The organism is Streptomyces sp. NPDC060002, assembly GCF_042737245.1.
In the GTDB taxonomy this organism is placed as follows: domain Bacteria; phylum Actinomycetota; class Actinomycetes; order Streptomycetales; family Streptomycetaceae; genus Streptomyces.
This window is the reverse complement of sequence record NZ_JBHWUW010000059.1, coordinates 1-44666: the sequence shown is the minus strand read 5'-3', so window position 1 is coordinate 44666 and position 44666 is coordinate 1. Positions and strand designations below refer to the sequence as shown.

At 70.8% G+C, this 44666-nt stretch carries 43 protein-coding genes; 28 read left to right on the top strand and 15 right to left on the bottom strand.

Translation table 11 applies throughout. The features are described 5' to 3' along the window. Positions 1 to 168: 168 nt before the first annotated feature. The 5 genes from ACFWBD_RS34800 to ACFWBD_RS34780 all read right to left on the bottom strand — a co-directional run bounded on the left by ACFWBD_RS34800 (position 169) and on the right by ACFWBD_RS34780 (position 6293). The gene (locus ACFWBD_RS34800; protein WP_385675888.1) at positions 169 to 1230 is read right to left on the bottom strand and encodes an ABC transporter ATP-binding protein; all 1062 of its coding nucleotides are present in this window, start codon (positions 1228 to 1230) and stop codon (positions 169 to 171) included. 26 nt (positions 1231 to 1256) lie between these two features. Continuing rightward, positions 1257 to 2294, bottom strand: coding sequence for an ABC transporter ATP-binding protein (locus tag ACFWBD_RS34795; RefSeq protein ID WP_385675885.1), 1038 nt, complete (start codon positions 2292 to 2294; stop codon positions 1257 to 1259). A 47-nt stretch (positions 2295 to 2341) separates the two neighbouring features. Continuing rightward, positions 2342 to 3322: an ABC transporter permease gene (locus ACFWBD_RS34790; RefSeq protein ID WP_385675882.1), complete on the bottom strand. Its 981-nt coding sequence runs from the start codon at positions 3320 to 3322 to the stop codon at positions 2342 to 2344. A 102-nt stretch (positions 3323 to 3424) separates the two neighbouring features. Then, complete coding sequence (locus ACFWBD_RS34785) at positions 3425 to 5185, bottom strand: ABC transporter substrate-binding protein (RefSeq protein WP_385675901.1); 1761 nt, start codon at positions 5183 to 5185, stop codon at positions 3425 to 3427. A 79-nt stretch (positions 5186 to 5264) separates the two neighbouring features. Continuing rightward, positions 5265 to 6293 (bottom strand): ABC transporter permease, encoded by a 1029-nt coding sequence (locus ACFWBD_RS34780; RefSeq protein WP_385675879.1) that lies wholly within the window; start codon positions 6291 to 6293, stop codon positions 5265 to 5267. Positions 6294 to 6846: 553 nt separating this feature from the next. On the opposite strand from ACFWBD_RS34780, the gene ACFWBD_RS34775 reads away from it, so the two are divergent. From ACFWBD_RS34775 to ACFWBD_RS34755, 5 genes are read left to right on the top strand one after another with little or no spacing between them, the layout of a single operon-like run. Next, on the top strand, positions 6847 to 8475 hold the full coding sequence (locus ACFWBD_RS34775; protein ID WP_385675876.1) for an ABC transporter substrate-binding protein: 1629 nt from the start codon (positions 6847 to 6849) through the stop codon (positions 8473 to 8475). 6 nt (positions 8476 to 8481) lie between these two features. After that, a complete protein-coding gene (locus ACFWBD_RS34770) occupies positions 8482 to 9405 on the top strand; it encodes an ABC transporter permease (RefSeq protein ID WP_385675873.1) in 924 nt (307 codons plus the stop codon). Between the two features lie 4 nt (positions 9406 to 9409). Further along, positions 9410 to 10414: an ABC transporter permease gene (locus ACFWBD_RS34765; protein WP_385675898.1), complete on the top strand. Its 1005-nt coding sequence runs from the start codon at positions 9410 to 9412 to the stop codon at positions 10412 to 10414. A 7-nt stretch (positions 10415 to 10421) separates the two neighbouring features. Further along, positions 10422 to 11459 carry an ABC transporter ATP-binding protein gene (locus tag ACFWBD_RS34760; RefSeq protein ID WP_385675870.1) on the top strand — a complete coding sequence of 346 codons (1038 nt, stop codon included), beginning with the start codon at positions 10422 to 10424 and terminating at the stop codon, positions 11457 to 11459. After that, the gene (locus tag ACFWBD_RS34755; protein WP_385675867.1) at positions 11452 to 12540 is read left to right on the top strand and encodes an ABC transporter ATP-binding protein; all 1089 of its coding nucleotides are present in this window, start codon (positions 11452 to 11454) and stop codon (positions 12538 to 12540) included. Before ACFWBD_RS34760 ends, ACFWBD_RS34755 begins: the two co-directional genes overlap by 8 nt. A 157-nt stretch (positions 12541 to 12697) precedes the next feature. On the opposite strand, the gene ACFWBD_RS34750 is transcribed toward ACFWBD_RS34755, so the two are convergent. Then, a complete protein-coding gene (locus ACFWBD_RS34750; protein WP_385675864.1) occupies positions 12698 to 14815 on the bottom strand; it encodes a prolyl oligopeptidase family serine peptidase in 2118 nt (705 codons plus the stop codon). Between the two features lie 181 nt (positions 14816 to 14996). Here ACFWBD_RS34750 and ACFWBD_RS34745 point away from each other — a divergent pair, with 181 nt between their 5' ends. Beyond that, the gene (locus tag ACFWBD_RS34745; RefSeq protein WP_385675861.1) at positions 14997 to 15191 is read left to right on the top strand and encodes a hypothetical protein; all 195 of its coding nucleotides are present in this window, start codon (positions 14997 to 14999) and stop codon (positions 15189 to 15191) included. Positions 15192 to 15292: 101 nt separating this feature from the next. Here ACFWBD_RS34745 and ACFWBD_RS34740 read toward each other — a convergent pair whose 3' ends face one another. Together ACFWBD_RS34740 and ACFWBD_RS34735 are read right to left on the bottom strand one after the other, a co-directional pair. Then, positions 15293 to 15505 (bottom strand): DUF397 domain-containing protein, encoded by a 213-nt coding sequence (locus tag ACFWBD_RS34740; RefSeq protein ID WP_385675858.1) that lies wholly within the window; start codon positions 15503 to 15505, stop codon positions 15293 to 15295. Next, on the bottom strand, positions 15502 to 16380 hold the full coding sequence (locus ACFWBD_RS34735) for a helix-turn-helix domain-containing protein (RefSeq protein WP_385675855.1): 879 nt from the start codon (positions 16378 to 16380) through the stop codon (positions 15502 to 15504). Before ACFWBD_RS34735 ends, ACFWBD_RS34740 begins: the two co-directional genes overlap by 4 nt. A 121-nt stretch (positions 16381 to 16501) precedes the next feature. On the opposite strand from ACFWBD_RS34735, the gene ACFWBD_RS34730 reads away from it, so the two are divergent. From ACFWBD_RS34730 to ACFWBD_RS34685, 10 genes are all read left to right on the top strand, one after another. After that, on the top strand, positions 16502 to 16960 hold the full coding sequence (locus tag ACFWBD_RS34730) for an ATP-binding protein (RefSeq protein WP_385675852.1): 459 nt from the start codon (positions 16502 to 16504) through the stop codon (positions 16958 to 16960). 343 nt (positions 16961 to 17303) lie between these two features. Next, positions 17304 to 18173: a helix-turn-helix domain-containing protein gene (locus ACFWBD_RS34725; RefSeq protein WP_385675849.1), complete on the top strand. Its 870-nt coding sequence runs from the start codon at positions 17304 to 17306 to the stop codon at positions 18171 to 18173. Positions 18174 to 18196: 23 nt separating this feature from the next. After that, positions 18197 to 19111, top strand: coding sequence for a hypothetical protein (locus tag ACFWBD_RS34720; RefSeq protein WP_385675846.1), 915 nt, complete (start codon positions 18197 to 18199; stop codon positions 19109 to 19111). A gap of 77 nt (positions 19112 to 19188) precedes the next feature. Then, entirely contained in the window at positions 19189 to 20064 is an 876-nt protein-coding gene (mshB, locus tag ACFWBD_RS34715) for an N-acetyl-1-D-myo-inositol-2-amino-2-deoxy-alpha-D-glucopyranoside deacetylase (RefSeq protein ID WP_385675843.1), read from the top strand. Then, the gene (locus ACFWBD_RS34710) at positions 20064 to 20474 is read left to right on the top strand and encodes a DUF6113 family protein (protein ID WP_385675840.1); all 411 of its coding nucleotides are present in this window, start codon (positions 20064 to 20066) and stop codon (positions 20472 to 20474) included. The genes mshB and ACFWBD_RS34710 overlap by 1 nt, the downstream gene beginning before the upstream one ends. 153 nt (positions 20475 to 20627) lie before the next feature. Further along, positions 20628 to 23168: a hypothetical protein gene (locus tag ACFWBD_RS34705; protein WP_385675837.1), complete on the top strand. Its 2541-nt coding sequence runs from the start codon at positions 20628 to 20630 to the stop codon at positions 23166 to 23168. A 91-nt stretch (positions 23169 to 23259) separates the two neighbouring features. Further along, entirely contained in the window at positions 23260 to 24195 is a 936-nt protein-coding gene (locus ACFWBD_RS34700) for an ABC transporter ATP-binding protein (RefSeq protein WP_385675834.1), read from the top strand. Continuing rightward, the gene (locus ACFWBD_RS34695) at positions 24192 to 24932 is read left to right on the top strand and encodes an ABC transporter permease (RefSeq protein WP_385675831.1); all 741 of its coding nucleotides are present in this window, start codon (positions 24192 to 24194) and stop codon (positions 24930 to 24932) included. The genes ACFWBD_RS34700 and ACFWBD_RS34695 overlap by 4 nt, the downstream gene beginning before the upstream one ends. A gap of 5 nt (positions 24933 to 24937) precedes the next feature. Then, complete coding sequence (locus ACFWBD_RS34690; protein ID WP_385675895.1) at positions 24938 to 26137, top strand: sensor histidine kinase; 1200 nt, start codon at positions 24938 to 24940, stop codon at positions 26135 to 26137. Continuing rightward, entirely contained in the window at positions 26134 to 26751 is a 618-nt protein-coding gene (locus ACFWBD_RS34685) for a response regulator (protein ID WP_385675828.1), read from the top strand. Before ACFWBD_RS34690 ends, ACFWBD_RS34685 begins: the two co-directional genes overlap by 4 nt. 43 nt (positions 26752 to 26794) lie before the next feature. Here ACFWBD_RS34685 and ACFWBD_RS34680 read toward each other — a convergent pair whose 3' ends face one another. After that, on the bottom strand, positions 26795 to 27637 hold the full coding sequence (locus tag ACFWBD_RS34680) for a tetratricopeptide repeat protein (protein WP_385675825.1): 843 nt from the start codon (positions 27635 to 27637) through the stop codon (positions 26795 to 26797). After that, on the bottom strand, positions 27634 to 28629 hold the full coding sequence (locus ACFWBD_RS34675) for a GNAT family N-acetyltransferase (RefSeq protein ID WP_385675822.1): 996 nt from the start codon (positions 28627 to 28629) through the stop codon (positions 27634 to 27636). The genes ACFWBD_RS34680 and ACFWBD_RS34675 overlap by 4 nt, the downstream gene beginning before the upstream one ends. A 140-nt stretch (positions 28630 to 28769) precedes the next feature. Between ACFWBD_RS34675 and fdxA the strand changes: the two genes are divergently transcribed. Together fdxA and ACFWBD_RS34665 are read left to right on the top strand one after the other, a co-directional pair. Continuing rightward, the gene (fdxA, locus tag ACFWBD_RS34670) at positions 28770 to 29090 is read left to right on the top strand and encodes a ferredoxin (RefSeq protein ID WP_003973842.1); all 321 of its coding nucleotides are present in this window, start codon (positions 28770 to 28772) and stop codon (positions 29088 to 29090) included. 133 nt (positions 29091 to 29223) lie between these two features. Beyond that, a complete protein-coding gene (locus tag ACFWBD_RS34665; protein ID WP_385675819.1) occupies positions 29224 to 30321 on the top strand; it encodes a bifunctional succinyldiaminopimelate transaminase/glutamate-prephenate aminotransferase in 1098 nt (365 codons plus the stop codon). Between the two features lie 92 nt (positions 30322 to 30413). Here ACFWBD_RS34665 and ACFWBD_RS34660 read toward each other — a convergent pair whose 3' ends face one another. Then, positions 30414 to 30863: an ATP-binding protein gene (locus ACFWBD_RS34660; RefSeq protein ID WP_385675816.1), complete on the bottom strand. Its 450-nt coding sequence runs from the start codon at positions 30861 to 30863 to the stop codon at positions 30414 to 30416. A 320-nt stretch (positions 30864 to 31183) separates the two neighbouring features. Beyond that, positions 31184 to 32191, bottom strand: a complete 1008-nt coding sequence (locus tag ACFWBD_RS34655) for a heavy metal transporter (protein ID WP_385675813.1) — start codon at positions 32189 to 32191, stop codon at positions 31184 to 31186. Between the two features lie 94 nt (positions 32192 to 32285). Here ACFWBD_RS34655 and dapE point away from each other — a divergent pair, with 94 nt between their 5' ends. Continuing rightward, a complete protein-coding gene (dapE, locus tag ACFWBD_RS34650) occupies positions 32286 to 33365 on the top strand; it encodes a succinyl-diaminopimelate desuccinylase (protein ID WP_385675810.1) in 1080 nt (359 codons plus the stop codon). 148 nt (positions 33366 to 33513) lie between these two features. Continuing rightward, positions 33514 to 34272 (top strand): TIGR00730 family Rossman fold protein, encoded by a 759-nt coding sequence (locus tag ACFWBD_RS34645; protein ID WP_385675807.1) that lies wholly within the window; start codon positions 33514 to 33516, stop codon positions 34270 to 34272. A 104-nt stretch (positions 34273 to 34376) separates the two neighbouring features. On the opposite strand, the gene folP is transcribed toward ACFWBD_RS34645, so the two are convergent. Then, complete coding sequence (folP, locus tag ACFWBD_RS34640) at positions 34377 to 35237, bottom strand: dihydropteroate synthase (RefSeq protein ID WP_385675804.1); 861 nt, start codon at positions 35235 to 35237, stop codon at positions 34377 to 34379. Positions 35238 to 35367: 130 nt separating this feature from the next. Here folP and ACFWBD_RS34635 point away from each other — a divergent pair, with 130 nt between their 5' ends. Then, positions 35368 to 35724, top strand: a complete 357-nt coding sequence (locus ACFWBD_RS34635; RefSeq protein WP_385675892.1) for a DivIVA domain-containing protein — start codon at positions 35368 to 35370, stop codon at positions 35722 to 35724. Continuing rightward, positions 35721 to 36320, top strand: coding sequence for a DNA-3-methyladenine glycosylase I (locus ACFWBD_RS34630; protein ID WP_385675801.1), 600 nt, complete (start codon positions 35721 to 35723; stop codon positions 36318 to 36320). Before ACFWBD_RS34635 ends, ACFWBD_RS34630 begins: the two co-directional genes overlap by 4 nt. 65 nt (positions 36321 to 36385) lie before the next feature. Here ACFWBD_RS34630 and ACFWBD_RS34625 read toward each other — a convergent pair whose 3' ends face one another. Then, entirely contained in the window at positions 36386 to 37177 is a 792-nt protein-coding gene (locus tag ACFWBD_RS34625; RefSeq protein ID WP_385675798.1) for an enoyl-CoA hydratase/isomerase family protein, read from the bottom strand. 378 nt (positions 37178 to 37555) lie between these two features. Here ACFWBD_RS34625 and ACFWBD_RS34620 point away from each other — a divergent pair, with 378 nt between their 5' ends. Then, the gene (locus tag ACFWBD_RS34620; protein ID WP_003966491.1) at positions 37556 to 37723 is read left to right on the top strand and encodes a DUF3117 domain-containing protein; all 168 of its coding nucleotides are present in this window, start codon (positions 37556 to 37558) and stop codon (positions 37721 to 37723) included. A 157-nt stretch (positions 37724 to 37880) separates the two neighbouring features. On the opposite strand, the gene ACFWBD_RS34615 is transcribed toward ACFWBD_RS34620, so the two are convergent. Continuing rightward, positions 37881 to 38579, bottom strand: a complete 699-nt coding sequence (locus ACFWBD_RS34615) for an O-methyltransferase (protein WP_355710523.1) — start codon at positions 38577 to 38579, stop codon at positions 37881 to 37883. Positions 38580 to 38742: 163 nt separating this feature from the next. Between ACFWBD_RS34615 and sigE the strand changes: the two genes are divergently transcribed. The 5 genes from sigE (at position 38743) to ACFWBD_RS34590 (ending at position 44624) form a co-directional block, all read left to right on the top strand. Next, positions 38743 to 39534: an RNA polymerase sigma factor SigE gene (sigE, locus tag ACFWBD_RS34610; RefSeq protein ID WP_385675796.1), complete on the top strand. Its 792-nt coding sequence runs from the start codon at positions 38743 to 38745 to the stop codon at positions 39532 to 39534. Beyond that, positions 39531 to 40490 (top strand): anti-sigma factor family protein, encoded by a 960-nt coding sequence (locus ACFWBD_RS34605; protein WP_385675793.1) that lies wholly within the window; start codon positions 39531 to 39533, stop codon positions 40488 to 40490. Before sigE ends, ACFWBD_RS34605 begins: the two co-directional genes overlap by 4 nt. 176 nt (positions 40491 to 40666) lie before the next feature. Further along, a complete protein-coding gene (locus tag ACFWBD_RS34600; protein WP_385675790.1) occupies positions 40667 to 43054 on the top strand; it encodes a trypsin-like peptidase domain-containing protein in 2388 nt (795 codons plus the stop codon). Positions 43055 to 43324: 270 nt separating this feature from the next. Beyond that, positions 43325 to 43795, top strand: coding sequence for a sec-independent translocase (locus ACFWBD_RS34595; protein ID WP_385675787.1), 471 nt, complete (start codon positions 43325 to 43327; stop codon positions 43793 to 43795). A 169-nt stretch (positions 43796 to 43964) separates the two neighbouring features. Beyond that, positions 43965 to 44624, top strand: coding sequence for a hypothetical protein (locus tag ACFWBD_RS34590; RefSeq protein ID WP_385675784.1), 660 nt, complete (start codon positions 43965 to 43967; stop codon positions 44622 to 44624). Positions 44625 to 44666: the final 42 nt, after the last annotated feature.

The window sequence follows — 44666 nt, the reverse complement described above, 5'->3', positions numbered from 1 at the left end:
CAGGGTGGGCCCTGCGGGCCCCGCAGGGCCCACCAGGGGCGCGGGGACGAGTGAAGGCCCGCGCCGGGTGAGCGCGGGCCTTCGTCCCCTGGACCGGACGTTCATGGGCTCGGGTCAATGGGCCGAGAAAGTCCGCTCCGGAAGGGGGCGGCTGACGAAAGGGGTGTGTCAGGCCGCCGCCTCGGGGTCCTTGGCGAGACGGGGAGCCGGCACGGTGGCCGGCACGTCAGCCGTCTCGGGGTAGTGGCACGCCGTCAGGTGGCCGGGCTTGTTGCCCTCGACCTGGACCAGCGGCGGCGCCTCGCTCGCGCACTTCTCCGTCGCCTTCCAGCAGCGGGTGCGGAAGCGGCAGCCGGAGGGCGGGTTGATGGGCGAGGGCACGTCACCGACGAGGCGGATGCGCTCACGGCCCGGGACTCCCTCGTCCTGCACGGTGGCCTCGGGAACGGCGGACAGCAGCGCCCGGGTGTAGGGGTGGCGCGGGTTGCCGTACAGGTCTTCGCGGTCGGCGATCTCGACGATGCGGCCGAGGTACATGACGGCCACCCGATGCGAGAAGTGCCGTACGACGGCCAGGTCGTGGGCGATGAAGAGGAACGCGATGCCGAGTTCCTGCTGGACCTTCTGGAGCAGGTTGACGACCTGGGCCTGGATCGACACGTCGAGCGCGGAGACCGGCTCGTCGGCCACGATCAGCTTCGGGTCCAGGGCCAGCGCGCGGGCGACGCCGATGCGCTGGCGCTGGCCGCCGGAGAACTCGTGCGGGAAGCGGTTGTAGTGCTCGGGGTTGAGACCCACGATCTCCAGCAGCTCGCGCACGCGTGCCTCGCGCCCGCCGGCCGGGTGGATGTCGTTGATCTCCATCGGCCCGGAGATGATCTTGCCGACCGTCTGGCGCGGGTTCAGCGACGCGTAGGGGTCCTGGAAGATCATCTGGATCTCGGAGCGGATCGGCGCCAGCTGCTTGCGGCCCGCGTGCGTGATGTCCTGGCCGCGGTACGAGATCCGGCCGCCCGTCGGCTCCAGGAGCCGGGTGATCAGCCGGCCCGTCGTCGACTTGCCGCAGCCGGACTCGCCGACCAGACCCAGGCTCTCGCCCTCGGCGACCTGGAAGTCCAGCCCGTCGACGGCCTGCACGGCACCGACCGTACGCCGGATCGGGAAGCCGCCCTTGATCGGGAAGTGTTTGGTGAGCCCGGAGACGTCCAGGAGGGGAGTGGTGTTGCTCATGGGGGTGAAATCCCGTCTCTTGTACGTCAGTTCGCGGCGCTGCCGGCGAGGTCGGTGAAGAACTCGGCGCGCTGGTCGGCGGTCAGGTGGCAGGCGGAACCCCGGCCGTTCGTGACCTCCAGCGGCGGCTGCTCCTTGGAGCACAGGCCCCCTTCGACCTTCTCGGCGAAGGTGCAACGGGGGTGGAAGCGGCAGCCCGACGGCGGGTTCAGCAGCGAGGGCGGCGAACCGGGGATCGGGTTGAGCGGGATGTCCACCGGGTGTTCCAGGTTGGGCATCGAGCTCAGCAGGCCCAGTGTGTAGGGGTGCTGCGGACTCCGCAGCACCTCCCTCTTGGTGCCCCGCTCCACACACCGGCCGCCGTACATCACCAGGACGTCGTCGGCGATGTCGGCGATGACGCCCAGGTCGTGCGTGATGAAGACGATCGAGGTGCCGAACTCCTGCTGGAGGTCCTTGAGCAGGTCCATGATCTGCGCCTGCACGGTCACGTCGAGAGCCGTGGTCGGCTCGTCGGCGATCAGCAGCTCCGGGTCGCAGACCAGAGCCATGGCGATCATCGCGCGCTGGCGCATACCGCCGGAGAAGAGGTGCGGGTAGTCGTCCACCCGGACCTCCGCCTGCGGGATCCCGACCCGCTTCAGCATCTCGATCGCCCGGGCCCGCGACTCGCTCTTGGAGGCGCCGGTGTGCTTGCGGTACACCTCACTGATCTGCTTGCCGACCGTGTGGTACGGCGACAGCGAGGCCAGCGCGTCCTGGAAGATCATCGACATCTTGTTGCCGCGCAGCCGCTCCAGCTCCTTCTCGGAGGCGGTCAGCAGCTCCTTGCCGTCCAGCAGGATCTCGCCCTCGATCGCCGTGCGGTCGCGGTCGTGCAGACCCAGGATGGCCAGGTTGGTGACCGACTTGCCGGAGCCCGACTCGCCCACGATGCCGAGCGTCTTGCCCTTCAGCAGGTCGAAGGAGAGCCCGTCGACGGCCTTGACGATGCCGTCCTCGGTGGAGAAATGGACTTTCAGGTCCCTGACGGAGAGGAAGGGCTGCTGATCGGTGCTCGTCACGGGGACGCTCCTGGGGGTGATGCGAGAGGTAGGGGGCTTGGCGGAGGTCAGGCGAGCCGGATCCGCGGGTCGATGAGAGCGTAGACGGCATCGACGATGATGTTGAAGAACACGATGGCGCCCGCGGCCAGGAGGGTCACGCCCAGCAGCATGGGCAGGTCGCTCTGGTCCACGGACTTGACCGCGAGCCGGCCGATGCCCGGGAGGCTGAAGGTCTGCTCGGTGATGATGGCGCCGCCGATCAGCGTGCCGAGGTCGATGCCGAACACCGTGACGATGGGGCCCATCGCGCCGCGCCAGGCGAACCGGAAGAACACGTTCGCCCGGGACAGGCCCTTGGCGCGGGCGGTGCGGACGTAGTCCTCGCTCAGTTGCTCGACGAGCTGGGAGCGGGTCATACGCGTGTAGTTGGCGGTGAAGATGATCGCCAGGACCAGCCAGGGCAGCAGCAGTCCGGAGAACCAGGCGACCGGGTCCTCGCTGAAGGGGGTCCACGACGGCTGGTCGAGCCATCCCAGCTGTGCGACGAAGTAGTACATCGCGATGTAGCCGACGAAGTAGATCTGCAGCGACGAGCCGAGCAGCGACGCCGAACTGGCGAACTTGTCCAGGAACTTGCCCTGCTTGAGAGCCGCGAGCATGCCCGCGCCGACACCGAGGACCAGGAAGACGGCGGCCGCGCCGAAGGCGAGCGAGAGGGTCGTCGGCAGGCGGTCCTTGATCGTTTCGAAGACCGGCACGTTGTTGGCGAAGGAGTAGCCGAAGCAGGGCGCGTCGCAGTACCCGTAACCGGCGTAGTCGCGACCGGCGAAGACGCCCTTCAGCCAGTACCAGTACTGCACCGGGATGGAGTGGTCGATGCCCAGGTTCTTCCGGATCTGCGCGAGGTCGTGAGGCGTGCAGTTCTTGCCGCAGGACATCATGGCGGGGTCACGCGGCACGGCGTAGAAGAGCCAGAAGGTGATGGCGCTGATGATCAACAGAATGACCAGCGCGCCGGTGACTCGGCGGACGAGGAAGCGGAACATGAGGCGTGACTTTCCGGACGGGGCGCCGTCGCCGCGGTAAGGAGAGGGGGGTGGGCCGCAGGGGGGTGGCCATGGTGACGGCCACCCCCATGGGGCGTGCGCTTACTTCTTGGCGTAGAGCTTGGAGAGCGCGACGCAGGTGTTGGCGCTGTCCCAGATGACGTTGCCGACCTTGGAGCCGTACAGGTAGTTGCGGATCTTGTGGTAGTCCGGAACGACCGCGGCCAGCTCCATGATCATCTTGTCGATGTTGCCCCAGGCCTTGTTGGCCTCCTTCGGGTCCGCGATCTGAGAAGCCGCGTCGATGGCCTTGTTGACGCTCGGGTCGTTCAGCTGGGCGTAGTTGCTGCGGCCGTCGCCGATGTTCTTGCCGCTCCAGCAGGGGTAGAACTGCGAGTAACCGCCCGGCCAGTCCGGGCTCCAGCCGGCAGCGAACAGGTCGAAGTCGTTGTCGATCTTTCCGATCTGGGTGTAGAAGGTCGACTTGTCGACCTGCTTGTTGACGACCTCGAAGCCGGCCGCCTCCAGCGCCTGCTTGATGGCGACGGCGGTCTTCACCGCGGTGTCCGACTGCTGGTAGGCGATGACCAGCTTCTGGCCGACCTTGCCGGCCTCCTTCAGCAGGGCCTTGGCCTTCGCCGGGTCGCCGCCCGGCTTCTTGTCCACGCCGTACAGGTCGAACTTGGTGTAGCCGGGCGTCACCGGGGCGAAGATCGTGGTGGCGATCTCCTGGCTGTAGACACCGCCGCCGATGGTCTGCAGCTGCTGGTGCGGCCAGGCGTAGTTGATGGCCTGGCGGACCTTGAGGTCCTTGATGCGGGTCATGTTGATCGGCCAGTAGTAGGTGACCGTGTCGACCGCGGTGAGGACGCGCTTCTTCAGATCGGCGTTGGTGAGGACCTGGGCGATGCGCTCGGGCGCGACCTCGTTGAAGATCGGCACCGCGTACTGGTCGGTGCCCTTGTCCGCGATCCAGCGGTCGGTCGACGCCACCAGCTCGTAGCCCATCTGGAAGATGTACTTGTCCGGGTAGGCGTTGCGGATCGAGTCCGTCTTCGGGTCCCAGTGCTCGTTGCGCACGAAGGTCATCGACTTGCCGATGTTGCGGCTTTCGACCTTGTACGGGCCGCAGGAGATCGGCTGCTTGTCGTACTTCTCCTTGGTGTCGTGCTTCTTCGGCACCAAGGAGTAAGCGCGCATCGCGAGCGTGAAGTTGAAGTCGGCGCGGGCTTCATTGAGACGGAAGGTGATGGTCTTGCCGTCGACCTCGATGGAGGCGAGGCTCTTGCCCTCGTACGGGCCCTTGTACTTGTCGCCGCCCACCAGGAAGTCCTGGACGTAGCGCGGGCCCTCGGTGACGAAGGTGGCGAAGAGGCGCTCGAAGGTGTGGCGGAGGTCGTCCGAGGAGATCTCGACGCCGTCCTCCCACTTCAGACCGTCCTTCAGCGTGAAGGTCCAGGTCTTGCCGCCGTCCTTCATGGTGCCGGCGTCGGTCGCGGCGTCGCCGACCAGGGTGGCGTTGCCCTTGGCGTCCAGCTTGTAGCCGGTCAGACCGCGCATGATCGGCACGGTGATGGCGGCCTCGGTCGAGACGTAGATCTGCGCCGGGTCCATGTGGTCCATGTCGAACTGCTGGAGCGAGTAGATCGTCCCGCCCTTGACCGCGCCCGTCACCTCGGCGGCCGGACCGGTGGAGTCGGCCTTGGTGCCGACCGGGATCTCGACGGTCTTGGCCCCGGTGACCTTGGGGGCCTTGTCCTGCGAGGAGCCCCCCTCGTCGCCGCTGCTGCAGGCGCTCAGCACCGACGTCGACGCCGCGGCGACGCCGGTGGCGATGAGGAAGTTTCTGCGCGAGAAGGACATGCTGCCTGCCTTGAAGTGGGAGTGATGAGAGAGATCCGGCACCCCGGCGTCCTTGCCGTGGTCCTGAAGAGGGCCGGAGCTAGCGCTTGGACTTGGGGTCGAGTGCGTCACGCACCGAATCGCCGAGCAGGTTGAACGCGAGGACGAAGATCACCATGGACAGGCCCGGGAAGAGCATGAAGGTGAGGTCCTCGGTGTAGAAACTTGCACCCCGCGCGATCATGACGCCCCAGTCCGGGGTCGGGTCGATCATGCCGACTCCGAGGAAGGCGAGACCCGCCTCAGCGGTGACGTACGCCGGGAGCATCAGCGTGGTCTGGATGATGATGGGCGTCCACAGGTTGGGCAGCAGCTCCTTGAAGACGATGCGCCCCGGTGATGCGCCCGTGACCTTCGCGGCCTCGACGAACTCCCGTTCACGCAGGCCCAGTACCTGGCCGCGCAGCAGTCGGGCGATGGACGCCCACCCGAAGGCGGAAAGGACGATGATCAGAGCTGTGGCCCGCAGCCAGGTCGGGATCTCCTCGTCGGGGGCGACGAAGAGCCCGAACACGACCGGCATGAAGGCGATGAAGAAGAGTGTGGACGGGAACGACAGCAGGATGTCGATGACCCGACCCACGAGATAGTCCGTCTTGCCGCCGAGGTAGCCCGCGGTGGTGCCGATGACCACACCGAGGACCACGGTGAGCACGGTGGCGGCGAGCGCTATGCCCAGCGAGTTGCGGATCGCGTAGAGCAGGAAGGTGAAGACGTCACGACCGAGCTGGGGCTCGATGCCGAACCAGAACTCGGGGCTCATGCCGCCGTTCGGGCCCGACGGGTACGCGAAGGGGTTCAGCAGCTCGGGGCGCTGACTGGCGTAGGTGGTGTATGGGTCCTTGCCGTACAGCTTGGCTATCACCGGAGCGGCGACGGCGGTCACGAAGAAGAAGCTCACGATGCACGCGGATATGACGCCCGTGCGATCCCGCTTGAAGCGGTTCCACGCCAGTCGTCCGGGCGAGCGGCCCTCGCTGCCCTTGTGGGTGGAGGGCGTAGGTGACTTCTCGACGCTCTCGTCGGTCACCTCGAGCGGGGCGGCCGCTGATGGAGTTGGGGGGGTCATGGTGCTCCTGGCCCAAGGGAGGGTCTGATGACTCCGCAGGGCACTCCCTACGGGCTACGCCGGACTTTTTCAACGCAATTCATTCAAGGTCAATAAATTCTGGTCTCCCTTGGTCTTCTCTTTACTTTCTTTACCTGGACTTGACCATATCGTAGCTACGCGTGTAGCGCGCCGTGATCGTTCCGTGTCTGAATTCGGACCAACTGCGCGAAACGGGCAATGAGTTCGATATTCGGACGCCAGGGTGTCGGAATGCGTACATCTCGGGGTCACAATCCAACGGTTCTGCATCGGATGGTGGAGATCCGTTGCGCACTGCACCGGAGATCCATTGTGACCTGCGAAGAAGATCCTTTTCGACCCCCCACCAGGATCCTGCTGCCGGCGTCCGGCGGACTCGCGCCGTCCCCCGAATAGCCCCGCGAGGGCCTCCCGTTGGGCGCGGCCCGTGTGCGCTATGCACCTTTTAAGTTGATATTTGCCGGTAATGGATCAGTGCTTCGGTGCTGACGGCACAGCGCTCGGGTAAAGCGCGGTCAATGAGGAGGCATCCATGCGTGGAGCCACGCACGCCAAGTGGGCCGCATGCGCGGCGGCGGCAGCACTCGCGGCGACGGCGTGCGGGGGCGGGGGGAGCGGCAGCGGCGGCGAGGGCGGGGCGGTGCTCAGCTCCTCCTGGGGAGACCCGCAGAACCCGCTGGAGCCCGCCAACACCAACGAGGTGCAGGGCGGCAAGGTCCTCGACATGATCTTCCGCAGCCTCAAGAAGTACAACCCGGAGACCGGCGCGGCCGAGGACATGCTGGCCGAGAAGATCGAGACCACGGACTCCCAGAACTTCACGATCACCGTCAAGGACGGCTGGACGTTCAGCAATGGCGAAAAAGTGACGTCGAAATCCTTCGTCACCGCCTGGAACTACGCCGCGAGTCTGAAGAACAACCAGAAGAACGCCTACTTCTTCGAGTACATCGACGGCTACACCGCGGCCCACCCCGCCAGTGGCTCGCAGACCACCGACGTCCTCTCCGGGCTCAAGGTCGTCAATGACAAGACCTTCACCGTCAAGCTCAAGCAGAAGTTCTCGACCTTCCCCGACACCCTCGGCTACCCCGCCTACGCCCCGCTGCCCCAGGCCTTCTTCACCGACCACGCGAACTGGGTGAAGAAACCGATCGGAAACGGGCCGTACACGATCGACTCCTACACCAAGGGCTCCCAGATGGCCCTGAAGAAGTGGGACGGCTACCCCGGCGACGACAAGGCGGAGAACGGTGGCGTGACCCTGAAGGTCTACACCGACAACAACACCGCCTACACCGACCTGCTGGCCGGCAACCTCGACCTCGTCGACGACGTGCCCGCGGCCCAGCTCAAGAACGTCAAGAACGACCTCGGCGACCGCTATCTGAACACCCCCGCCGGCATCATCCAGACCCTGGCCTTCCCCTTCTACGACAAGAAATGGAACACCACCGGCTCGGACAAGGTCCGCACCGGACTCTCCCGGGCGATCGACCGCAAGCAGATCACCGAGACGATCTTCCAGAACACCCGCACCCCCGCCACCGACTGGACCTCCCCGGTGCTCGGCGAGGAGGGCGGCTTCAAGGAAGGCCTGTGCGGGGACGCCTGCGAATACGATCCCGCCGCGGCGAAGAAGCTCGTCGAGGAGGGCGGCGGCCTGCCCGGCGGCCAGGTCAAGATCACATACAACGCGGACACCGGATCGCACAAACAGTGGGTCGACGCGGTCTGCAACTCGATCAACAACGCCCTCGACAACGACAAGGCCTGCGTGGGCAACCCGGTCGGCACGTTCGCGGACTTCCGCACCCAGATCGGCGACCGGAAGATGACCGGACCCTTCCGGGCGGGGTGGCAGATGGACTACCCCCTCATCCAGAACTTCCTCCAGCCGCTCTACTACACGAACGCCTCCTCCAACGACGGCAAGTGGTCCGACAAGGACTTCGACAAGCTCGTCGACCAGGCCAACGCCGAGACCGACACCGCCAAGGCGGTGGAGACCTTCCAGCAGGCCGAAGAGGTCGTCCGGGACAACATGGCCGCCATCCCGCTCTGGTACCAGAACGGCAGCGCCGGCTACGCGGAGCGGCTCTCGAACGTCAAGCTCAACCCGTTCTCCGTCCCGGTCTACAACGAGATCAAGGTCAGCTGACCCGCCATGGGCCGGTATGTGATCCGGCGTCTGCTCCAGATGATCCCGGTGTTCATCGGCGCCACGCTGTTGATCTTCCTGATGGTGAACGTGATGGGCGACCCCGTCGCGGGTCTCTGCGGTGACCGGCAGTGCGACCCGGCCACCGCCGCCCAGCTGGAGAAGGAGTTCGGCCTCGACAAGCCCGTCTGGCAGCAGTACCTGACCTACATGGGGAACGTCTTCACCGGAGACTTCGGTACGGCGTTCAACGGCCAGCCGGTCACCGAGCTGATGGCCACGGCCTTCCCGGTCACCATCCGGCTGACGATCGTCGCGATCGTCTTCGAGATCGTCATCGGCATCACCCTCGGCGTGGTGACGGGTCTGCGCCGCGGCCGGCCCGTCGACAGCGGGGTCCTGCTGCTCACCCTCGTCGTGATCTCCGTCCCCACCTTCGTCACCGGCCTGCTGCTCCAGCTGCTGCTCGGCGTCGAATGGGGGTGGATCAAACCGTCGGTCTCCTCGGAGGCCACCTTCGGTGAGCTGATCGTGCCGGGCCTGGTGCTGGCCTCCGTCTCCCTGGCTTACGTCACCCGGCTGACCCGCACCTCCATCGCGGAGAACAGACGGTCCGACTACGTCCGGACGGCCGTCGCCAAGGGGCTGCCCCGCCGCCGGGTCGTCACCCGGCACCTGCTGCGCAACTCCCTCATCCCGGTGGTCACCTTCATCGGCACCGACATCGGCGCCCTGATGGGCGGCGCGATCGTCACCGAGCGCATCTTCAACATCCACGGCGTCGGCTTCCAGCTCTACCAGGGGATCCTCCGCCAGAACACGCAGACCGTCGTCGGCTTCGTGACCGTCCTCGTCCTGGTCTTCCTGGTGGCCAACCTGCTCGTCGACCTCCTGTACGCCGTACTCGACCCGAGGATCCGCTATGCCTGAGCCGATGCCGCCGGAGCACCATCTGCCGGGCGCGGGCCGCACCCCGGAGGAGGGCGCCATCGCCGACACCGGCATGGGCGGCACGATGGACCTGGCCACGGCGGAGGGGGAGACCCTCGAGAAGACGCCCGGCGGCGGGCCGCAGGGCACCGGGCCGTCCGAGAAGGCCCGTTCCCTCTGGTCCGACGCCTGGCGGGACCTGCGCCGCAACCCGGTCTTCATCATCTCCGGCCTGGTCATCGCCTTCCTGGTCTTCATCTCCCTGTGGCCCTCGGCCATCACCTGGCTGAGCCCCCTCAAGTGCGACCTCGCCAAGGCCCAGGAGGGCTCCCAGCCCGGCCACCCGTTCGGCTTCGACGGCCAGGGCTGCGACGTCTACACCCGCACGGTCTACGGCGCCCGTACGTCCGTCACGGTCGGCTTCCTGGCCACGTTCGGCGTCGCCCTGTTCGGCAGCGTGCTGGGCGGTCTTGCCGGGTTCTTCGGCGGGGTGGGGGACTCGGTCCTGTCCCGGATCACCGACATCTTCTTCGCCATCCCGGTCGTCCTCGGCGGCCTGGTCCTCCTCTCCGTGGTGACCAGCAATACGGTCTGGCCGGTCATCGGGTTCATGGTGCTGCTCGGCTGGCCCCAGATCTCCCGGATCGCCCGCGGCTCGGTGATCACCGCCAAACAGAACGACTACGTCCAGGCGGCCCGGGCCCTGGGCGCCTCCCACTCCCGGCTGCTGCTGAGGCACATCGCGCCGAACGCGGTCGCCCCGGTGATCGTCGTGGCGACCATCGCGCTCGGCACGTACATCGCGCTGGAGGCGACCCTGTCCTACCTCGGCGTCGGACTGAAGCCGCCGACCGTCTCCTGGGGCATCGACATCTCCGCCGCCTCGCCCTACATCCGCAACGCCCCGCACGCCCTGCTGTGGCCCTCGGGCGCCCTGGCCCTCACGGTCCTGGCGTTCATCATGCTCGGCGACGCGGTGCGCGACGCCCTCGACCCGAAGCTGAGGTGACGGCCGGATGCTGCTCGAAGTACGCGACCTGCACGTGGAGTTCCGCACCCGGGACGGCATCGCCAGGGCCGTCAACGGCGTCAGCTACGGCGTGGACGCGGGCGAGACCCTGGCCGTGCTCGGCGAGTCCGGCTCCGGCAAGTCCGTCACCGCCCAGGCGATCATGGGCATCCTCGACATGCCGCCCGGCCGGATCACCGGAGGCGAGATCCTCTTCCGCGGCAAGGACCTGCTGCGCTTCAAGGAGGAGGAGCGCCGGAAGGTCCGCGGCGCCGAGATGGCGATGATCTTCCAGGACGCGCTGTCGTCCCTGAACCCCGTGCTGTCGGTGGGCGACCAGCTCGGCGAGATGTTCGTCGTGCACCGGGGGATGTCCAGGAAGGACGCGCGGGCCAAGGCCGTGGAGCTGATGGACCGGGTCCGTATCCCGGGCGCCCGGGAACGGGTCAGGGACTACCCGCACCAGTTCTCCGGCGGTATGCGCCAGCGCATCATGATCGCGATGGCGATGGCCCTGGAGCCGGCGCTCATCATCGCCGACGAGCCCACCACCGCCCTCGACGTCACCGTCCAGGCCCAGGTCATGGACCTGCTCGCGGAGCTCCAGCGGGAGTTCCGCATGGGCCTGATCCTCATCACCCACGACCTGGGCGTGGTCGCGGACGTGGCCGACCGGATCGCGGTGATGTACGCGGGCCGGATCGTCGAGTCGGCCCCCGTCCACGACATCTACAAGGCGCCGGCCCACCCCTACACCCGCGGCCTGCTCGACTCCATCCCGCGCCTGGACCAGAAGGGCCAGGAGCTCTACGCCATCAAGGGCCTGCCGCCCAACCTCATGCACATCCCGCCCGGCTGCGCCTTCAACCCGCGCTGCCCGATGGCCCGGGACGTGTGCCGTACGGACGTACCCCCGCTGTACGAGGTCGACGAAGCCGGCGAGGCCGCCGAGGGCGTCCGGTCCGGCGGGTCCGGTGGGTCCGTCGGGGCCGACGCGGACCGCACGAGCGCGTGTCACTTCTGGAGGGAGTGCCTGCATGGCTAGTTCCGCACCGGCCGAGCCGATCCTCGAAGTGAGCGGGCTGGTCAAGCACTACCCGCTCACCCAGGGCATCCTGTTCAGGAAGCAGGTCGGCGCGGTCAAGGCCGTCGACGGCGTCGACTTCACCCTCCACCGCGGCGAGACCCTGGGCATCGTCGGGGAATCCGGCTGCGGCAAGTCCACGGTCGCCAAGATGCTGGTCAACCTGGAGAAGCCGACGGCGGGGGAGATCCGCTACAAGGGCGAGGACGTCACCGGCCTGTCGGGCAAGGCGCTGCGGGCGGTCCGGCGCAACATCCAGATGGTCTTCCAGGACCCGTACACCTCGCTCAACCCGCGCATGACCGTCGGCGACATCATCGGGGAGCCGTACGAGATCCACCCCGAGGTGGCACCCAAGGGCGACCGGCGGAGGAAGGTCCAGGACCTGCTGGACGTCGTCGGGCTCAACCCCGAGTACATCAACCGCTATCCGCACCAGTTCTCCGGCGGCCAGCGGCAGCGCATCGGCATCGCGCGGGGGCTGGCCCTGCGCCCGGAGGTGATCGTCGCCGACGAGCCGGTGTCCGCGCTGGACGTCTCGGTCCAGGCGCAGGTGATCAACCTGCTGGACCGGCTCCAGAGCGAGTTCGACCTCTCCTACCTCTTCATCGCCCACGACCTCTCGATCGTGCGGCACATCTCGGACCGGGTGGGGGTGATGTACCTCGGCCGGATCGTGGAGATCGGCCGCGACGCCGAGATCTACGACCACCCGACGCACCCCTACACCCAGGCCCTGCTGTCCGCGGTCCCCGTACCGGACCCGGAGGCGCGGGAGCACCGGGAGCGGATCATCCTGGCGGGCGACGTCCCGTCCCCGACGAACATCCCCTCCGGCTGCCGCTTCCGCACCCGCTGCTGGAAGGCGCGGGAGCGGTGCGAGCTGGAGGTGCCGACGCTGGCCGTCCCGGCGGAGTTCCGGCTCGCGACCGGCCCGGCGGCACACGCCTCGGCGTGTCACTTCGCGGAGGAGAAGCAGGTGGTCCCGCCGGAGGAACCACCGGGAAAGTCGCGGGACGATCACGGCGACGGGTCGCCATAGGCACCCAAACGCGCATCAACCGCGTTAACACACAGGCAACTTGACCGACCCGATTCCGATATACGGACGGGCCACTCTGAACAGCGTACGGCCGTGCGGGTGCCGTAAACGGGCCGGGAGCGCCATGTCTCCCGGCCCGTTTTTTGCGCCTACGGCACTACGCCGGCCCGAGCGAACGCCTGAGGAAGTCCACCTGGAGCAGGAGCAGGTTCTCCGCGACCTGTTCCTGGGGTGTCATGTGGGTGACGCCCGACAGGGGGAGCACCTCGTGCGGGCGGCCGGCGGCCAGCAGGGCCGAGGACAGTCGCAGGGCGTGGGCGACGACCACGTTGTCGTCGGCCAGGCCATGGACGATCATCAGCGGGCGGTGGGGTCCGGCGGGCGAGGAGAGCCCCTCGTCGGTGACGAGCGAGCTCTTCGCGTACGCCTCCGGGGTGGTGGCCGGGTCGCCGAGGTACCGCTCGGTGTAGTGGGTGTCGTAGAGCCGCCAGTCGGTCACCGGGGCGCCCGCGATGGCGGCGTGGAAGACGTCGGGGCGGCGCAGCACCGCGAGGGCCGCGAGCCAGCCGCCGTAGGACCAGCCGCGGATCGCCACCCGGGAGAGGTCGAGGGGATGGCTCTTCGCCAGGTCCTGCAGCGCCTCGATCTGGTCGTCCAGGCTGACCGTGAGGTCGTGGTGGATCGCCTTCTCCCAGCCGGGGGAGCGGCCCGGGGTGCCCCGTCCGTCGGCGACGACCACCGCGAAACCCTGGTCGGCGAACCACTGCGAGGTCAGATGCGCGTTGTGCGCGGCGAGGACCCGGGGCCCGTGCGGGCCGCCGTAGGGATCCATGAGCACGGGCAGGGGGGTGTCACCGGGGTAGTCCGTAGGCATAAGCACGGCGCACGGGATTCGCCGTGCGCCCCCCTGGGTGAGGAGTACGCGGGGGGACAGACCGGGATCTTCGGCATGCGACCGGACAGCCGCCGCGAGCTTCCCGTCCCGCAGCACCCGCGCCACGCTGCCCGGCCGGTCCGGCACCGCCGACACCAGAACGGTCACGTTCCCCGAGCGCACCGCCGAGTGCACCCCGGGCTCCTGGGAGAGGCGCTCGACGCCGAGTTCGTTGACGCGGTAGACGTGCACCTCACCGGTTTCCGGCGCGGCCGCGTCCGCCCCGGCCGAGGCGGCGACCAGTACGTCGTCGGACGTGACGTCGAGCACCGCGCGCACGTGCAACTGGGCTCCCGTCAGCGGGCGTTCACCCACCGCGAGGACCCGGGCGCCCCCCTCGTCGGCGATCCTCACGAGCTGTCCCGACGGGCTCCAGCACGGCACGCCGGGGAAAAGATCAAGCCAAATCCGATCTTCGTCGGCGTGCACCATCCGAGTCGCCCCCGAGTTGGTGTCCACCGCCAGGAACAGCTGACTGCGCTGGTCGCGCGCCTGTACGAGCAACAGTGGCGCTCCCGCCCCTGACCAGTGCACTCGCGCCAGATACGGATAGCGCGCCCGGTCCCAGACGACCTCCGTGCGCACTCCGTCGAGCCCGAACACGAACAGCCGAACCTCCGCGTTGGGCGTCCCGGCAGCCGGATAGGGCACGTGTTGTGGGTCACGTTTCGGCTGGGCCGGATCGGAGATCCACCACCGCTCCACCGGTGCGTCGTCCACCCGCGTGACCAGCAGTCGATCCGATTCCGGAGCCCACCAGAACCCCCGCGTGCGGTCCATCTCCTCGGCCGCGATGAACTCGGCCAATCCATAGGAAACCGTGTCCGATTCCGGCTCCGCCAGCGCCCGGTCGCCCTCGCCCTCGGCGCCGACCACTCGAAGGGCGCCCCCGACGACGTACGCGACGAGCCGCCCGTCGGGGGACGGCCGGGGGTCGATCACCGGCCCGGGGACCGCGAGTTCGGTCGCCGTGCCGGCCCGCAGCTCCGCCGTGAAAAGCCGCCCTGACAAGGCGAAAGACGCCAGCTCGACGGCCGCGTCGGTGGCGTAGCCGACGATCCCGGCGCCCCCCTCACGGCTGCGCTCGCGGCGTGCGCGCTCCTGCGGCGAGAGGTCCTCCGAGGTGCCCCCGAGGAGGGTGCGCGGGTCGGCGGCCGGGCGCTCCGTGCCGTCCGCCGGGTCGAGGACCCACAGCGCACCCGCGCGGTCCGTACCGGAGCCGGAGCGCAGGAACACGACCCGCGAGCTGTCGGGGGCCACCGTGAACGAACGCGGCGCGCCGAGGGTGAAACGCTGGGTGCGGGCGTGCCTGCGGGGGAAGGAGTCGGACTCGGTCGTCATCCTCCGACCATATTGGCCATGCGACCCCCTTGTGCGGCTGTGCGCCGCGAGATGCGCACCCACACATAGTTATGATCACTAGCGCAGTGTGGGTATGAACCTGCTGGCTGATGTATGGATTTACACGTTCCCTTGTTCTGCTTTTGCCCCCACGTTCCCGGGTCCTTGGAGGTGAACCGCCGTGGCACTCTCGATTTCGGCGGTGGTGCTGCTGGCGATCATCGTCTTCTTGCTGGTCAAGAAGTCGGGGCTGAAGGGCGGTCATGCAGTCGTCTGCATGCTGCTCGGCTTCTATCTGGCCTCCTCGACGATCGCGCCCACGATCAGTGACCTGACGACGAGCGTGGCGAGCATGATCGGCAGCATCAAGTTCTGACGCGTGCCGACGCGTGGGCTCCGGCGGGCGACCGACCGGAGCCGGCGGCCGACCGCCTTGTACCGCGCCTGCCCCGCATCCGGATCCGTAAGCCGGCGGCTTCAGGCTTCGGACGCGTACGGCACGAAGTCGGCCCAGGCCTTGGGCGAGAGCGCGAGGCGGGGGCCGCTGTCGGCGTGCTTGGAGTCGCGGACGTGGACGGTGGCGGGGGTGGGGGCGATCTCTACGCAGGAGTCACCCTCGGTGCCGTCGCTGTAGCTGCTCTTGAACCAGGCCAGTTCGCAGGGGTCTCCGATGGGGCGCTTGTGGATCATGTTTCTCCCAGCAGTTGCTCGATGAAGGCGAGTGACTCCCCGGGCGTGAGGGCCTCGGCCCGGATGGTGCTGTAGCGCAGTTCCAGGATGCGAAGTTCCCTCGGCTCTGTCGTCGGACGGCCGTTGAACGCCCCGTCGGAACGCCCCACAGCCGTGCCGTCTGCGAACTTCAGCAACTCGATCTTGCCATCCACCCCGGGGTGAGCGCCGCTCTCTGTCGGCATCACCTGGAGCGTTACGTTGCGCAACCGCGCCACTTTCAGCAAGTGTTCGAGCTGTCGGCGCCGCACCATTGTGCCTCCGATGCGACGACGCAGTGCCGCCTCCTCCTGGACGAAGCTCAGGGCAGGCACGGGTGACTTGTCGAAGACCGCTTTCCGCGTCATGCGGGCGGCAACCAGACGCTCCACTTCCTCCTCCGAGTAGGGCGGTTGCCGGGCCTCGAACAAGGCCCGTGCATGCTCAGGCGTCTGCAACAACCCGTGCAGGCTGAGCCCGACATACACGCCGAGTTCGACCGCCTGGGCCTCCAGCTTGGCGATCTCGCGGACGTTCTTCGGGTACCGGACCTTCTTCACGTCCTCCTTCATCGCCGAGAGCAGTCCACCCGCTCCCAGCACCTTGTCGGCCTTGTCCAGGTACTCGGGACGAGGGATGCGCTTCCCACTCTCGATCTTGTAGACGAGGTCCTCGCCGTACCCGACCGCCAGCCCGAAGTCGGCCGCCCGCATCCCCACGGCCTCTCGCCGCAGCTTCAGCTGCCGACCCACCGTCTCCACGACGGCGATGCCCCACTCGTCGTCCGGATCCACCTCCCAACCCGGCTCGTCCGCCTCCTCCTTGAGCTGGACCGCCTTGCCGTTCACCTGCGTCATTCCGCACCCCTCCGTCACCCGGACCGACAGTTCGGACACGACCGGACAACGCCCGGACAGTCACCGTACGCAACCGCTCCATCACTGTTCACGGTAAGCGTGAGTCGCCACTGTGAGTGACGTGATCCAGGAATCCGTCTCCGCCGGGACCCGACCCGGCCAGCACTTCCGCAACTTCAGCGTGCGGCTGTCTCCCACGCCTCGCGGAGCGCGCCTCGCCCGGCTGCTGACCATCGAGCAACTGCGCTCCTGGGGAATGCCGGTGGACCCGGCCGGCCAGATCGTCGCCGAACTCGCGGCGAACGCGGTGACCCACGGACGCGTACCGGGCAGGGACTTCCGGCTCACGCTCTATGTCATCGCGAACACGCTCCGCGTCGAAGTGACCGACACGGCGGGGGACCGGCCTCCCCGGCCAGAACGTCCGGGACCGGATGCCGAATCCGAGTCCGGCCGTGGACTGCTCCTGGTCGAGGCGCTCGCCGACCGCTGGGGCTGGGCCCCGGAGCTCCACCCACGCAAGACGGTGTGGGCCGAGGTCGTGCTCCCGCCGGGTGAGGTTCCGGACCGCGACTCCTGACCTGCGGAGTACCCGAGAGGGCCCACGGGGATCCGGGTAGGCGAAGCCCGCCCGCGACCGGAACCCGAGTTCTCATGCTCCGGTGCGGGGAGCGCTCTCTCCAAAGGACCACAACGGCGGGAAAAGAACCCGACCAAGCCCCACCCCTCCCGCCCGTCGAGCAAACTCACTCCCGCGAGTGAATATGCCCAACTCGACTGGATTCGTGACGGGTTGCCTGCCTTACGCTCAGCGCAACACGGCACCCCCACGCAGCACCACAGCCGCAGACATGCGACGGCCCCCGCCGGGACGCCAATCCCAGTGCGAGGGCCTGACCACCGAGGAAGATAGAGGCTTCCCGATGGACACCCAAAACCCTAGCGCGCCCCCATGCGCCGAGTCCCGTAACGCGGGCAAAAACCACCCCCGCGCGGGCGGTCTCACTCACGACAACGCCCGTCACACCACCCGCTTCACGGTGATCGGCAACCATCTCGCCCAGCACCGGGAGCTGTCCCTCCTGGCGATCGGGCTGGGCGTGCACATCCAGTCGCTGCCCAAGGGTGCCCGCGTCGACATCAAGTCCCTCACCGCCCGCTTCCCCGAGGGCGCGACCCGTATCGCCGCAGCCCTGCGCGAACTGGAGTCCCACGGCTACCTGCGCCGCGAACGCGCCCGCGTCCCCGACGGCCGCATCATCACCCGCACGGTCTCCTGCAACCAGCCCGGCCATCACCGCCGGACGGCCGCCGCCGACCGCGCCCACGCCCCGGGGGCCTCCGCCCAGCCGAAGAAGCGCACACCCCGCAAGCCGCTGCCCGCCGTGCCGCGTCCGGCCTACCCCGCCCCCGCGCTTCTCCAGACGGCTACGGACCTCCTGGCGGGCCTCCGCCGTCATGATCCCCGCCTCCTCCTCTCCGCCTGCGACACGGCCCATCTCGCCCCCGGCGTCGCCGCCTGGCTGGAGCGGGACGTCAGCCCCACCGCCGTACGCCAGGCCCTCACCGCCGACCTTCCGCCCGAAGGCCCTCGCCGCCCCGCCGCGTTCCTGGCCCACCGGCTCACGGCCCTGCTGCCGCCCCCACCGCCGTTCCGTGAGCCCGCAGTCCCACCGCCGGCCGTCCGGCACCCGGTGCAGAACTGCGACGGCTGCGACCGCGGCATCCGCTCACCCGAGCCGGGCGCCCGCTGCCACGACTGCCGTGAGCGGTCGGCGGCCTCGACCCTCTGAGACCCCACAGGCAAAGGAACCGCATGGTCAGCTCACCGCACGAAGCGATGCATCGCATCTTTCAGCATGACACCAAGCTCTTCAGTCGCGTCTCGAAAGCCCTCGGATGCGACCTCCCCGTCCCGGACAGCGTCACCATCCTGCCCACGGACCTCACCGAGACCAGCCCTGTCGAACGCCGGGTGGACACCCTCCTGCGTCTCGACAGCGCGGAACACGGCGCGTTCCTCCTCGCCATCGAGGCCCAGGGCGGGAAGGACCTCGCCAAGCCCGCGAGCTGGGCGTATTACACCGCGTTTCTGTGGACCAAATACCGGCTGCCCACCGCCCTCCTGGTCGTGGTCCAGGACCATGCCACCGCCGCATGGGCCCAGCGACCGGTGGCCAGCGGGCCTCCCCAGCTGCCCACACTCACCATCAGGCCCCTCGTGGCAGGCCCGCACAACATGCCGGTGATCACCGACGCCGCCGAGGCCCATGAGGACCTCGTACTGGCCACGCTCGCCGCCATCACACACGCGGGCGATCCGGCCATTGGTGACATACTGAAAGCCCTGTCTGCCGCGCTACGGAACGAGCACGAAGACATCGTCGACCCCATCATTGAACTCGTCGCACAGGGCCTGGGCAGCCGCCCGGCCAAGGAGCTCTGGAGGAACCTGGTGGCTGTGGATCTTTCCTTCTACAAGTCGGACCTCGCGGAGGAGCTCCGCGACGAAGGCCGCGGCGAAGGCCGCGACGAAGGCCGCGACGAAGGGAGTGTCAAGACCTACGGCACGGCCATACTGACCGTCCTGGAACAGCGCGGCATCGATGTGCCTGCCGACGCGCGTCAGCGGATCACGGAGTGCGCAGACCTCGAGACCCTCCACGCATGGCTCGTCCGCGCCGCCACCGCCACGTCTGCCGCAGAGATCTTCGCGGACGATAAAGCCTGAGTGGCAGACGGCCAGCCTGAGTGGCAGACGGCCGGGCGGGCGACCCGGGGCGGGCGGCGGCCTCGTAGGCTGGCCCCATGACGGAACTCCCCGCTCGGCGTCTGCTCCTGGTGCACGCGCACCCGGACGACGAGTCGATCAACAACGGCGCGACCATGGCCAGGTACGCGGCCGAGGGTGCCCACGTGACTCTGGTCACCTGCACCCTCGGTGAACGCGGCGAGGTCATCCCGCCGGAGCTGCGGCACCTGACCGGTGCCGCCCTGGGGGAGCACCGGCGCAGTGAACTCGCGGCCGCCATGGCCGAACTCGGCGTCGACGACTTCCGCCTGCTCGGCGGCGCCGGCCGTTACGGCGACTCCGGGATGATGGGCCTTCCCGACAACGACGACCCTGCCTCCTTCTGGCGAGCCGACGTCGACGAGGCCGCCGCGTTCCTCGTGCAGGTCATCCTCGAGGTGCGCCCCCAGGTCCTCGTCACCTACGACGACGACGGCGGATACGGCCACCCCGACCACATCCAGGCCCACCGCGTCGCCATGCGGGCCGCGGAGCTGGCCGAGGAGGCCGGGTGGCGCATCCCCAAGGTGTACGTCAACCGCGTCCCGCGCTCCGTCGTCGGGGCCGCCTTCACGCGGCTCCGGGAGGAGCTGGCGGGGCTGCCCTTCACCAGCAGCGCCGTAGTCTCCGACGTGCCGGGCGTGGTGGACGACGGCCTGGTCACGGCCGCGATCGAGGGCGGCCCCGAGCACACCGCCGCCAAGGCCGCCGCGATGCGCGCGCACGCCACCCAGGTCGAAGTCGCGCCCGGCGAGCGGTACTTCGCCCTTTCCAACGAGCTCGCGCAGCCCCTGTTCCCGATCGAGTACTACGAACTCGTACGCGGGGAGCCCGTCGGGAAGAGGGAGACCGACCTGTTCGCCGGTACGGGCGACGCGACGGAGGTGGCCTGATGTCCGACCGTGGCTCGATGCTCGCCCAGCCGCTGCGGATGCCCCCCGCCGGACGGATCGCCGCCTGCACGGGGCTCCTGCTGCTCGGCGCGCTCGCCGGGCTCGCCGGGGCGCTCGTCCAGGCCGGCTGGTTCCCGGGCGGCCTGCTCCTCGCCCTCGTGGGCGCGGCCGGGTTGTTCCTCGGCGGGGCGCGGGCGCTCGGCAGTCGCGCCGGGGCCGTCGCGCCCGCCGCCGGCTGGATGCTCTCCGTCATCCTGTGCACGGCGGGCCGTCCCGAGGGCGACTTCCTGTTCGGCGCGGGAGGCGGTTCCTACCTCTTCCTGCTCGGCGGCATGGCACTTGCTGTGATCTGCGCCACTATTGGTTTGGGGCGGCAACCGGGCGGCGGCGACGTCCGACTTGGCAAGTGACGTACCACTTCACCGTGGCGTGCCGGTGGGAGTCCCGTGTGGGTTTCCCCGGCGGTCGTGGGGTACGGGCCAGAGGTGGCCAGTATGGTGGTGCGCGCCGCCGAGCTGCCCGTGAGGCCGTGCGGGCGGCGGAGCCAACCTGGAGAACCTGCCTTGAGTCGTGAAACTGACAGTCCGTCCTCCGGGCCCAACGGGCGCGGCGGAGCCGCATACCCCTCGGGCACGCCGCCGTACGGCACCCCTGTGGTGTCCGACGCCGGTGCGGACGCGGGCCGTTCGTCCGCGCAGCCGGAGGAACGCAAGACCGAGACCACGCTGACGACCCGGATCCGCATCAACATCCCGGGTTCGCGGCCCATTCCGCCGGTCGTGATGCGCACGCCCGTCGCGGACGTGGAGAGCAAGGGCGGTGACAGCCCCGACGGCAACGCCCATGCCGGTGCCGACGCGCAGTCGGCGCCGTCCGCGGCCGCCGTCGGCTACTCCTCGTCCGACACGGGCTCGTTCGAGCTGCCCGCCGAACCCGCGCCCGCCGCGGAGACGAGCAACTGGTTCGCGCCCCGCAAGTCCGGGCCCGCCAAGGGCGGGCAGGGCGGCGGCTCCACCAACGGCGCGGGTCTGCAGGGCGGTTCCGCCGCCGGTACGGGCGCGCCCACGGGCGCCCCCGCCGGCGCGGCGGGACCGGGCGCCGGAACCGGTGCCGGCGCGCCGGGCGGCGCGCGGCCGGGCAACGGACGTCCCGGCGGTGTGGTCGGTTCCATGAGCGTGCCGGGCGGTTCGCGTCCCGGCGGCACCAACGGCGCCGGGATCCCCGGTGGCGTCACCGGCGGTCCCGTGGCTCCGGGACACGGCGGCGGCACGGGCTCCTTCGACGTCACCGAGGCGCTCGCCGCGGGCCCGCTCGGCAACGGCCCGCGGCCGGGCCAGCCGGGCCAGCCTCCGGTGCAGGGACAGGGACCGGTGCAGGGACAGGCGCCCGGGTCGGTCCAGGGGCCGGGGCAGGGCGCCGGCGGTGCCGAGCCGCGTCGCGACAACCTGCCGTACTTCTCCGACAACGGCCAGAACGATCAGCACGGCCGGCAAGCCCAGAACGGCCAGAACGGCCAGAACGGCTTCGGCGCGCCCAACGGCACGCACGGGCAGGGCCCCCAGGGCGGTCTCCCGGCCGGCCCCGGCGGCTCCTACGACTTCAACGGCCCGGACGGACCCGGCGGTCCCGGTGGCCGTGGCGGCCCGCAGGGCGGCCCCGCGGGCCCGACCGGCGGTCCGGTCACGGGCGACGGCCCGATGGTGTCCCCGATGGGCGGCGGCGCCCCGCACGGCGCCGTCGGCGCTCCCGGCGCTCCGGGTGTGTCACGCCCGCCCGGTGGGCCCGGCGCCCCCGGCGGCCTTGGCGGTCCGAACGGCCGTGGCGGTCCGGGCGGACCTGGCGGCCAGGCAGGTCCCGGCGGTCCGCGTGCCGTCGGCGCCGGCCCCGGCACCGGTCGTCTCCCCGGCGGTGGCCTGAGCGACGACACCGCGATCCTCACCCCGCAGAAGCACGTCCCCGAACCGGGCGCGGGCGGCTACGGCGGCCGTCCCGTAGACAACGTCTCCGGGCACACCGTCACCAGCGGCATCCCCGTCGTCCCCGGCGGCCAGGGCGGTACCCGCACCGACGGACCACTGCCGCACACCCCGCCGAAGGGGCCGGCCCCGGCCCCGCAGAGCGCGCCCGCGGGCGACTCCAGGAACTCCAAGAAGAAAAAGAAGAAGGGCCGCAGCAAGCTGCCCCTGCTGGGCGGTCTGGTGGTCGTCGCGGGGATCGGCCTCTACGGCGCCGGCCTGCTGATGAACCACTCCGACGTGCCCAAGGGCACCACCGTGCTCGGTGTCGACATCGGCGGCGGCACCAGCGACGACGCCGTCAAGAAGCTCGACGACGCCTTCGACAAGCGGGTCACCCAGGCACTGAAGCTGTCCGTCGACGGCGACACCGTCGTCCTGAAGCCGGATCAGGCGGGCCTCCAGTTCGACATGCAGGCCACGGTCGACGACGCCGCCAAGAGCGACTACAACCCGGTCTCCGTGATCGGCTCGCTGTTCGGGCAGCACCGCGAGGTCGAGCCCGCGATGCCGGTCGACGAGGAGAAGCTCCAGGCGGCCCTCACCACCGCCGCGGGCGGCTCCGGCTCGGCCACCGACGGCACGATCAAGTTCGAGGCCGGCAAGGCCGTCGCCGTCTACGGCAAGGCGGGCAAGGGCATCGACGCGGCGCAGGCCCAGGAGTCCGTCGTCGCGGCCTACCGGACCCAGGTGGAGACCGGCACGACCACCGCGGTGAAGGTCCCGACGACCGACAAGCAGCCGACGATCTCCGACGCCGAGGTCGACCGGATGATGAAGGAGTTCGCCGAACCGGCGATGTCCGGCAAGGTCACCGTCATGACCGACGCCGCGCACACGGTCTCCTTCAGCCCGAAGAACTCCCTGTGGAAGTTCCTCCAGGTCAAGGCGGTCAACGGCAAGCTCGTCGAGAGCTACGACCAGGCCGCGCTGACCGAGCTCTACGGCGGCACCTTCAACGGTGTGCTGATCACCCGCGGCACCGGCCAGAAGACGGCCGTCACGGTCCAGGACGTCATCAGCGCCCTGCGCCCGGCCCTGAAGAGCGAGACGGAGCGGACCGGGGTCATCGACCTCGACCCGAGCTGACCCGACGGCAGTGCCGCATGACATCTGTCATGCGGCACTGAGGACGGCAGACACTGCCGCCCACCCGGCCCCGGGGGCGACGATCGGTGTCATGACGACGACAGCACCGGTGGTCGGGTTCGACCAGGTGAGCAAGAGTTTCGGGGACGTACGGGCCGTGGACGGCCTGACGCTCGCGCTGCGCCCGGGGGAGACCGTGGCGCTGCTGGGGCCCAACGGGGCGGGCAAGTCGACCACCCTCGATCTGCTCCTCGGCCTCAAGCAGCCCGACAGTGGCACGGTCCGCATCTTCGGCACCGGCCCGCGTGAGGCGATCGTCGCCGGCCGGGTCGGCGCGATGCTCCAGAGCGGCGGGCTGATGGACGAGGTCACGGTCGCCGAACTGGTCGCGCTGGCCTGCGGACTGCACCCCAGGCCGTACCGGGCCGCCGATGTGCTGGCCCGCGCGGGCATCGCCCAGATCGCCGACCGCAAGGTCGACAAGCTCTCCGGCGGCCAGGCCCAGCGGGTCCGGTTCGCCCTCGCCACCGCCGGCGACAGCGACCTGATCGTCCTGGACGAGCCCACCACCGGCATGGACGTCACCACCCGGCAGGCGTTCTGGGCCACCATGCGCGAGCAGGCCGACCAGGGCCGCACGGTCCTGTTCGCCACCCACTACCTCGAAGAGGCCGACGCCATCGCCGACCGGGTGCTGGTCCTGCACCGGGGCCGGCTCCTCGCCGACGGCACGGCGGCCGAGATCAAGGCCAAGGCGGGGGCGCGCAGGATCGCCTTCGACCTGGAGGACGGGTTCGACGAGGCCGCCCTGCGCGCCCTGCCGTTCCTCACCACCCTCACCCTGTCCCACAGCGGCTCCGCCGCGGGGTCCGGCCGGACCGTGCGCATCCAGTCCACCGACGCCGACGCCACCGTGCACGCGGTCTACGGCCTCGGCCTCTACCCCCGCAACCTCGAAGTCGCCGGGCTCGGCCTGGAACAGGCCTTCGTCGCCCTCACCACCGCCGAGGAGGCGAAGTCCAAGTGAACGGCCTGATCAAGCTGGAACTCACCCGCGCCCTGCGCAACCGCAAGTTCCTGTTCTTCTCGGTGATCTACCCCTCGGTCCTGTTCCTGCTCATCGCGGGCAGCGCCGACAGCACGGAGAAGGTCGACGGCACGGGCCTGACCCTGCCGACCTACATGATGGTCTCGATGGCCTCCTTCGGCGCCCTCACCGCCGTCCTGATGGGCAACAGCGAACGCATCGCCAAGGAGCGCCAGAGCGGCTGGGTACGGCAGCTGCGGCTGACCGCGCTCCCGGGCCGCGGCTACGTCCTCGCGAAGACGGCGAGCGCCGCCGTGGTCAGCCTGCCCTCCATCGTCGTAGTCTTCGCCGTCGCCGCGGCCGTGAAGGGCGTACGCCTGGACGCCTGGCAGTGGTGCGCCCTCACCGGCGCGATCTGGGCGGGCAGCCTGGTCTTCGCCGCCCTGGGCGTGGCGATCGGCTACCTCGCGAACGGGGACGCGGTCCGCCCGGTCACGATGATCACCTACTTCGGCCTGTCGATCCTCGGCGGCCTGTGGATGCCGACGACGACCTTCCCGACCTGGCTCCAGGACATAGCCAAGTGGGTGCCGACACACGCGTACGCTGCCCTGGGGCAGTCCATCGAGCAGAGTCAGGCCCCGCACGCCAAGGACATCGTCATCCTGGTCGTCTTCTTCGCCCTGTTCACGGGCGGTGCGGCCTGGCTGTACCGGAAGGACACGCTGAAGGCGTGAGCGTCATGACGGACGACCTGGTGACCGAGAAGGCCCGGCGGGGGTCACCGATCGCGCTGGGCGAGACCGCCCGCAACCCGCGCGAGCTGTGGCGGCGCAAGCTGCTGTGGATCGGCGTCTGGCTGGTGTTCCTCAGCTCGCCGGTGCACGACCTCGTCTCCGGCGACCACACCACCGGCGGCACGGTGGCCGGCTGGCTGGGCCTGGCGGTGTTCGTCACCGTCTACCTGTCGCTGCTCTTCCGGGACATGGGGGCCGCGCCCTACCCCCAAGGGCTCGTCGCCGCCCTGATCGGCTCGATGGCGGTGCTCGCCACCGTCCTCTGCCTCACCCTCGGCTCCGCCTGGCTCGGCCTGTACTGCTACGTCTCCGTGGCCTGCGGGATGGTGCTCCCGCTGCGGGCGGCGTTCTGGACGATCCCGGGTACCGCCGCGGTGATGCTCCTCGTCGGCCTGCGCACCGACGAGGAGGAGGCGCTGAACCTCCTCCTGCTGGTGCTGCTCATCGGCTTCGCGATGACCGGGGTGAGCCAACTGGTCCGCACGACCGTGGAGTTGCGCAAGGCCCGCGCGACGGTCGCCCAGCTCGCCGCCAACGAGGAACGGCTGCGCCTGGCCAGGGACCTGCACGATCTGCTGGGCCACTCGCTCTCCCTGATCACGCTCAAGAGCGAGCTGGCCGGCCGGATGCTCCCCGGCCACCCCGACAAGGCCGCCCAGCAGGTCGCCGACATCGAACAGGTCAGCCGCCAGGCCCTGGTGGACGTCCGGGAGGCCGTCACCGGCTATCGGCGCCCCCGGCTGGCCGCCGAACTCGCGGGCTCGCAGGTCGCGTTGACTGCGGCCGGCATCATCGCCGTGATTCCCGCCGAACCGGACCTCGACGGCGTCCCCGAGGAGAGCGAGTCCGCCCTCGCCTGGACCCTGCGCGAGGCGATCACCAACGTCGTACGGCACAGCGGCGGCGCCCGCTGCACGGTGGACCTGGTGCGACGCCAGACCCTGGACGGCCCCGTCCTCGAACTCTCCGTCGAGGACGACGGCTCCGGCGGATCCGGCAAGGGCCCCGGCAACGGCCTCACCGGCCTCACCGAACGCCTGGAGAAGGCCGGCGGCACCCTGGAGGCGGGGCGCGTCAAGCGCGGCTTCCGGCTGACCGCCCGGGTCCCGGCCGGCCCGGTGCCGGACGTAGGATCCCGCTCATGAGTGGTGGCATGATCAAGGTCCTGCTGGCCGAGGACCAGTCGATGGTCCGCGAGGCCCTGGCGGCCCTGCTCGGCCTCGAGGACGACATCGAGGTGGTCGTCCAGGTGGCGCGCGGCGACGAGGTCCTCGCCGCCGCCCGCGCCCACGACGTCGACGTGGCCCTCCTGGACATCGAGATGCCGGGAGCGACAGGCATCGAGGCCGCCGCGCAACTCCACAAGGAACTACCGGCGTTGAAGCTGGTCGTGCTCACGACCTTCGGCCGTCCCGGCTATCTGCGCAGTGCCATGGAGGCCGGCGCCGACGCCTTCCTCGTCAAGGACGCGCCCGCGGCGCAGCTCGCGGAGGCGGTCCGCAAGGTCCTGGCGGGCGAGCGGGTCATCGACCCCACGCTCGCGGCAGCGGCCCTGGCGGGCGGCGCCAACCCCCTCACCGACCGCGAACGAGAGGTCCTGCGCGCGGCGGCCGACGGCTCGACGAACGCGGAACTGGCGGCGGCCCTGCACCTGTCCCAGGGCACGGTCCGCAACTACCTCTCGACGGCGATACAGAAGCTGGCGGTGCGCAACAGGGCCGAGGCGGTGCGGACCGCGAGGGAGAAGGGCTGGCTGTGAGGGGAAGCGCCCCGACGAGCCTGCGACGGGCCTCCCACGGGCCTCAGTTCAGCATGGCCCGCGCGGCGAACGCCTCCTTGCGCACCCGCTCTGCGGTCGCCTCGTCCACGACCTCCACCAGTCCCGCGTACTCCTCCAGCTCGTCCGCCCCGCCGATGAAGTCCCCGCGCTGAACGAGCAGCTGCCCCTTCTCGTACCGCAACCGGGCCGGATGGGAGGGCACGGCCAACGCCAGCTCCACGGCCCACAGCGCGACATCCGACCGTTCCGGCCGGGCCATGGCCCACGACCGGATGTTGTTCAGGATCCGCATCACGACGTCCAACGGCTGCGCCGGGGTCAGCATCGACGGCTCCAGCCGCGCCCCCGTCGCCCCGGTGACCAGCGACTCCGCGTCGTCGCCCGACAGGATCCGGCCCCCGTCGAAGGGATCGACGAGGACCTGCCGCCCGAGGTCCGCGGGCGGCCCGAACCCCACCACGAAGTGTCCCGGCAGCGCGACCCCGTACACCGGCGCGCCGGCCCGTCGCGCCACCTCCACCCACACCACGGACAGCAGGATCGGCAGGCCCCGCCGGTGTACCAGCACCCGGTGCAGCAGCGACGACTCCAGCCGCTCGTAGTCCGCGGCCGCACCGCGGAACCCGTACCGCTCGCCGAGCAGCTCCCGCAGCGCCACCGCCCACTCCCGCGGTCCGCCCGGCCGGTACGGCAGCTGCCCCGCCAGCCGGTCCAGCTCGATCTGCGCGGCGTCCAGTGCGGCCTCGTCCAGTTCCGGGTCCGGCTGCGCGCCGATCAGCAGGCACAGCAGCGCCAGATCGGGCCGCTCGGCCCGAGCCTCCTCGGCGAACCGCCGCCGCACCTCCCCGGCGTCGAACCCGCTCACGAAGACTCCCGGTAGTGGTGGTACGCGTGATGCGCCGCGAAGCCCATCCCGGCGTACAGCGCCCGCGCCCCCGCGTTCCTCTCCTCCACCTGGAGCCAGGCCGCCGACGCGCCCTCCTCCAGCGCCCGCCCGGCGAGCGCGGCCATCACCACGGTGGCCAGCCCCCGCCGCCGCCGCGCCGGATCGACCTCGACCGCCGCGAACCCGGCCCACCGCCCGTCCACGACGCACCGTCCGATGGCGGCGGGAGCCCCGCCGGGCTCCCCGGGCACGGACGCGAACCACACAGAGGATCCGCTCCCCAGCACCTTCAGGGCCACCTCGCTCACCCCCTTGCGCTGATACCGGGCCAGCCACGCCTCGTCGGCCTCCCGGGCCAGGACCACCCCCTCAGCCTCCGCCCGGTCGGCGAGGGGCGCCAACGCCCCGATCCACAGCTCGGCGCTCACCTCACGCACCCACCCGCGCCGCTCCAGCTCCGCGCACAGCAGCTCCTGGGTGCCCTCGGCGCCCGTCGTGGTCTGCACATAGGCGGGCAGCCCGCGCTCGCCGTACCAACGCCGTACGACGTCCAGGGCCTCGTCGAGCGGGACGCCCGGCGCGCCGAGCGGCAGCACCGAGTTGGCCCGGCGTGTGAAGCCGGCGGCGGCCCGCAGCTCCCACTCGCCGAGCCGCTCGCTCTCCAGCGGACGCCAGGCCCGGGAGGCGACCTGCGCGAGCTCCTCGTAGCCGGCGGCCGGGCCCCGGCGGCGGGCCGGGGCGGGCGGTACGACCTTCCCGGCGACCAGCGAGGATGCGTCAACGCGGACGCTCTCGCCGCTCTTCCGTGTGATCACCAGCACACCGGCGTCCCATGATGTGAGAACACCGACCGTGTCGGTGAATTTCCCCTCGGTGGTACCCGCCGCGGTCAGGCATCGTACGGAGACACGTTTGCCCACGTCAGCAGTGGTGATGCGGACCTTGAGGCGTCCGGCGGCCGAGATTTCCACAGGTCAGTTCACCCCTCCTGTTCGGATCGTGCCCAGGAACGGAGATACTAGAGGCGGGCATCGACGACGCCGCGCTTCCGCGCGCCAGGCGGCGGAGCCTGAGGAGGCCCGCCAGCGCCCTATCGAGGAGGAACGACAGCGTGACCTACGTCATCGCGCAGCCTTGTGTCGACGTCAAGGACAAGGCGTGCATCGAAGAGTGCCCGGTCGACTGCATCTACGAGGGCCAGCGGTCCTTGTACATCCACCCGGACGAATGCGTCGACTGCGGCGCCTGTGAGCCGGTCTGCCCGGTTGAGGCGATCTTCTACGAGGACGACACTCCGGAGGAGTGGAAGGACTACTACAAGGCGAACGTCGAGTTCTTCGACGAGCTCGGCTCGCCCGGCGGCGCAAGCAAGCTGGGGCTGATCGAGCGCGACCACCCCTTCGTCGCCGCGCTGCCGCCGCAGAACCAGTAAAGCGGCCCGCATCCGTGCCGCCTCGGTCCCGTACGGCCTGATCACCTCAGATCGCCGTGCGGGGCCGAGGCGTTTGCCGTGAGGGCCACTTGCCTTGAGGGCCGCTGCCGTACCAGAAAGTGAGCCAGAAGCCGTGTCCGCAGTCTCCGACCGTCTCCCCACCTTCCCCTGGGACAAGCTGGCGCCGTACAAGGCGACGGCCGCGGCCCACCCGGACGGCATCGTCGACCTCTCCGTCGGCACCCCCGTCGACCCGGTCCCCGAGCTGATCCAGAAGGCCCTGATCGACGCGGCCGACTCACCCGGCTACCCGACGGTCTGGGGCACGCCCGAGCTGCGCGACGCGATCACCGGCTGGGTGGAGCGGCGGCTCGGCGCCCGCGGGGTGACCCACCGGCACGTGCTGCCGATCGTCGGCTCCAAGGAACTGGTCGCCTGGCTCCCCACCCAGCTGGGCCTCGGCCCCGGCGACCGGGTCGCCTACCCGCGCCTGGCCTACCCGACCTACGAGGTCGGCGCCCGCCTCGCCCGCGCCGGGTACGAGGTCTACGACGACCCCACGGACCTGGACCCGGAGGGGCTGAAGCTGCTCTGGCTCAACTCGCCGTCCAACCCCACGGGCAAGGTGCTCTCCAAGGACGAGCTGACCCGGATCGTGGCCTGGGCCCGCGAGCACGGCGTGCTGATCTTCTCCGACGAGTGCTACCTGGAGCTGGGCTGGGAGGCCGACCCGGTCTCGGTCCTGCACCCGGACGTCAACGGCGGCTCGTACGAGGGCATCGTCTCGGTCCACTCGCTGTCGAAGCGCTCGAACCTGGCGGGCTACCGGGCGGCCTTCCTGGCGGGCGACCCGGCCGTCCTCGCCCCGCTCCTGGAGATCCGCAAGCACGGCGGCATGATGACGCCGGCGACCACGCAGGCGGCGGCCGTGGCGGCCCTCGGCGACGACGCCCACGTCCGTGCGCAGCGCGAACGCTACGCGGCCCGCCGCACCGCGCTGCGCGAGGCGCTGCTCTCCCACGGCTTCCGCATCGAACACAGCGAGGCCAGCCTCTACCTCTGGGCCACCCGGGGGGAGTCCTGCTGGACCACCGTCGCCCACCTGGCGGAGCTGGGCATCCTGGTGGCTCCCGGCGACTTCTACGGCGAAGCGGGCGAGAACTTCGTACGCGTGGCCCTGACGGCGACGGACGAGCGGATCGCCACGGCGGTCGCGAGGCTCGCCCGCTAGGACGGCCCCCGCGCCGCCCGGCCGGCCGCACACGACGAGACGGGGCCCAGGGAACACCCTGGACCCCGTCACCGGCTCGAGGGCCGCAGGCGTCAGCCGAGCGGCAGACTCTTCACCGGCAGGGTCTCGGCGCCGGGCAGCCCGCCCTTGGTGAGCGCGTCCGTCGGCAGTCCGCCCTTGGTGGCGGTCGACGCGGTCTCCCCGAGGAGGCCCCCGGCGGAGCCCGCCGCCTCGCCGGCCGTCTTCCGTGCCGCCGGCGTCGCCTTCTTCACGGCCTTGCCGCCAGACTTGCCCGCGGCCGGCACCGTCTGCTTGACGGCCTTGCCACCGGCCGCACCCGCGAGCCCGGTGACGTGCTGTGCCGCGCCGTCGACCGTGTTGCCGACGCCCGCCGCGTCCAGGGCGGTCAGGCCTCCGAGGTTCGGGGCGGCGGGAAGGGCGGGGGCCGCACTGGCGGAGCCGGCCACACCGACCCCGGCGGCCGCTCCCGCGGCGACAAGCAGCGCGGCACGGGCGATCCGGCGGGTCAGGGGGAGGGACATGATGCTCCTTCGACGGGAGAGAACAAGGACTGTCTGTGACTGCTGTGGCACTGTGACTGTCTGTCTGTCCGGGCCCGGACGGAGTGACTACCGCTCGAAGCCCACGAAGGTTGCGCACGGCCGACGTAAAGAGTTGGCAATGCGTCGCATTATCGCCTGCGGATAAAAACGGGCAAAAACCGCCCGATGTGAAAGTCCGGCAAACCCCCGAAGCCCTTTGTCCGCAAGGGATTCGTCGGATGCGGGGGTGACGGCGCGAAAACCTGAGCACCCGGCCGCCCGAACGGTCCGTACGTGACCCGGCCGAGTGAAGACCCGTACTACTGAGCGGTGACGATCCGTACGCTCCCGGTACCGCCGCCCGCCCCCGCGGACCCGGCGGCCTCCGCGCTGGTCGAGCCGGTCGCGCGCCACCGGCTGTCGGTGTTCCCGGAGACCCACTCCCGGCCCGCGTACGAGACCCGCTCGATGCGCAGCGCCGACGCGTTGGCCACCGCCCAGTGCGCCAGCTGCCAGCCGCGCTCGCCGACACTGCGCCCACCGGCGGTGGTGTCCTCGGCCACGGGCAGTGTGACGGTCCGCCCACCGCTCTCGGCGGCCGGCGCGTCCGGGTCCGCCGAGGGAGCGGACGAGGCGCCCTGCGCGCCGCCCTGCCCGCCCGCCTGCTGGAGCGCGTCCCGCCCGAAGTCCCGGACCAGCGCCGCCCGCACCGCGTCCGGGCCGGTGGCCGTCGTCGTCGTGGCGGCCGAGCGGCCGTTGCAGGTCAGCGTGGCCGCCGCCGTCCCGGTCAGCGCGGCGGCCAGCACCGTGGCGTCCGGCTCGTGCTTGGCGTACGCCTCCGGATAGCCGCTGCGCTGCACGCGCTGCGCGGCGACGGTGAGCGGGAGTTCGGTGTAGTCGCGGACCTTCGCGAGGTGCTCGTAGAAGATGTTCGCCGCGTACGCCGGGTCCGTGACCTGCTTCTCGGTGCCCCAGCCCTGCGAGGGCCGCTGCTGGAACAGACCGAGCGAATCCCGGTCGCCGTGGGTGAGGTTGCGCAGCCCCGACTCCTGGAGGGCGGTCGCGAGCGCGATCGCCACGGCCCGCTCGGGCATGGACCGGTCGGTGCCGACGGCGGCGATCGTGGCCGCGTTCACCGCCTGCTCCGGTGTGAACTCGTACGCCGCCCCGTTCGCGCCGCCGGAGACGACTCTGCAGCCCGGATCGTCCGTTCCGCCGGAGACGTACTGCACCACGACATAACCCGCGACGGCGGACAGGACCACGCAGGCCGCCCCGAAACGGAGGAGGCGGCCGCGGCGCTTGGGGGAGGGGGACGGCTCTGGCACGCGTACAAGGTACTGGAGAGTACTGAGGAGGAGGAGGCCCGTGCGCTGAGCGCGGAAAACCAGGACGTTCAGCCGGCGCGTTAGGGTCGACGGCATGGCCGACACCCCGCTTGACCTCACTCTGGACGCCGCCGCACTCACCGCGCGGCTCGTCGACTTCCGTTCGGAGAGCGGCACCGAGAAGCCGCTCGCGGACGCGATCGAGGCCGTCCTGCGCGCGCTGCCCCACCTGACGGTGGACCGTTACGGCAACAACGTGATCGCCCGGACGAACCTGGGCCGCGCGGAGCGCGTGGTCCTCGCCGGCCACATCGACACGGTCCCGATCGCCGGCAACGTCCCCTCGCGGCTGGACGAGGACGGGGTCCTGTGGGGCTGCGGCACCTGCGACATGAAGTCCGGGGTGGCGGTCCAGCTGCGCATCGCGGCGACGGTCCCGGCCCCCAACCGCGACCTGACCTTCGTCTTCTACGACAACGAGGAGGTCGCCGCCGACCTCAACGGCCTCAAGCACGTGGCCGAGCACCGTCCGGAGTGGCTGGCGGGCGACTTCGCGGTGCTGCTGGAGCCCTCCGACGGCCAGGTGGAGGGCGGCTGCCAGGGCACCCTGCGGGTCCTGCTGAGGACGACGGGCGAGCGGTCCCACTCGGCGCGCAGCTGGATGGGCTCCAACGCCATCCACGCGGCGGCCCCGATCCTGGCCCGCCTGGCCTCCTACGAGCCGCGCTACCCGGTCATCGACGGCCTGGAGTACCGCGAGGGGCTCAACGCGGTCGGCATCACGGGCGGGGTGGCCGGCAACGTCATCCCCGACGAGTGCGTCGTCACCGTCAACTTCCGCTACGCGCCGGACCGGAGCGAGGCGGAGGCCGTCGCCCACGTCCGCGAGGTCTTCGCCGACTGCGGGGTGGCGGAGTTCGTGGTCGACGACCACAGCCCGGCCGCCCTCCCCGGCCTGTCCCACCCGGCCGCGGCGGCCTTCATCAAGGCGGTCGGCGGCACCCCGATGCCCAAGTACGGCTGGACGGACGTGAGTCGCTTCTCCTCGCTTGGCGTCCCCGCGGTCAACTACGGCCCCGGCAACCCGCACTTGGCGCACAAGCGGGACGAACGCGTGGAGACGGCCAAGATCCTGGCGGGCGAGGAGCGGCTGAGGGCCTGGCTGACCGCCTGAGAGGACGTTCGGCCCGGGGGCGCTTCTCGGCAGACACGCCGACGTCCCCCGTCCGTAACCCGCGTAGATCTACGCTGAGGTGGAACGAACTTCCCGGCTCTCGGGTTCGCCCGAGCCGGGGAGGCCCCAATCGCGGAGGGAGCTCACCATGGCCACAGGGAACCCCGAGGGCAAGAAGCAGCCACCGGACGAACAGCGCCTGGGACCGGTCCTCCGCAGGCGGGACCAGGTGCAGTCGAGCACCACGGACCAGCGGCTGCTGGACGAACGGGCCCCCTCCGACTGGGTCCACACGGACCCCTGGCGGGTCCTGCGGATCCAGTCGGAGTTCATCGAGGGCTTCGGCACCCTCGCCGAACTCCCCGCGGCGATCAGCGTGTTCGGTTCCGCCCGCACGCCCGCGGGCTCCCCGGAGTACGAGGCCGGCGTACGGCTCGGAGGCGCCCTCGTCGACGCCGGGTGGGCCGTGATCACGGGCGGCGGCCCGGGCGCGATGGAGGCGGCCAACAAGGGCGCGTCCGAAGCGGGTGGCGTCTCGGTGGGCCTGGGCATCGAGCTCCCCTTCGAGCAGGGCCTCAACCCGTACGTCGACATCGGCCTGAACTTCCGCTACTTCTTCGTACGGAAGATGATGTTCGTGAAATACGCGCAGGGCTTCGTGGTCCTGCCCGGCGGCCTGGGCACCCTGGACGAACTCTTCGAGGCCCTCACCCTCGTCCAGACCCAGAAGGTCACCCGCTTCCCGATCGTCCTCTTCGGCACCGAGTACTGGGGCGGCCTGATCGACTGGCTGCGCAACACCCTGATCGCCCAGGGCAAGGCCGCCGAGAAGGACCTCCTCCTCTTCCACGTCACGGACGACGTGGAGGAGGCGGTCGCCCTGGTGTCGAAGGAGGCGGGGCGCTGACGTTCTAGCCGGTCCGGCGTTTGAGGACGAGGCCCTTCGGGCCGAAAGCGGGGGGCGGCAGCCCCCAGGGCCGGGACGGGAAGGGGCGGCGGGGGCGAGGAAGACTACGCGAGCCCCCGCCGCGCCACCGCCGGCGCCCGATGCCCGGCGATGGCGGCGACCATGTCCACCACCTGCCGGGTCTCCGCCACCTCGTGCACCCGGTACACCTGCGCCCCCAGCCACGCCGACACGGCGGTGGTCGCCAGGGTCCCGACGACCCGCTCCTTCACCGGCCGGTCCAGCGTCTCCCCCACGAAGTCCTTGTTGGACAGGGACACCAGCACCGGCCACCCCGTCTCCACCATCTCCCCGAGCCGCCGGGTCGCCTCCAGGCTGTGCCGGGTGTTCTTCCCGAAGTCGTGCCCCGGATCGATCATGATCGACTCCCTCGGCACGCCCAGTTCCGCCGCCCGCTCCGCCAGCCCCACGGTCACCCGCAGGATGTCGGCCATGACGTCGTCGTACGTCACCCGGTGCGGACGGGTCCGCGGCTCGGTGCCCCCCGCGTGCGTGCACACCAGCCCGGCGCCGTACCGCGCAGCGACCTCCGCCAGCCGCGGATCTACGCCGCCCCAGGCGTCGTTGAGCAGATCGGCACCCGCCTCGCAGACCGCCTCGCCGACCTCGGCCCGCCAGGTGTCCACGCTGATGATCACGTCCGGGAAGCGGCGCCGCACCTCGGCCACGAAACCGACGGTCCGCCGGGCCTCCTCACGCGCGGTGACCTCTTCTCCGGGCCCGGCCTTGACGCCGCCGATGTCGATGATCGCCGCCCCCTCCGCCACCGCCTGCTCCACGCGTGCGAGGGCCGGCTCGTCGCGGAAGGTCGCCCCCTGGTCGTAGAAGGAGTCGGGGGTCCGGTTCACGATCGCCATGATCACCGGCTCGTGCGCGCCGAATTCACGCCTGCCCAGCCTGAGCATGCCCTGTGACCTCTCCTAGTACGTCCTGCACATCCACCGCCTGCGACCCTAACCGTCGGACCCGCATGGCACGATCGGACCCAAGCACATCCACTCCGAGCACACCGAGCGTGGGGACCCACCGATGGTTATGTTCTTGTTCCTGGTCATCGCGCTCGCCGTCGTGGTCGCCGCGGTGACACTCGCCGTGGTGGGCGGCGGCGAGGGCACCGGCCCGCTGCCGGAGGTCGCCCCCGAGCGGCTGCACGACCCGCTGCCCCCGGACCGCCCGGTCGACCGCTCCGACATCGACCACCTCCGCTTCCCGCTGGCCGTCCGCGGCTACCGCATGGCCGACGTGGACGACGCCCTCAACCGCGTCGCCGCCGAACTCGCCGAGCGCGACGCCCGCATCGCCGACCTGGAGTCCGCCCTGGCCGGCGCCAGGACCCCGGTCGGCGGCGGCCAGGTCTCCATGGAGAAGCCGGCCCCTGAGGACCAGCAGTGACCGACGGGAGTGCCCTCGCCGGCGCGGACGGCGCGCCGCGCTGCCCCTGGGCCCTGTCCACACCGGACTACGTGACCTACCACGACGAGGAGTGGGGGCGTCCGGTCCACGGCGACGACGCGCTGTTCGAACGCCTCAGCCTGGAGGCCTTCCAGTCCGGCCTGTCCTGGATCACGATCCTGCGCCGCCGCCCCGGGTTCCGTACCGCCTTCGCCGACTTCAAGATCGCCTCGGTCGCCGTCTTCACCGACGAGGACCGCACCCGCCTGCTCGCCGACCCGGGCATCATCCGCAACCGCGCGAAGGTCGACGCCACCCTCGCCAACGCGCGCGTGCTGGCCGGCTGGGCGCCCGGTGACCTGGACGAGCTGATCTGGTCGCACGCTCCCGACCCGGCCGGCCGGCCGGTCCCGAAGACCCTGGCCGACGTGCCGGCGGTGACGGAGGAGTCGACGGCCCTGTCGAAGGCCCTGAAGAAGCGGGGCCTGCGCTTCGTGGGCCCGACGACGGCGTACGCGCTGATGCAGGCGTGCGGCCTGGTGGACGACCACCTGGAAGCCTGCGTGAGCCGTCTCGGCCCGTCCGGCCACGCCTGAGGACGAGGCCCGCGGAGGGGCGAGGCCGGGGCCGGGGGGCGACGGCCCCCAGCCTCGACCGGCGGTCACTTGCCGAGATACCTCGGCTCCTCCTTGTTGACGAAGGCCCGCACCGCGATCGTGTGGTCCTCGGAGGCCCCGGCCCGCGTCTGCAGCTCGTCCTCCCTGTTCAGCGTCTCGGCCAGCGAGTGGGAGGACCCGTACGCCATCGCTTCCTTGATCGCCGCGTACGCCACCGTCGGCCCCTTGGCCAGCATCCGCGCCAGCTCCTCGGCCGCGGTGCGCAGTGAGGCCGCCGGCACGATCCGGTTGGCGATGCCCAGCTCGTGCGCCTCCTTGGCCGTGATGCTGCGCGGGAAGAGCAGCAGGTCGGCGGCCCGGCCCGGACCGATCACCCGGGGCAGGGTCCACGAGACACCGGAGTCGGCGGTGAGCGCGACCCCGGCGAACGAGGTGTTGAAGGACGCGGTGTCGGCCACGACGCGGTAGTCCGCGGCCAGCGCGAAACCGAAGCCGGCGCCGGCGGCGACCCCGTTCACGGCGGCGACCACCGGCTTCGGCGCCTCGGTCAGCGCCCGGACGATGGGGTTGTAGTGCTCCGCGACCGTGCTCATGACCTGCTTCGAGCCTTCGGCCAGCAGCCCGATGTGCTCCTTGAGGTCCTGTCCCACACAGAACGCACGCTCGCCTGCGGCGGTCAGCAGTACGGCCCGCACGGCGTCGTCTGCAGCCGCGGACTGGACCGCGTCGCGGAGGGCGACCTTGGTCGCGATGTTCAGCGCGTTCATCGCCTCGGGGCGGTTCAGCGTGATTGTCGCGAGCCCGTCGCTCACCTCGTAGAGCACGGTGTCGGCCATGGCGTTTCCCCTCCGTGTCGCGGCTCCGGCGTACTACTGGTCAGTACGTCCGGTGTACGAGGACAGCATGGCGGAGATCACCGTCCGAGGACCGGACCCGACATGTGACCTGCGTCAAAGAATTCGGGAGGGTTTCCGGTCCGCGGAAGTCCGTGCGGCGGTGCAGTATCGCAGTCACATCGCCGAATTGAGTGGTTTTGCTCGCGCGCGTTGCCCAAGCGATGCCGACTGATGTTGGTCATCGGGTCCTGAGATGCGGGATAATGGCCTGGAAGCAATGTGTTCGATGCCGGTGTCGTGTGTCCCACGCTGGACCGCGGCTGCCCTCCATGGGCCGTCGGCTTTGGCGATGAGCTGGTTTCAGGAAGGGGAACGAGCATGGCGGCCATGAAGCCGCGAACGGGTGATGGCCCGCTCGAGGTGACCAAGGAGGGGCGGGGCATCGTCATGCGCGTTCCGCTCGAAGGCGGCGGTCGACTCGTCGTCGAGCTGACCCCCGATGAGGCCGACGCGCTCGGCGACGCCCTCAAGAAGGTCGTCGGCTGACGCGCGAGCGACCCTACTCTTTCGACCGCTCCGGCATCCTCCAGGGTGCCGGAGCGGTTGTTTTCTCAGCTTTCCCGCGGTCCGCCGCGGCCGCGTGGCCCGAAAGGCCCAAGGGCCGCCCACGGGTCGGCCGCGCGTGAGCCGTGCACCCCTGGGCTCAGCGCTTGACCGCGCACAGCAGTCCGTCGCCCACCGGCAGCAGCGACGGCACCAGCTCCTGGCTCTCGCGCACCGCCCGCAGCAGCTCCCGGATCCTTATGACCTCTGTGGGCTGCGGTCCGGAATCGACCGTGCGGCCGTTGGCGAAGACGCCCTCGAACACGACGAGGCCGCCAGGGCGCAGCAGGCGCAACGATTCAGCGAGGTACTCGAGAAGTTCCAGACGGTCGCCGTCGCAGAAGACCAGGTCGTAGCCGGCGTCCGCGAGGCGGGGCAGGACGTCGAGCGCGCGGCCGGGGATGAACCGGGCCCGGTTGCTGGCGAAGCCGCAGGCACGGAAGGCCTGGCGGGCGAACTGCTGGTGCTCCGGCTCGGGGTCGACGGTCGTCAGGACGCCGTCCGGGCGCATCCCGTACAGCAGGTGGATCCCGGAGACGCCGGTGCCGGTACCGATCTCCGCGACCGCCTTCGCGTCCACGGTGGCGGCGAGCATCCGCAGCGCGGCGCCCGTGCTGGGCGACACCGAGCGCAGCCCTGCCTCACGTGCCCGGTCACGGGCCCAGTGCAGCGCTTCGTCCTCGGCGGCGTAGGCGTCGGCGAACGCCCAGCTTGCCTGCCGGTTGCCGGTAATGACCCTCTCCTGTCCCCGTGGTTGCCTGGGCGTGACTGTATCCGTTGCCGTCGGGAACCCGCAGATGGGACCGCGCGTTTGAAGGGGTGGGAACGACAGCGGGGGGACACGGTTGGATCACGACGAGGGACCGGGTGTCGAGCAAGTGCTGACGCAGCCGTATGAGCCGTGTCAGCACAGATCAATTTCTCGTAAAACCGCTTATCCGGAGCTAACGGGCGAGGTGGCTATGGTAGGGGCTCCGCTGGACATCACCACCAGAGCCGACAGGGGAGGTGCGGCCGCGCCTGTGGATCGGGGAGGAGCGCTGCGGCGCTTTCTCGGGTCGGCGGGCAGGCCGAAATCCGTGAACGACACCGCTGCTGACCACAGCCAGGCCGCCGGCACCGCCGCCGGCCCCGCCCAGACCGCGACCTTCTCCACCGACGCGGACGGGCAGGCGTGGACTCCGCCCACGTGGGAGGAGATCGTCAGTATGCACAGCGGCCGGGTCTACCGGCTCGCCTACCGTCTGACCGGCAACCAGCACGACGCCGAGGACCTCACCCAGGAGGTCTTCGTCCGCGTCTTCCGCTCCCTGTCGACGTACACCCCGGGCACCTTCGAGGGCTGGCTGCACCGCATCACCACCAACCTCTTCCTGGACATGGTCCGCCGCAAGCAGCGCATCCGCTTCGACGCGCTGGGCGACGACGCGTCCGAGCGGCTGCCCAGCAAGGAGCCCACCCCCCAGCAGGCCTTCAACGACGCCCACTTCGACGCGGACGTCCAGCAGGCCCTCGACACCCTCGCGCCGGAGTTCCGCGCCGCCGTCGTCCTCTGCGACATCGAAGGCCTGTCCTACGAGGAGATCGCCGCGACCCTGGGCGTCAAGCTGGGCACGGTCCGCTCGCGCATCCACCGCGGCCGCTCTCAGCTGCGCAAGGCCCTCGCCCACCGTTCACCCGAGGCACGTGCCGAGCGTCGCTCCTTCGTGCCCCGCGTTCCCGCTCTGGGAGGAGGAAGGGGCGCGACCGCGTGAGTGGATCCCGACACGACGCAACCGAGAGGATGCTCGCGGAGCAGCACCTCGGAGACCGGCTCTCCGCCCTGGTGGACGGCGAACTCGGTCACGACACCCGCGAGCGCGTGCTGGCGCACGTGGCGACCTGTCCCAGGTGCAAGACGGAGGTCGACGCGCAGCGCCGGCTGAAGAACGTCTTCGCGGAAGTCGCCCCGCCGGCCCCTTCCGAAAGTTTCCTGGCCCGCCTTCAGGGGCTTCCGGGCGGAGGCGACCCGGACGGCGGCGGTATGCCGCTCGGCAGGGGCGGGTTCGCCGGCGGAGTCTTCGGAGTGAGCGGAACAGGACGGGACGAGCCGTTCGAGTTCGGCTACGTGCCCGCCCACGGCCACGGGTCCGTCCTGTCAGCGGCCTCGGACCGGGGTTTCCGTATCCACCCCGTCGGCCGTGGCGACCGCCATGACGCCGAACGTTCGCGCGGTATGCGGTTCGCGTTCGTCGCCGCCGGCGCGGTGTCGCTGGCCGCGATCGCGCTGGGCGGCATGACCACCGTCGCTCCGATCGACACCACCGCGGACGGCCGCGGGGGCTCGGGCTCCGGGAGCAACGTGACACCGGCCCGCACCCCGGGCACGGGCTCGGCGACGTCACCGGAGAACCAGCGCCGCCGTGCCGTCGGCCCGTTGCTCTCCCAGGACGGTCAGCTCGGCGACACCCCGGTCGCCCCGACCGAGGTGTCCGCACCGCTGCTGCCCGGCGTGCCCTCCCCGGCCGGCCGCGAACAGGCCCTGCACCGGCTCACCTCGCCCATGGTGGCCGGCGCCGCGGTGATGTCCCCGCTGATACGACCGCTCGGCACCACCGCGCCGATCACCCTGACCACGCTGACCACCGCTCCGGAGGCCACCGAGCCCGGTCTGCTCGCGGCACCCGTCCCCGCCACCACCACCTCGCCTTCCTCTCAGAACACCCGCTGACCCGGGCCCTGCGCCGCTCCGCCACGAACCTGGTTGAATCCAGGGAGGATCCGGGGAGGGCCGCGCCCTGCCAGGCAAGGGGGGGGCGCGAAGGCGGAGTCCGCCGGACCGGTGCCCGAGCGTGCCGCCGGTCGGCGCCGCGGCCCCGGAGGGAGCGGGCTCGAGTGGGGGAGAGCATGGACGACGGGAAGCCCACGAGGGCGAAGTGGTGGAGCAGGCCGCGACCGCAGGCGTCCCCGGGGCGACAGAGCCCCGAGGACCCGGTCGACGCCGCGACGGCGGAGCCGGCTCCCGAGGAGACCACCGGCCGGGAGCCGTCGACCAGGACCGAGGACGAGGGCGACTTCGAACTGGCCCGACCCGCACGGCCGACACCCACCCTCGACGACGGCGACTACGAACTGAGCCGCCCCGCCGGAGAAACAGCTCCCTTGACCCTCCCCGCCCCGTCGGCGGCCCATGCGGTCCAAGAGGCTCCGGAGGCCTCTGCGGTCCTGGCAGCCCCGGCGTTCCCGGCGTTCCCGGTAGCCCCGGTGGCCCCGGTGGCTTCTGCGGTCCCGGATGTCCGGGTGGCCCCGGAGACCTCGGCAGCCCCGGGGGCCCCGGTGGCTTCGGCGGCCCCGGATGTCCCGGCGGCCCCGGCGGCTTCGGCGCCCCCGGTGGCTTCGGCGGAGCCCGGTTCGGAGGGTCCGGTCGGCACGGCCGACGCGGTCCTCTCCGCCGAGGTGGCCGCCGCAGAGCCGCCGCCGGTTGCCGACGAGCGGCCCAAGCCCCTGCACGACCCCGACCCCTACAGCACCCCGCCATACGGCGAACCGGGCCCCTGGGCGCCCGCACCGCCGGTCCAGCACCCGGCGGCGACACCCGCGCCCGCCCCCGCCCCCGCCGCGCACGGCGCTGTGCCGGCCCCACCCGCGCCCGTCGGCACGGTGCCGGCGACGGTGGAGTTCGACGACCCCGGAACGACCGCAGCGCCCGCCCCCGCCGCATACGGCACGGTGCCGACGACGGTGGGGCGCCCCGGAACGGCCGCAGCGTCCGCCCAGCCCGCCTCGTCTGTCTCGTCCGCCGCGCACGCTGCGCCCGCGCCCGCCGTACCCGTGTCCACCGCGCCCGCCGTACCCGTGTCCACCGCGCCAGCCCCGTCCGCCGCGTCCACCGCGCCAGCCCCGTCCACCCCGTCTACCGCGCCAGCCCCGTCCGCCGTGCCCGGCGCGTCCACCGCGCTCGCCGCGTCCGCCGGGCCTGTCGTCGGTTCGGTCGGTGCGCAGGCCGCCGTAGCTGCGGCGGATGCCGCCCCCGCGCTCCCCGCCGACCCCTGGCACCGCTACGACCCCTGGTCCGCCACCCCCGTCGCCGGAGCCGCAGGTCCCGGAGGGCCGCGCCACGGCGCGATTGTCGGCGGCCCCCTCCAGTACACGGGTGCGGGCGTGCTCACCGAGGTCCAGCGGCGCAGGCAGGTACGCAGGAGGCTGGTCGGGGGAGCGCTGGCCGTCGCGCTGGTCTCCGGCGGGCTCGGCGGAGCCGTGGGCGTCCATCTGGAGCGCAACGGCGGGCTCGACCCCGTAGAGCTGCCGCAGGCCGCCGCGGAGCCCACCGGGCGGCCCGCGGACAGCGTGGCAGGGATCGCCGCGCGCGCTCTGCCCGGCGTCGTCACGCTGCATGTCAGCGGCAGCGAGGAGGCCGGCACCGGCACCGGCTTCGTGCTCGACTCGCTCGGCTACATCCTCACCAACAACCACGTCGTCGAGCCCGCCGGGGGCGACGGCGTGATAACGGTCGTCTTCAACGGGGGCCAGACCGCCGAGGCCGAGGTCGTCGGCCGGGACAGCGGCTACGACCTCGCCGTGGTGAGGGTGACGGGGGTGAAGGGGCTGAAGCCCCTCTACCTCGGCAACTCCGACAACGTCCGGGTCGGCGACCCGGTGGTCGCCATCGGGGCCCCCTTCGATCTCGAGGGCACCGTCACCTCCGGCATCATCAGCGCCAAGGAACGGCCCATCACCGCCGGCGGCGAGAGCGGGGACGGGAGCGACGTGTCGTACGTCGACGCCCTCCAGACCGACGCGCCGATCAACCCGGGTAACTCCGGCGGGCCCCTCCTCGACGCGCAGGGCCATGTCATCGGCATCAACTCCGCCATCCGTTCCGCGGACGACGGCACCGACTCCGGCAGCGCCCAAGCCGGTTCGATCGGCCTGGGTTTCGCCATCCCGGTCAACCAGGGCAAGCGCGTCGCCGAGGAGCTGATCAACACCGGCAGGGCGACCCACCCGGTCATCGGTGTCACGCTCGACATGGACTACGCGGGTGACGGCGCCCGGGTCGGTACCGCGGACGGAGCCGCGGGTTCCCCGGTCACCGCGGGCGGACCCGCCGACCGGGCCGGCGTGCGGGCGGGGGACGTCATCACGGAGATCGACGGCCGGCGCGTCCACTCCGGCGAGGAGCTGATCGTCAAGACCCGCGCCCACCGTCCCGGCGACCGGCTGGCGCTGACGATCGAGCGGGACGGCCGGGAGCGCACCCTCACGCTGGTCCTCGGCTCGTCCGGCGGCGGCTGACGCGGCCCGCACCCCTGGCCGGGCCCTTTCCCCCGGCCAGGCGCCCTTTCCCAGGGATTGACAGAAACGTCACAGGTCAGACCCCGAAACCCGGTCCCACAAGGCAAACAACGCGGAAAACCGGCCGGGTACGCCTACGCGGACGCCCCCGGACGGTACCGGTCGGACAGGTGCGACAGGTACCGTGGACCCGGCCCGGACCACGGAAGACCCGAACTTGACCACTGAGGGCCGAGGGCCGAGGGCCGCGGACATCGCAAGGAGCTTCAGGTGTTCAATGACATAGGACCGCTCGAGCTGGTGACGATCGTCGTCCTGGCCGTGCTCGTCTTCGGTCCGGACAAGCTCCCGAAGGTCATCCAGGACGTGATGCGCACCGTCCGGAAGATCCGTGAGTTCTCGGAGAGCGCGAAGGCGGACATCCGCAGCGAACTGGGCCCGGAGTTCAAGGACTTCGAGTTCGAGGACCTCAACCCCAAGACGTTCATCCGCAAGCAGATGGACAACGACGAGCTGGGGCTTAAGGAGATCCGCAACGGCTTCGACCTGAAGAAGGAGATGGCCGAGGTCACGGACGCGGTCCACAGCCGTGACACGGACTCCTCCACCTCGGGTTCGTCCGCCTCGGCGATCTCGTCGGGTTCGGCGGCGTCCTCGGGAGACGGTCGTATCGACATGACCAAGAAGCCCGAGGAGTCCGCCAAGGACGAGCGTCCGCCCTACGACGCGGACGCCACCTGAGCCACTCGCGCCCCCCGATGTGAGGGGGCGCACGCCGCACGCGCCGGGCGGCTTCCCGGCGGCCCGGAGCGGGGTGGCTATGCTGCCTGGTTGTTGTGCGGAGCGGACGAGTACGCCCGAAGGGGGGCGGGCCGGTCGTTCCGTCGAGAACGAGGAGGCGTCCGGGCACATGGAGACGACGAGTCGGGCAGTCGAGCAGACGCCGGCCGCGGAGGGCGGACAACAGGTCCCCTCCGCCCGGCGTACGGTCGACGGCTACCTGGAGGCGCCGTTCCCCTGGTACGGCCTCGACGAGGCCTTCACGGGGCCGCGCTGGCTGATGCAGGTGGGGGCGGCGGCCGAGGGGGCCGTCGAGCACGGTTCCATCGGGCACGGTGACGAACCCTCCGTCCGGCACGAGACGGCCGGTCAGGACCGAGGGAAGTTCGCGGTCGTGGTGACCGTCGCCGCGAACCCCGTACGGCGCAGCCCGGACGGCACGGGCCTGCTGGAGGCCACCTCGGTGTCCTCGGCGGCCTGGCTCGCGGGGGTGGGCCTGCTGACCTTCACCTGGCCGGGCCAGATGGACCACAGCCTGCGCGACGACTGGCTGGACCAGCAGACCGAGACGGCGTGGGTCCTCGCCGACGACCTCACGGGACCGGACTGGTCGACGCTGTCCCTGCCGGTCGACGGCGTCCCGACGTCCTTCCACTACCGCGAGTCGGAGTTCGGCTGGGTGCTGGCCGGCTCGACCTCGCAAGGGGTGCACGTGGGGGCGTACGGGAGGGGCATGAGCGCGTACGGCCTCGGTTTCGCCATGATCAAGGACATCGAGACATACGCCTGAGCGGCCCTACGACAGCGGGGGCGCCGTCCGGACCGGACGCTG

Bases quoted from the DNA above. Each gene is read 5' to 3' on its own strand.
- ACFWBD_RS34800 (WP_385675888.1), bottom strand. From the start codon at position 1,230: ATGAGCAACACCACTCCCCTCCTGGACGTCTCCGGGCTCACCAAACAC.
- ACFWBD_RS34790 (WP_385675882.1), bottom strand. From the start codon at position 3,322: ATGTTCCGCTTCCTCGTCCGCCGAGTCACCGGCGCGCTGGTCATTCTG.
- ACFWBD_RS34785 (WP_385675901.1), bottom strand. From the start codon at position 5,185: ATGTCCTTCTCGCGCAGAAACTTCCTCATCGCCACCGGCGTCGCCGCG.
- ACFWBD_RS34780 (WP_385675879.1), bottom strand. From the start codon at position 6,293: ATGACCCCCCCAACTCCATCAGCGGCCGCCCCGCTCGAGGTGACCGAC.
- ACFWBD_RS34775 (WP_385675876.1), top strand. From the start codon at position 6,847: ATGCGTGGAGCCACGCACGCCAAGTGGGCCGCATGCGCGGCGGCGGCA.
- ACFWBD_RS34770 (WP_385675873.1), top strand. From the start codon at position 8,482: ATGGGCCGGTATGTGATCCGGCGTCTGCTCCAGATGATCCCGGTGTTC.
- ACFWBD_RS34765 (WP_385675898.1), top strand. From the start codon at position 9,410: ATGCCGCCGGAGCACCATCTGCCGGGCGCGGGCCGCACCCCGGAGGAG.
- ACFWBD_RS34760 (WP_385675870.1), top strand. From the start codon at position 10,422: ATGCTGCTCGAAGTACGCGACCTGCACGTGGAGTTCCGCACCCGGGAC.
- ACFWBD_RS34755 (WP_385675867.1), top strand. From the start codon at position 11,452: ATGGCTAGTTCCGCACCGGCCGAGCCGATCCTCGAAGTGAGCGGGCTG.
- ACFWBD_RS34750 (WP_385675864.1), bottom strand. From the start codon at position 14,815: ATGACGACCGAGTCCGACTCCTTCCCCCGCAGGCACGCCCGCACCCAG.
- ACFWBD_RS34740 (WP_385675858.1), bottom strand. From the start codon at position 15,505: ATGATCCACAAGCGCCCCATCGGAGACCCCTGCGAACTGGCCTGGTTC.
- ACFWBD_RS34735 (WP_385675855.1), bottom strand. From the start codon at position 16,380: ATGACGCAGGTGAACGGCAAGGCGGTCCAGCTCAAGGAGGAGGCGGAC.
- ACFWBD_RS34725 (WP_385675849.1), top strand. From the start codon at position 17,304: ATGGACACCCAAAACCCTAGCGCGCCCCCATGCGCCGAGTCCCGTAAC.
- ACFWBD_RS34720 (WP_385675846.1), top strand. From the start codon at position 18,197: ATGGTCAGCTCACCGCACGAAGCGATGCATCGCATCTTTCAGCATGAC.
- mshB (WP_385675843.1), top strand. From the start codon at position 19,189: ATGACGGAACTCCCCGCTCGGCGTCTGCTCCTGGTGCACGCGCACCCG.
- ACFWBD_RS34710 (WP_385675840.1), top strand. From the start codon at position 20,064: ATGTCCGACCGTGGCTCGATGCTCGCCCAGCCGCTGCGGATGCCCCCC.
- ACFWBD_RS34700 (WP_385675834.1), top strand. From the start codon at position 23,260: ATGACGACGACAGCACCGGTGGTCGGGTTCGACCAGGTGAGCAAGAGT.
- ACFWBD_RS34690 (WP_385675895.1), top strand. From the start codon at position 24,938: ATGACGGACGACCTGGTGACCGAGAAGGCCCGGCGGGGGTCACCGATC.
- ACFWBD_RS34685 (WP_385675828.1), top strand. From the start codon at position 26,134: ATGAGTGGTGGCATGATCAAGGTCCTGCTGGCCGAGGACCAGTCGATG.
- ACFWBD_RS34660 (WP_385675816.1), bottom strand. From the start codon at position 30,863: ATGTCCCTCCCCCTGACCCGCCGGATCGCCCGTGCCGCGCTGCTTGTC.
- dapE (WP_385675810.1), top strand. From the start codon at position 32,286: ATGGCCGACACCCCGCTTGACCTCACTCTGGACGCCGCCGCACTCACC.
- ACFWBD_RS34645 (WP_385675807.1), top strand. From the start codon at position 33,514: ATGGCCACAGGGAACCCCGAGGGCAAGAAGCAGCCACCGGACGAACAG.
- folP (WP_385675804.1), bottom strand. From the start codon at position 35,237: ATGCTCAGGCTGGGCAGGCGTGAATTCGGCGCGCACGAGCCGGTGATC.
- ACFWBD_RS34635 (WP_385675892.1), top strand. From the start codon at position 35,368: ATGTTCTTGTTCCTGGTCATCGCGCTCGCCGTCGTGGTCGCCGCGGTG.
- ACFWBD_RS34625 (WP_385675798.1), bottom strand. From the start codon at position 37,177: ATGGCCGACACCGTGCTCTACGAGGTGAGCGACGGGCTCGCGACAATC.
- ACFWBD_RS34620 (WP_003966491.1), top strand. From the start codon at position 37,556: ATGGCGGCCATGAAGCCGCGAACGGGTGATGGCCCGCTCGAGGTGACC.
- sigE (WP_385675796.1), top strand. From the start codon at position 38,743: ATGGTAGGGGCTCCGCTGGACATCACCACCAGAGCCGACAGGGGAGGT.
- ACFWBD_RS34600 (WP_385675790.1), top strand. From the start codon at position 40,667: ATGGACGACGGGAAGCCCACGAGGGCGAAGTGGTGGAGCAGGCCGCGA.
- ACFWBD_RS34590 (WP_385675784.1), top strand. From the start codon at position 43,965: ATGGAGACGACGAGTCGGGCAGTCGAGCAGACGCCGGCCGCGGAGGGC.